The sequence below is a fragment of the Streptomyces ficellus genome (assembly GCF_030406405.1).
GTDB classification, from domain to species: Bacteria; Actinomycetota; Actinomycetes; order Streptomycetales; family Streptomycetaceae; genus Streptomyces; species Streptomyces ficellus_B.
This window is the reverse complement of record NZ_JAUEPL010000013.1, coordinates 1-57,671: the sequence shown is the minus strand read 5'-3', so window position 1 is coordinate 57,671 and position 57,671 is coordinate 1. Positions and strand designations below refer to the sequence as shown.

The following is a 57,671-nucleotide window of genomic DNA, read 5'->3' as shown; positions in this document are numbered from 1 at the left end:
CTCCATGGGACGCCACCACGCCCGCGTACTGGCCGGGCTGGACGGCGTGACGCTCGTCGGGGTCGTCGACCCGATGGGCGACAAGAACGGCTGGGCCCAGGGCGCACCCGTCCTGTCCACCGTCGAGGAACTGATCTCGCTGGGCATCGACTACGCCGTCGTGGCCTGCCCGACCGCGCTGCACGAGGAAGTCGGCCTGAAGCTGGCCGAGTCCGGCGTCCACGCGCTCATCGAGAAGCCGGTCGCCGACACCGTCGAGGGCGCCCGCAGGCTCGTCGAGGCCTTCGAGACGCGCGGCCTGGTGGCCGGTGTCGGGCACATCGAGCGCTGCAACCCGGCGCTGCGGTCCTTGCGTTCCCGGCTGGAGGCCGGCGAGCTGGGCGATGTGTACCAGGTCGTCACGCGCCGCCAGGGGCCCTTCCCGCACCGCATCGCGGACGTCGGCGTGGTCAAGGACCTCGCCACCCACGACATCGACCTCACCGGCTGGGTCACCGGCCGGCAGTACACCTCGATCGCCGCGCACACGGTGTCGAAGTCGGGCCGCCCGCACGAGGACATGGTCTCGGCCGTGGGCCAGCTGTCCGACGGGACGATGGTCAACCACCTCGTCAACTGGCTGAGCCCGCTGAAGGAACGCTTCACGTCGGTCACCGGCGAGAAGGGCTGCTTCATCGCCGACACCCTCACCGCCGACCTCACGTTCTACTCCAACGCCGCCGTCGCCACCGAGTGGGAGGCGCTGCGCGCGTTCCGCGGTGTCTCCGAGGGCGACATGATCCGCTACGCCATCCCGAAGCGCGAGCCGCTCCTCGTCGAGCACGAGCTGTTCCGTGACGCGGTCCTGGACAAGTCCCACGACATCTGCACGCTGCGCCAGGGTCTGCGTACCGTGGAGGTGGCCGCGGCGGTCATCGACTCCGCCGACCGCGGCGTCACCGTGCGGCTCACCCCGGAGGACGTGGCCAGTTGACCACACCCGATGTCACCGTCGTGGTAGCCGTGTACAACACGATGCCGTACCTCACCGAGTGCCTGAACTCGCTGGTGGGGCAGAGCATCGGGCTGGACCGGCTCGAGGTCGTGGCCGTGGACGACGGCTCGACCGACGACAGTGGCCGGGAACTGGACCGCTTCGCGGAGAAGTACCCGGACACTGTCAAGGTGATCCATCAGGCCAACTCCGGTGGCCCGGCTGCTCCCAGCAACCGGGCCCTGGAGCTGGCCACCGGTCGTTATGTGTACTTCATCGGGTCCGACGACTACCTGGGCAAGGAGGCCCTGGAGCGGCTGGTGGCCTGTGCCGACGAGCACGGCTCCGACGTCGTCGTGGGCAAGATGGTGGGCACCAACGGCCGTTACGTCCACCAGGCGCTCTACAAGAAGAGCGACCCGGACGTCTCGCTGTACGACTCGGCCCTGCCGTTCACGCTGGCCAACACCAAGCTCTTCCGCCGCGAGCTGGTGGAGAAGTACTGCTTGCGCTTCCCCGAGGACCTGCCGGTCGGCTCCGACCAGCCGTTCACCCTGGAGGCGTGCGTACGGGCCGCGAAGATCTCGGTCCTGGCGGACTACACGTACTACTACGCGGTCAAGCGCGGCGACGCCAGCAACATCACCTACCGGGCCAACCACCTGTCCCGGCTGCGCTGCACCGAGCGCATCATGCACTTCGCCGCCTCGCTGATCGAGGCGGGCCCCAAGCGCGACGCGGTCCTCAAGCGCCACTTCACCTGGGAGCTCGCCAAGCTCATCCAGGACGACTTCCCCGCGCTCGACGCGCGGACGCGGACCGAGGTGTGCGCGGGCATCGCGGAGCTGGCCGACGAGTTCTTCACCGACGCGCTGCGCGACTCGATGGACGTCAAGCGGCGGGTGCGGATCTGCCTGGCCCAGCGCGGTGCCGTCGAGGAGCTCGTCCGCGCGATACAGGACGAGGCCGAGCACGGTTCGCCGCCCCTGCTGCTGGAGGACGGGCGGGCGTTCGTCCGTTACCCCGGCTTCCGCGACCCCGCGGTCGGGCTGCCCGACCGGGCGTACGAGGTGATCGGCGAGTCCGTCCCGGCGAGGCTGGCCCAGGGCACGTCCCTGGTGTCGGCCGAGTGGGACCAGGACGGCGACGACATGGCCGTCGCGCTGGCGGTACGGGTGGGGCTCACCGGCGAGACCGGCTCGGCCGTCGTGAGGCTCGCCACCAAGGCCATGCCCAAGAGCGCCGACAAGCCCGGCGCCCGGCGGCTCCCCGCCGGACACGAACTGCCCGCCCCCGTGGGCGAGTTCACCCAGAAGCCGACCGAGGACGGCCAGGGCACGCTGCTCACCGCCCGTATCCCGGTCCAGGCCAAGAGCGCCAAGCTCGGCGTCCGCGTGTACGCCGACGTGGCAGGCTCGACGTACGAGATTCCCGTGCCGACCCGCGGTGTGCCGCTGCCCCTGGCCCGTCGCTGGCGGGAGCGGATCCCGTACCGGATCTCCGCCAACGCGAACGCCAAGGGGCGGCTGGTGATCACCACGGCTCCGCTGTGGGAGCCCTCGCTCGGCGTGGGCAAGCGACTGCGTCAACTGATGTCCCGTGTGAAGAGGAAACTGACCCGATGAATATCTGTGTAGTCGCGCTCGGCAAGATCGGCCTGCCGCTCGCCGTGCAGTTCGCCGCCAAGGGCCACAAGGTCATCGGCGCCGACGTCAACGAGAAGGTCGTCGAGCTGGTCAACGCCGGCACCGAGCCCTTCCCCGGCGAGCACGACCTCGACCGGCTGCTGAAGCAGACCGTCGACGCCGGTCTGCTGTCCGCGACCACCGACACCGCCGCCGCCGTCGCCCAGTCCGAGGCCGTCGTGGTCGTCGTCCCGCTGTTCGTGGACGCCGAGGGCACCCCGGACTTCGGCTGGATGGACTCCGCCACCAAGGCCATCGCCAAGGGCCTCAAGCCGGGCACCCTCGTCTCCTACGAGACCACCCTGCCGGTCGGCACCACCCGCACCCGCTGGGCGCCGATGCTGGAGGAGGGCTCCGGCCTGATCGCCGGCCAGGACTTCCACCTGGTCTTCTCGCCGGAGCGCGTGCTGACCGGCCGCGTCTTCGCCGACCTGCGCCGCTACCCCAAGCTCGTCGGCGGCATCGACGAGGCGTCCGCGAAGCACGGCGTCGAGTTCTACGAGCAGGTCCTCGACTTCGACCAGCGCGACGACCTGCCGCGCCCGAACGGCGTGTGGGACCTGGGCACCGCCGAGGCGTCCGAGCTGGCCAAGCTCGCCGAGACCACCTACCGCGACGTCAACATCGGCCTCGCGAACCAGTTCGCCCGCTTCGCCGACAAGCAGGGCATCGACGTCCTGAAGGTCATCGAGGCCTGCAACTCCCAGCCCTACAGCCACATCCACCAGCCCGGCATCGCCGTCGGCGGCCACTGCATCCCGATCTACCCGCGGATGTACCTGTGGAACGACCCGGAGGCCACCGTCGTGCGCTCGGCCCGCGAGGCCAACGCCGCGATGCCCGAGTACGCCGTCGACCTGCTGGCCGCCGCCTACGGCGACCTGAAGGACGTGGGCGTCCTGGTGCTGGGCGCCGCCTACCGCGGTGGCGTCAAGGAGACCGCGTTCTCCGGCGTCTTCGGCACCGTGGAGGCGCTCAAGGCACGTGGCGCGGTCCCGTACGTCTCCGACCCGATGTACACGGCCGAGGAGCTGGCCGCGCACGGCCTCACGCCCCACCAGGGCGAGAAGGTCACCGCCGCGATCCTCCAGGCCGACCACGCCGAGTACCGCGAGCTGGCCGCCTCCGACCTGCCGGACGTCACCGTCCTGGTCGACGGCCGCCGCACCACGGACCCGGCTCGCTGGGAGGGCGTCCGCCGCGTCGTCATCGGCGGCTGATGAACGTCTGGTCCCGTACGTAACGAACAGTGGCCCTGCCCCGCGCGTGTGGGGCGGGGCCGGTTTGCAGAGGGTTTCCCCATGACCTGGTTGATTACTGGTGGCGCCGGATTCATCGGCTCCCACGTGGTGAAGGCGATGGCCGAGGGCGGCGAGCGGATCGTCGTCCTGGACGATCTGAGCACGGGCCGCGCCGAGCGGCTGCCCGAGGGCGTCCCCCTGGAGGTCGGCACCGTCCTCGACCGTGGGACCGTCGACCGTGTCCTCGCCGAGCACGCCGTCACCGGCATCGTGCACATCGCGGGCAAGAAGCAGGTCGCCGAGTCGGTCGCCAAGCCGCTGCACTACTACCACGAGAACGTCGAGGGCCTGCGTACGCTCCTGGAGGCGGCCGTCGAGGCGGGTGTCACCCGGTTCCTGTTCTCGTCGTCCGCCGCCGTGTACGGCATGCCCGACGTGGACCTGGTCACCGAGGACACACCGTGCGCGCCGATCAACCCGTACGGCGAGACCAAGCTCGCCGGCGAGTGGCTGGTGACGGCCACGGGGCGGACGTACGGGATGGCGACCGCCTCGCTGCGGTACTTCAACGTGGCGGGCGCGGCCACGCCCGAGCTGGGTGACGAGGGCGTCTTCAACCTCGTACCGATGGTCTTCGAACGCCTCACGGCCGGCGAGCAGCCGCGGATCTTCGGCGACGACTACCCCACGCCCGACGGCACCTGCGTCCGCGACTACATCCACGTCGAGGACATCGCCTCGGCGCACGTCGCCGCGGCCCGCCGGCTCGCCGCCGACCCGGACGCCTCGCTGATCCTCAACATCGGCCGCGGCGAGGGCGTCTCGGTCACGGAGATGGTCGGGATCATCCAGGACGTCACCGGCAGCGGCATCAAGCCGCTCGTCACCGAGCGCCGCCCCGGCGACCCGGCCCGTGTGGTGGCCTCCGCCGACCGCATCGCCGAGGAACTGGGCTGGAGCGCGCGCTACGGCGTGCGGGAGATGGTCGAGTCCGCGTGGGCGGGCTGGCAGCTGCGCCACCCGTAAGCACGGCACAGACGGACAAGGGCCCCGGGATCGCTCCCGGGGCCCCTTTTACGGTCCAGCGCCCCGTACGGTCCAGCGCGCCGTACGGTCTAGCGCTCGCCGAGGAACAGCTTGTCGAAGGCCTTGCTCACGACCGGCCAGTCCCACGTCGACAGCGCGTACTCGGACGCCAGCTTCCCGGCGTTCTGCCACGCCTCCTCGCTCGCCGTCGTCTCCAGGATGCGCTGCGCGGCCTCCTCGGTGGAGCCGACGACCCAGCCCTCCGGGTACAGCGTGCGGGCGCTGTTGGGCTTGCCCGCGTAGAAGGGCCAGTCGCGGGCGACCGGGACGGCGGCGCTCGCCGCGCCCTCCATCAGGCCCACGTGGCAGCCCTCCCGTACCGAGGAGGAAAGGATCACGCCGATGTCGGTGAGCGCCGACGGCACGTCGTCGGTCGGGCCGAGCTTGAGCACGACGCCTTCCTCGATGAGCGGGGCGATCTCCTTGTCGAACTGGCGCCGGTAGTCGCGGGTGGCCCGGCTGGTCTTCGGGTTCATGTCGCCGCCCACCAGCAGCAGCCGGTAGCGCTCGTCGTGCTCCCGCACCCGCTTGAGGACGTCCACGGCCCACATCGGGTCCTTGGCGACCTGGCTGATGCCGACGAGACCCAGGTGGAAGCGGGCCTCGGCCGTCTTCGGGCGGGCGAAGCCCGACAGGTCCATGGCGTTGTCGATGAGGTGCGCCCGGGGCGCGTTGTCACCGCGCAGCTGCGGTACGAGCGACTCGACCAGGTCCTTCACATGCGGGGCGACGTAGATCAGGTCGTCGATCCGGGAGAAGTCCGTCATGTGCGGCCAGCGCGTGAACGCCTCGTAGCTGTGCAGGCGCACGACGATCCGGGTGTCACCCGGGTCGATCGTGGTCAGCATCGCCGCGGGGCCCACCGACCAGTCCAGGAAGACGGTGTCCGCCCAGTCCAGGTACGGCCGCATCAGCCGCTCGACTTCCTCCTGGTAGGTGCTGGTGCCGCCGGCGAGGCGGTCCTCCAGCACCCGGCGGCCGGCCCACGCGATCCGCTTGAGCGCCTTCTGCGCGGCCAGGTCGAGGTAGCGCAGCTCCACGTCCTGGTGGTTGCCGTAGCGGTCCAGGATGTGGTGCAGGAAGTTGTCGTTGGCGCTGGTGGTGACCAGCAGCCGCAGCGGGCGGTCCTTGGGGGCCGGCGCGGGCGGGGTCCTCCTGCCCTGCGGGCGGCTGAGCGCGCGCATGACCTGGGAGCGGTACAGCGGCTCGACGAAACCCTCCGCGTCCCTGGCGAGCGGCGAGGACAGCTGGTCGATGTGCAGGACCCGGTGGAAGGCCAGGAACAGCGCGCGGTCCAGTGCGAACGACGCCTTCTCGTGGTCGCCCTGGGCGAACTGGGCGTCGGCGTGGGTGAGCTGGGCCGCGACGGCCTTGTCCAGGTCGCGCGGGTTCAGGCCCTTGCCGAGCTCCTTCATCACGGCCTCGTCCAGCAGCTGCGCCTTGAGCCCCAGGTCCGGGATCTTCGACGCGGCGGCCGCCAGCGCGAGCGCGGCGCCACTGGTGCGACCCGCCCACTGCATGCCCTCGGCGACATAACGGGACGTGGCGATACGCACCTTGGGCGGCACACCCGGCGCCGTGACGGCCGTACGCCACATCCGGGCGCCGACCGTGGAGCGCATCACCGGGCGGGCGGTGGCGTGCCGCATCACGGCGGCCGGCAGGCCGTCCACGGAGCGGCGCACGTTCTGCTTGACGACGTCCAGCGGGGGCAGCACACCGCGAGGGGCCGCGGAGCCCTTCTCCTTGACCCGGTCGACGGCCTTCAGGGCCGGCGCCAGGCCGAAGTGCGCCTCCTCGATGCGGTAGTACTGCGCCAGGCGCCACACCGTGTAGACGGCACCCGCGTCGAGCGCGACCAGGACGTCCGCCTTACGGGCCTGCCGGCGCAGCCAGCCGTCGCGCTTGGACTGCAGCCACACGCGCATGCCGCCCGGCGACTGGCGGGCCTTGCGGCGCAGCGCCGAGCTGCGGACGTTGAGGTTGCGCGGGAGCTGGTGCGTGCCGTCCAGCTCCATGGCGGCGAGTTCCTCGGCGACCGGCTCCAGGTGGAACGTGCCGGCGAGGTACGTCTTCGCGCCCGCGGCGCGGAACTTGCGCACCGAGTCGGCGAACACACCCAGCTGCGGCCGGGTGCTGGCGATGAACAGGACGTGGGTCACAGGGACGGTCCTCCGGCGACGATCTCAGTCTCGGCGGGGGAAGCCGCGTCCGCGGTGTCCGTCCTCTCCGCCTTGAGGGCGTTGAAGTCCTCGATCAGGTTCTTCACGGCGGCGGTCATCAGCGCCTCGCGGGTGAACTGGTCGGCGTGCGCCATGGCTTCGGCGTGGACCTCGTCGCTCGTCTCGACCGCCATGTGCGCGGCCTTGATGAACGACTCGGTCAGCCCCTCCTCGTCGATGCCGACCGCGCCCGTCCACAGCGGGTGCCCCCGCAGGACGTTGGAGGCGTCGTGCTCCACGACGTGCGCCGAGACGATCGGCAGGCCGGTCGCCATGTACTCGTAGACCTTGCCGGAGGTGACGTACCGGCCGCCGATGAGGATGAGGACCATCGCGTCCCAGCGGGCGTAGATGGACGCCACCTCGGCCTTGGCGGCGGGCCCGCCGAAGCGGACGCCGTCGGGCTCGGCCTGCTTGAGCACCTCGGCGTGGCGGTTGGCCTCGCGGCCGGAGCCGTTGCCGATGTGGCCGCGCACCTCGAAGGTGGCGTTGGCCAGCAGGGGCTCCTTCTCGCGGGCCGCGCGCCAGGCGTTCAGCACCGTCTCCAGGTGCGGGACGGTGAAGTTGACCGTACCGAGGTAGCCGAAGGCCAGGCCCGCCTCGGGGTCGGCGCGGTGCGCCTTGCCGGGGGAGCTGTCGGCGTCATAGCCGTTGCGGACCACGTGGACGCGGTCGGCGATCTCGGGGTAACGGGTGCGGTAGTGCTCGGCGATGGGGTCGTTGACCACCCACAGCGACAGCGCGTTGTCGAGGATCTTCTGCTCCCAGCGGCCCTCGGCGGAGTCGCGGGAGAACGCCTCGACACCGTCGATGACGTCGATGGACCAGCCGTCGCGGAAGTCCACGGCGTACGGGACCTTCGCCTCCTCCCACAGCTTCCAGGCCGCGGCGAGGTTGACGTAGGGGACGCAGCTGGCGAGCAGCAGGTCGGCCGGGTGCTCGCGGTGGACGCGGAGCACGGCCTGCTCCAGATCCTCGCGCCACTCACCGAAGTTGGGCTCCGGGAACGGCTCCATCTGACGACGGCGCAGCCGCGTGACCCACCCGTTGGGGTTGAGCGCGCGGTCCTCGCTGTACAGACGGATGTCCGTCTCCAGGTCCTCGCGTACCAGGGGGAGTTCGACGATCTCGATCCGCGGGTCGACCTGCTCCAGGAGGGTGAGGTCGACGCCGGAGTCCCGTTCCCACGACTCCTGCGCGATGGTGACGACGGTCACGTCCCAGCCCTGGTTGATGAACTGGTTCGCGGTCTCGCGCATGCGGTACGCGCAGCTCTTGGCCGCGGGCGGGAAACCGATGGCGAGGTAGATCACATGGGGCCGCTTGCCTGCCGTGGGCAGCCCGGACCTGGGAGACGCTGACATAATCGGTGACGCTAGCACGGTGACATGTACGGATAAGGGCCGTGTGAGGGGCCTTGTCCGTCACGCGTGCCGGCTGCCTCCCTTCCACTCTTCCATGATCCGGACAACGTTCTGGGCGGCCCGCCCGTCTCCGTACGGAGTGCCCGGGTCCGTCGTCGGCACCGCGCGGGTGACGGTCGCGGCCCACTCGTCGGCGGACAGCGTGTGCGGGTCGGGAACAAGGACGTTCCAACCCGTGTCGACGGTTTCCACCCACTCGGTTTCGGGACGGATGGTGGTGGTGATGCGCTCCAGCAGGAACGCCTCCTTCTGCAGACCGCCCGAGTCGGTGACGACACCGGAGGAGGCCAGCACCGCGGCGACCAGACCGGCGTACGGCAGCGGACGGCCCACGTGGACCGAGCCCTTGGCCAGCTCGATGTTGTGCGCCTGGGCGCGCGATACCAGCCGCGGGTGGGCGAGCAGCGCGACGGGGATCGGCAGGGCGGCCAGCGAGTCGATGATGGCGGCGAGGCGCTCGGGGTCGTCGGTGTTGTCCGGGCGGTGCAGCGTCGCCAGCAGGAACGGCTTCGACGGGTCGATGCCCTCGGGCAGGGCGGGGGCGGCGTGTTCGCCGGCCAGGACCGCGTCGCGGATGCGCAGGCAGATGTCCACCATGACGTCACCGGCCAGCACCGCGCGGTCCTTCAGGCCCTCGTCGGCGAGGTGGCGCATGGCCTCCTCGGTCGGGGCCAGCAGCACGTCGGCGCAGTGGTCGGTCAGGACGCGGTTGTGCTCCTCGGGCATGCGCCGGTTGAAGGAGCGCAGACCGGCCTCCAGGTGGGCGACCGGCAGGTGCATCTTCACGGCCGAAAGGGCGCCCGCGATGGTGGAGTTGGTGTCGCCGTAGACCAGCACCCAGTCCGGCTTCTCGCGCTCCAGGACCGGGTCGAGCGCCGAGAGCACGGCGCCCGTCTGCACACCGTGGCTGCCGGAGCCGACACCGAGGTGGACGTCAGGGTCGGGGATGCCCAGACCGTCGAAGAAGACGTCGGAGAGGTCGGCGTCGTAGTGCTGTCCGGTGTGCACGATGAAGTGCTCGTGCTCCGTCTCGGCGAAGGCTGCGGCGATGGGCGCGAGCTTCACCAATTGGGGACGGGCGCCGACGATGCTGATGACTTTCACTGAGCACTCTTCTTCTACTGGGACAGGTCAATGAGGGAGGCGTGCCGTGCCATCGTAGGCAATCGCCGGGATGACCAGCTCCGCGGCCGGACCACAGCCCGGAACGCAGGCCGGAACACGGGGGCCTGACGTCCATGGTCAGCACGTGCCTGTGTGCCGCCGAGGGCCTGGCATAACGATTCCGTGAACAGTTGCCGAAGAGGTTTGCCGACGAGGTTTCCCACCGGGTTCACCGGCGGGCTCGGGCAACGCGGTCACGGCCGTACGGACCTCGGCCCCAGGCACGCGGCGCCGTGCGCGGCGACGCGCCGCGCAGCTCCCGGTCGGCGGTCACCACCACGCACGCGCGCCCCGCCTCGGCCGCCTCGGCCGCCAGCTCCACGATCCGGTCGTCACCGCTGCCGGGCGCCGCCTCCACCCGTACACCCGGCACCGGCTCCACACCGCCGGCCCGTCCCTCCACGACCAGCACGACGTCGAGCGGACCGGGGTGCCCGGCGACCCCGTCGCGCGCGTACGCGACGAGCCGGTCGCGCAGCCGCTCGGCGGCTCCATGGCGGTCGCGCCACCAGCCGTCGGGCACCGATCCGACGACGTTCGCGGCGTCGACGACGAGAAGAGTGAGCACGGTGACAAGACTCCCACGCGCGGGCCGCCGTATGGGCCGTTCGGGGGACCGGGGAACGGTCACCAAAATGCTATCGTCGCGCAAGCTTGGGGGAACTTCGTGAACTGTTTGAACTGTTCAGGGGAAGGTCGGCGGTGAGCCATGGCGGTCTGGTCCGCGCGCAAAGCCAAGCGTCCAGCGGGCGCCTCGTCGCGCCGTAGCGCCGCCGCCACCCGCCCGCCGCTCCCCGACCCCACCCTCCCGGCGACCGCCGACTGGCTGGTGCGCGGCAAGGACGGCCGGCTCACGGCGTACGCCCCGGCCGAGGGCGGCGTGCTGCGCTGGACCGAGACCCGGCCCGGCGGGCCCGAGTGGACCGGGCCGGTGACCATCCCGGCCCCCGGAGTCCTGCCGTACCTCTCCATAGCGCAGGGCGCCGACGGCTACGTCCACCTGGTGGGGCTGCGCCGCGGCCGCCTCGCGGACGGCACACCCGCCACCGACGTGGTCTACGCGCTGCAGTACCAGTCGGGCCTGGCGGTACGCGACTGGGTGGCGGTCGGCAATCCGTACCCGAACGACCCCGACCTCGCCGAGCGGATCGGGCTCCCGGCGGCCGTCGTGGACTCCGAGGGCTCGCTGCACGTCTTCGTACGCAACGTGGGCGGCGGCATCTGCGGGCGCGCCCAGGTGCCGTCGGGCAAGTGGAACAAGTGGGCCGACCTCAAGGGCAGCGGGATCAACGGCACCATCTCGGCGTCGATCACCTCCGACGGCCTGATGGAGCTGGTCGCGCCCACCGAGGACCACCTCCTGCGCTGGACGCAGGAGACGCGGGGCGTGAAGTTCCAGCGCGCCGAGGACATCCCGGCCAGGGCCGAGCCGGGCTCGCTCACCTCGGAGCGCACCGGAGCCGGCCGGCTCACCCACTACTGGCACGACGCCGACGAGGGTACGGTCCGGGCCTGGCGCCCGTCCGACAAGGCCCCGTCCGTGCTCGGCGAGGGCGCCGGCACCGGCCCGGTCGCCCTGCTCCGTACCGCCGTCGACGGCCACGACTGCACGGTGATGGCCCGCCGGGACGCCGCCACCGGCCGCCCCGCCCTCGCCGCGTACCCCACGGAGGACGAGGCGCTCGGCGCCACCTGGACGCTCACCGGCGAGCCCTGCGTGGGCGCCCCGGCGCTGGGCGTCGACGGGCGCGGCCGTGTGGTGATGGCGGCCTTCGGCACGGACGGCACGCTGCGGGTGGCCCGCCAGAAGCCGGAGCCGGGGCTGGCGCTGGAGGCGTGGACGCGCGTGTAGCGGCCCGGCCGCGTCCAAGGGGTCTTCGTACGGGGGTTTTCGTACGGGGGTCTTCGTACGGGGGTCTTCTATAGGTCTACGGGGAGTGGCCCGAGACCGTCAGCAGGAAGCTGCCGTACGCGCTGGACACCACGGTCGCGCCCGCCAGCAGCGTCCAGGCGACGGCGGGGCGTGCCCTGGCGAGCGGCTTCGCGAGCGGCAGCAGCAGGGTGAAGGCGGGCAGCAGGAAGCGCGCCTTGGAGTGGAAGTAACCGGCACCCCCCAGGGTGATGAGCAGCGTCGCCGCCGCGTACACCAGGAGCGGCGCGGGCTGGCGTTGCAGGACGCAGATCAGCAGCAGTACGACACAGGCGGCGATCGTGCCGGCGATCACCACCTTGTCCAGCGAGATGGTGGCCTGGGTGAACACGGCGTTCAGCTGTCGCATGGTGTAGGCACCGCCGTCGAAGGCGGAGCCCCAGCGCTGCTGGACCCGGAAGTAGCCGTCCCAGCGCCCGGCCCGGTGCCCGACCCACCCGAACCAGAAGCACCAGCCGAGCGGCGCGACCACCACGGCGCCCACCAGCCGCGCCACGGGCCGCCCGTCCTCCTCCGCGAGCCACCGGGGCGCGCCGCCGCCGAGGGCGGGCCGAGGCGCCGGGCGCCGGCACAGCGTCCACAGGGCGTACAGCACCACGGCGGCGACGAGCGCGGCGCCGGTCGGGCGGGTCAGTCCGGCGAGGAGGGCCAGCAGCCCGGCCGTGAGCCAGCGGTGGGTCAGCACGGCGTACAGCGCCCAGGCCGCCACGGCGGTGAACAGGGCCTCGGTGTACGCCATCGACTGGACCACGGCGTGCGGAACGATGCCCCACATCACGACGGTGACGGAGGCGGCCCGGCCGCCGGCGACCCGGTCGATCACCGCGAAGATGCCCCAGGCCGCGGCCATGGACGCCGCCATCGCGATGAGCCAGGCGGCCGCCTGCGCGCTCAGCGGCGAAACGGCGGCGGCGCCCCGGATGAGTGTCGGGTACAGCGGGAAGAACGCGTACCGGCACAGCTCGCCCTGCCGGGGGCAGGTCGCCGGGTATCCCTCCTCGGCGATCGTCAGGTACCAGGCGGTGTCCCAGCGGCTCGCCAGCGCGTCGAGCAGGGTCTTGTCCGTACGGGCCAGCACCAGCGCGACACCGAGCGCCCTGACGACCGCGTAACCCAGCAGCGCGGGCCAGGCGCGCCGCGCGGCGGCCACGATCCGGGCGCCGGGTCCCGGCCGTGTCCGGCGCCCGGCGCTCGGCCCGGACGCTGCCCACCCGGTGTCCGTGCTCGCGCAGGTCTGAAGTTGCGGCATCGTCGCTCCTTCCGGCTCCGTGGCCGGACCACCACAGAAGGAAGATTCACGGACACCGGGCAGGGATGCGCGCAAAAGCCGAAATATGATCCTGAAGGCCTACGAATCACTCGCCGAGCGGCAAGCAGGGCCGGCCCCGGGCATCGCCCGGAACCGGCCCTGTGAGAAGAGGCCCTGCGAGAAGAGACCAGAGAGAAGAGGCCCTGTGAGAAGAGACCCGGAGAGAACGGGCCTCGGAGAGCAGAGGCTCAGACGCCCCGCTCGATGAGCGCGCCGTCCTTCTCGTCGTACAGCGTGCCGGTCTGCGGGCACTCCCACACACCCGCCTCGCCGTCCCGTTCCACCAGCCGCACACCGGCCCGCCCCACCCAGCCGATCTGCCGCGCCGGGACACCCACGACCAGCGCGAAGTCGGGAACGTCCTTCGTGACGACCGCGCCCGCGGCGACCATCGCCCAGCGGCCGACCCGTACCGGCGCCACGCACACCGAGCGGGCCCCCAGCGAGGCACCCTCGGCGACCTTGACGCCCACGGCCTCCCAGTCGCCCCCGCGCTTCTGCTTGCCCTCGGGGTCGACCGAACGCGGGTTGTGGTCGTTGGTCAGCACCACGGCGGGCCCGACGAAGACGCCGTCGGCCAGCTCGGCCGGCTCGTAGACCAGCGCGTAGTTCTGCAGCTTGACGTTGTTGCCGATGCGTACGCCGGTGCCGACGTACGCCCCGCGCCCGACCACGCAGCCCTCGCCGAGCCTGGCGTCCTCACGGATCTGAGCGAGCTCCCAGACACTGCTGCCGGCGCCGATTTCGGCCGACTCGGCTACCTGGGCGGTGGGCTGGACCCTGTAGTTCACTGTGCTCTGCCTTCCGGCTTCCGGTGTGCGTCTTCGCCCGGCGAGCATACGTCCACGGGGCGGGCGCCAGGCAGGGCCCGGTCCCGGCCCCGTGGACCCATCCCCGTGGACCCGGGTCAGCGGCCGTCCGTGACGACCTGGTTGGCGGGGACCCAGTAGCCGGCCAGCTCGCCCGCCGAGATACGGCACATCGCCCGGCCGTTGACCACCGCGCGGCGGTCGAACTGGGCGGTGTACGGCTGCGAGCTCCTCATGGTCCTGGTGGTGCCGGTCGAGCCGTCCGTCCCGAACTTGTACGCGATCACGTCGCGGTTCTCCGGGATCGTGAGCGTGCGCTGCACACGGTAGGTGTACGGCTGGTGCTCACCGCGCAGGAAGACGTTCGGGAACGCCTCGCCGATCCAGTAGCCCTTGTACGCGCCGGCGGAGATCCGGTTGACCTTGTCGTAGTCGCCGGTCGCGGTGGTGTCCACCTTGTAGAGCGTGTGCGTGCCCTTGCCGATGGCGATCACCGAGCCGGTCTTCACGCCCGGCGAGGGGAAGTCGTCCACCAGCATGTCCATCTGGTGGGCGAACACCACGCTGTTGGTGTGCCAGTGCAGCTGCTGCCACAGGGTGATGTGGTGGTGGTACGTCGGCGCCGGGATGCGGTGGGTCCGGCAGTAGTACGAGAACCAGCGCGGGTTGCGCAGCAGGCCGAAGTACGGTCTCTGGGACTGATTCGGGTAGTACAGGTACACGCCCTGGGCGTTGAGGTGGTAGTTCCCGGTGGTCGGGGAGATGTTCGCCCACGCCGTGGGCCGGTTGCGCCACGGCCGGAGGTTCTCGGGAAGGTCGGAGACGATCTTGTAGCCGTTCGTGTTGAACGTGAACGGCAGGGTCGTGGGTATGTCCTTCTCGACCGTACGCGGGTCCGGTCGGCCGTCCGCGTACGGGATGCGCGTGGAGGGGCTCGGCGCGGTGGCCGTGCCGCCCTCCAGGGGGTCCGGCAGCGGCGGGAGGGGCGGCTCGGCGCCGCCGCCCCCGGCGGGCAGGCTCAGCGCGAGCGAGCGGGGCATGTTGGCGTACGGGTCCGGCTTGGGGGTGTCGAAGACCCCCGTGGCCACCGCGGAGAAAGCGCCGCCCCCCACGACGGCCGCACCGGCGGCGGTGCCGCCCGCGGAGACCGGTGCGGGGCCGGTGCCCGGGCGGGCGTGAGGCGGGTGGGCGGCCTGGGCCCGGGCGGTGTGGGGCCGGTTTGACCCCCGTGGGCCCGGCCCGTAACCTTGACTGTCGGCGTGTTTCCATGCGCGCCAGCTCCTGAGCACCTCCCTCCGGGTCCGCCCCGGAGAGGCCGCTCATCCCATCCGGACACTCACGGGCCTGGCCGGCCCGTGCGAGCGGCTGGCATCAGGGGTTTCCGTTCCGAGTGAGAGAGAGATCCGCGTGTACGCCATCGTGCGCAGCGGTGGTCGCCAGCACAAGGTTGCTGTCGGCGACATCGTTGAGGTTGACAAGATTTCCACTGCCAAGGTTGGCGACACGGTCGAGCTCTCGACCCTGCTCGTTGTCGACGGCGACGCTGTGACCAGCGACCCGTGGGTGCTGGCCGGCATCAAGGTCCAGGCCGAGGTCGTGGACCACCACAAGGGCGCCAAGATCGACATCCTGCGCTACAAGAACAAGACCGGCTACCGCCGTCGTCAGGGCCACCGCCAGCAGTACACGGCGATCAAGGTCACGGCGATCCCCACGGCTGCGAAGTAAGGGACTGAGGAGACATGGCACACAAGAAGGGCGCATCGTCCACCCGGAACGGTCGCGACTCCAACGCTCAGCGGCTCGGCGTGAAGCGCTTCGGCGGTCAGGTCGTCAACGCCGGTGAGATCCTGGTCCGCCAGCGTGGCACCCACTTCCACCCCGGCTCGGGTGTGGGCCGTGGCGGTGACGACACGCTGTTCGCGCTGCAGGCCGGTGCGGTGCAGTTCGGCACGTTCCGTGGCCGCAAGGTCGTGAACATCGTTCCGACGGCTGCCTGATCCACTTTCGCGGAGGCGGACCTCTCTTCCCGTACGGGAAGCAGGTCCGCCTTTCGCTTGTTACGTCTAAGACATTTCGCATGTACGTATCTGGAGGCACAGAAACATGACCACCTTCGTGGACCGCGTCGAGCTGCATGTCGCCGCGGGTAACGGGGGCCACGGCTGTGCCTCCGTTCACCGGGAGAAGTTCAAGCCGCTCGGCGGCCCCGACGGGGGCAACGGCGGCCGTGGCGGTGACGTGATCCTGGTCGTCGACCAGTCGGTCACCACGCTCCTGGAGTACCACCACTCCCCGCACCGCAAGGCCACCAACGGCAAGCCCGGCGAGGGCGGCAACCGGTCCGGCAAGGACGGCCAGGACCTGATCCTGCCGGTGCCGGACGGCACGGTCGTCCTCGACAAGAGCGGCAACGTGCTGGCCGACCTGGTCGGGCACGGCACGTCGTACGTCGCCGCCGAGGGCGGCCGGGGCGGGCTCGGCAACGCGGCGCTGGCCTCGGCCCGCCGCAAGGCGCCCGGCTTCGCGCTGCTGGGCGAGCCCGGGCGGTCCGGTGACATCGTCCTGGAGCTCAAGACCGTCGCCGACGTGGCGCTGGTGGGCTACCCCAGCGCCGGCAAGTCCTCGCTGATCTCCGTCCTCTCGGCCGCCAAGCCGAAGATCGCGGACTACCCCTTCACCACGCTCGTCCCGAACCTGGGCGTCGTCACGGCCGGCTCGACCGTCTACACGATCGCCGACGTGCCCGGCCTCATCCCGGGCGCGAGCCAGGGCCGCGGCCTGGGCCTGGAATTCCTCCGTCACGTCGAGCGGTGCAGCGTGCTGGTGCACGTCCTGGACACGGCCACGCTGGAGTCCGACCGCGACCCGGTCACCGACCTCGACGTCATCGAGGAGGAGCTGAAGCAGTACGGCGGACTCGACGGCCGTCCTCGTGTCGTCGTCCTCAACAAGATCGACATCCCGGACGGCAAGGACCTCGCGGAGATGATCCGCCCGGACCTGGAGGCACGCGGCTACCGCGTCTTCGAGGTCTCGGCCGTCGCCCACCTCGGCCTGAAGGAGCTGTCCTTCGCCCTCGCCGAAATCGTCGCCAAGGCGCGCGCGGCCAAGCCGAAGGAGGAGGCGACCCGGATCGTCATCCGCCCGAAGGCGGTCGACGACGCGGGCTTCACGGTCACGCAGGAGGAGGACGGCCTGTTCCGCGTGCGCGGCGAGAAGCCGGAGCGCTGGGTGCGCCAGACGGACTTCAACAACGACGAGGCCGTCGGGTACCTGGCGGACCGCCTCAACCGCCTCGGCGTCGAGGACGAGCTGATGAAGGCCGGAGCCCGCGCGGGCGACGGCGTGGCCATCGGCCCCGAGGACGACGCGGTCGTCTTCGACTGGGAGCCCACGATGATGGCGGGCGCGGAAATGCTCGGCCGCCGCGGCGAGGACCACCGCCTGGAGGCCCCGCGTCCCGCGGCCCAGCGCCGCAAGGACCGCGAGGCGGAGCGCGACGAGGCGCAGCGCGAATTCGAGGGCTTCGAGCCCTTCTGATCCCCCGGCCCCCGCCTGGCGGCGCACCCCTCGTGCGTGCGCCCCGGCGCGGGGGCGTCCAGCGGTCGGGCCGGGGGCGCCCCTGCGGGGTCGTGCGGCCGGCCGGGCTGGACGTGACCCCGCCCGGTGCCGTCCGGGCACGGGGGCGTGCGGCCGGTCCGGCTGGACGTGACCCCGCCGGGGCCGGCCATGGGCGGTAGCGCACTGTGGGGGCCGCTCCGGGGATTCGTGTCCTGGGCTCTGCTTCGCAAGCTCAGTCGTTGTACGCCCAGAACACGACCCACTGCGCGCCCCTTCGGGGCCGGCCCACCCCTCCAGGTGCTGGCGCACGACCCAAAGCCCCCGCACCACCCAGGTGTGGGGATAAAGGCGCATGAAATCAGGTTCAAGTCATGCCGGCCGCACAACCTGCGGCCAAGGATCGCCGTCTTGCAGGCGGGGGCGGAGCCGCAGGTGCGCCCCGGCTGACTTGAACGGAGCGTTGATGAAGGTCTCCTTCCTCATCCACACCATTTACGGCATCGGCGGCACCATCCGCACCACGCTGAACCTCGCGGAGGAGCTCGCCGGACGGCATGAGGTGGAGATCGTCTCCGTCTTCCGGCACCGGGACGAGCCGCTCTTCGCGATCGACCCGCGTATCACCGTCGTACCGCTCGTCGACACCCGCCCCTCCTCGCCGGTGAACGAGAAGAAGCACGAACGGCACCTTCAGCCCGCCGAGCACTTCCCCCGCAACGAGGCGCGGTACACGGAGTACAGCAGGCTCACCGACGAGCGCGTCCGCGCCCACTACGCCGGCTCCGACGCGGACGTCGTCATAGGCACCCGGCCAGGACTCGTCGCGTACGTCGCGCAGTTCGCGCCCGAGCGCGCCGTGCTCATCGGCCAGGAGCACATGACGCACAACCACCACAAGCCCGCCCTCCGGGCCGAGATGGCCGGGTACCTCGGCACGCTGGACGCCTTCGTCACCGTCTCCGAGGGTGACGCCGCCTCCTGGCGCGAGCAGATGCCGCTGCCCGGCACCCGCGTGCTGGCCATCCCCAACAGCGTGCCGGAGCCGGTCGTCACGCCCTCCGACACCTCGGGCACCACGATCGTCGCGGCCGGGCGGCTGGCCTCCGAGAAGCAGTACCAGGTGCTGATCGAGGCGTTCGGCAAGGTCGTCGCCGTACGACCCGAGTGGACACTGCGCATCTGCGGCTGGGGCAACCAGAAGGACCGGCTCCGTAAGAGGATCGACCAACTCGGCCTCTACAACAGCGTCCACCTCATGGGCCCGCGTTCCCCCATCGAGCCGGAGTGGGTCAAGGGCGCGATCGCCGTGTCCACCTCCCGCCACGAGTCCTTCGGCATGACGCTCGTGGAGGCGATGCGCTGCGGGCTGCCCGTGGTGTCCACCGACTGCGACTACGGCCCCCGCGAGATCATCACGGACGGCGAGGACGGCCTGCTCGTCCCCGTCGGCGACGTCGACGCCATCGCGCACGCGCTGCTGAAGCTCATCGACGACCCGCGGCTGCGCCGCCGCATGGGCGCCGCCGCCCTCGTCAACGGCCGCCGTTTCGACCCGGGTCCGGTCGCCAAGCAGTACGAGGAGCTGTTCGCCGAGCTCGGCGCGTCGGCCTCCTACCGCACGGGCTCCGTCACCCCCGTCCGCCCCGCACCGCGGACCCGGACCGACACCGCCCCGCACCTCGCCGACTGTGTCGCGGCCGACGACGGCACCCTGACCGTGACGCTGCTCACCCCTCGTGAGGGCGCCACGCTGGTGGTCGCCGACCGCGTCTTCGCCTTTGACGAGCGCGGGGTCGCGACCGTCCCCGCCGGCACGCCCTTCGCCGAGGGCGTGTGGCCCTGCGAGGCCGAACTGCCCGGCAGCGGCGAGCGCGTGACCCTGGTGACGCGCGCCGTCGACCAGCGTGGCGCGATGCGCGCGGCCGGGCGGCAGGGCGCCGGCGAACCGGTCCGGCAACTCGTTCCGTATACAAGGAACGGCGCTCTCACCCTCCGCTCGTGGGTGCGGCCCGTCCACGCCGAGCTCGGCGAGGTCCGCGTCGAGGACCGGAGGATCACTGTCTCCGCGCGGCTGTACGGCGCGGCGGACCCGGATGGCGAACCGATTCTGCTGTTGCGCCGCCGGGGCGCCCACCCGCATGAGCTGGCGTTCCCCGGCGCCCGTCATGGCCGCGACGGTTTCCGTTTCACCTTCCCCGCCGCGGCTCCCGCCGCCCGTCAGCGGGACCCTCACGATGTGTGGGACCTGTGGCTCCGCCCCGCGCCGGGCGCCGAGCCGGCCCGCCTGGCGCGCGTACTGGACGACGTGGTGGAGAAGGGCTCCCTCTTCCCGTACCCGGCGATCGAGATACCGAAGAAGGGGTCACTGGTGCGCGCGGTCGTCAGGAAGCTGGCCGGCAAGCCGCGGGAGCGGGTCACCGTCAAGGTGTTCCACAGCGCCGCCAACGATCTCGTACTCAATGTGGTCGATCAGGCCGCCGGGCGCCCGGACGCGTGATGTCGGTCACCGGGGTGCCGTCGTGGCGCGTGTCCGCTCTGCCTGGCCACACGGTGAACGCCAGGTGTCGGGTGGGTGTGAGGTGCCCTATGTCCGCCTTGCGAGACGGTCACGGAGAGTGCGACCATCAGCCCGTCCCCCCGTCGTCGCAAGGTAGGTCGTTCTGTGTCAGCGCCGCATGAAGCCAAGACCCGCACCACAGCAGTCGTGCTCGCCGGGGGCACCGGCCAGCGCGTGGGTCTCGCGATCCCCAAGCAGCTGCTGAAGATCGCGGGCAAGGCGGTCATCGAGCACACGCTGACGATCTTCGAGCAGGCGGAGTGCGTCGATGACGTGATCGTGCTGATGGCGCCGGGTTTCGTGCCCGACGTGGAGAAGATCATCGCGAAGGCGGGACTGACCAAGGTCACCCGGGTCATCGAGGGCGGCGCCACCCGCAACGAGACCACCGAGCGCGCCATCCGGGCGCTCGGCGAGGGCCTCACGGAGGGCGAGGACCTCAACGTCCTCTTCCATGACGCTGTGCGTCCGCTTTTGTCACAGCGCGTGATCAAGGACTGTGTGGACGCCCTCGACCGCTACCAGGCCGTCGACGTCGCCATCCCGTCCGCGGACACCATCATCGTGACCCGCACCCACGGCGGGGACGGCGAGTTCATCACCGACGTACCCGACCGCTCCCGGCTGCGCCGCGGGCAGACCCCGCAGGCCTTCAAGCTCTCCACCATCCGGCGGGCGTACGAGATCGCGGCCGGTGACCCCAACTTCCAGGCCACCGACGACTGTTCCGTGGTCCTGAGGTACCTGCCGGACGTACCGATCTACGTCGTCGCGGGCGACGAGTACAACATGAAGGTCACCCAGCCCGTCGACGTGTTCATCGCCGACAAGCTCTTCCAGCTGGCCTCCACCGCCGCTCCGCGCCAGGCCGACGAGGCCGCCTACCGCGAGCTGCTGTCCGGCAGGACCCTCGTCGTCTTCGGCGGTTCGTACGGCATCGGCGCCGACATCGCCAAGCTCGCCGAGCGTTACGGCGCCACGGTGTACGCTCTGGGCCGCTCCACCACCGGCACCCACGTCGAGAACCCCGAGCACGTCCAAGAGGCCCTCGCCACGGCGTACGCCGAGAGCGGCCGCGTCGACTACGTCATCAACACGGCGGGCGTGCTGCGCATCGGCAAGCTCGCCGAAACCGACGACGCGACCATTCAGGAAGCGCTGAACGTCAATTACCTGGCACCTGTGCACATCGCGCGTGCCTCGTACAAATACTTGGCGGAGACCAAGGGGCAGCTGCTCCTCTACACCTCCTCCAGCTACACTCGCGGCCGCGCCGAGTACAGCCTTTACTCGTCCACCAAGGCCGCGATGGTGAATCTCACCCAGGCCCTCGCCGACGAATGGGCCGGCGAGGGAATCCGGGTGAATTGCGTCAACCCCGAGCGCACCGCCACGCCGATGCGTACGAAGGCGTTCGGCCAGGAGCCCGCCGGTTCGCTGCTGTCCTCCGAGGCCGTGGCCCGGACCTCGCTGGACGTGCTGCTCTCCGAGCTCACCGGCCATGTCATCGACGTACGGCAGCAGGACCCCACCCGCGGGGCGAGCGAGGCGTCCGGCTTCGAGCAGGCCCTGGCCTCCGTGCTGGACCGACAGGAAGATGTGTAATACTCGCTGGATGTTCTTTTTCCGGGCCTCTGTTTGTCGCTTAGTCGCGCAAGCAGAGGCCCGGCTTCGTGAAGCCGCACCTTCACGTGGCCCGTCGCTTTCACCCCTCACGTGACCTTTCGCGTGACTTTTCTCATTGTCCTCATAGTGAATAAACCGGCACTCCCCTCTGGAGCAGGTTCTTCGTGATTTCGACCGCCATTCGCCTGGCACGCGTGGGCAGTGCGTCGGAGCTGGCCGCGGCAGTCCTGATGGGACTGGGTTATCCGTGCGTCATGCTCGCCGCGCTGGTCCCGAACCTCTGGTTCTTCGCGGCCGCCGGCGCCGTCACCTATGTCGCCGACTGGTACCTGCACCAGAAGAACAGTTACCTGATCAACCGGCTCAACAAGATCAGGGCCGGTCTGCCGATCCGCTTCCTGCTGCGCCAGCTGCTGCTCGTCCTGCTGCTGGCCCGCGAAGGCCTCGCCGAACAGCCGGTGTTCTACGCCGCGGTCGCCTGCTTCCTGCTGTTCTACGGCCTCCAGGCCCCGCAGGGTGCCCTCGCCACCCTCATCCGGCTGCGCCGCACCATGCCGGTCGTCACCCGCAACATCGACCTCCACGCCGTGCGCATCCCCGACGCCCCGCCGCGGGCGCTGCTCAGCCGCTCCGCGGAGAAGATGCTGCACCTGGACATCCCCGCCATGGCCGGCGTGATCATCGCCGCCGGCACGGGCGCGGACATCGTCGGGTACGCGGGTGTGGCCGCGACCCTCCTGCTGGGCCTGCTCTACACCGCCGCCCTCGTCCCCTACCTGCGCCGCAAGCGCCGGGTGCCCGGCGCCGGAGCCGTCCTGAAGGCCGTCGGCACCTGGCTGCGCGAGTACCAGCCGACCGTCGCGCTGTACTTCTCGGGCTCCGACGACTCCGCGTACCAGGTCAACATGTGGCTGGAGACGATGGAGCAGGTCGACGGCCGGCCGCTGATCATCATGCGCGAGCGCGGCCTGGTCAACAAGCTGAACCCCACGTCCGTGCCGATCCTGTGCGTACCCGGCGGCCAGCACCTGATGGCCATGGACCTGTCCTCGGTCCGCGTCTGCCTGTACGCCGCCAACGTCGGCAAGAACATCCACATGCTGCGCGTACCGACCATGAAGCACGTCTTCATCGGGCACGGCGACAGCGACAAGCTCGCCAGCGTCAACCCGTTCTCGAAGGTGTACGACGAGGTGTGGACGGCCGGGAAGGCCGGCCGCGACCGGTACGCGCTCGCCGACGTCGGCGTCCGCGACGACGACATCGTCGAGGTGGGCCGCCCGCAGCTCGCGCCCATCACCGGCTGGACGGGCACGCCGAAGAATCCGGTGCCGACCATCCTGTACGCGCCCACCTGGGAGGGCTGGGACAACAACCCGGGCAACACCTCCCTGCTGCTGGCCGGCGAGAACATCATGAGGCGGCTGCTGAACGCCCCCCGGCCGGTCCGCGTCATCTACAAGCCGCACCCCTTCACCGGACTCGTCAACAAGAAGGCCAAGGCCGTCGACGAGCGGCTCCAGAAGATGGTCGCCGCGGCGAACGCCGAGCGCGCCGCCGACCCGCGCTGGGCGGAGGAGGCCGCCGCGGCGCAGGGCCGGCAGTCCCAGGCCCGCGCCGAACTGACCCGTATCGAGGCGCGCCTCGCCGCGCTCACCCGGCCCGGACGCAAGGGCGGCGACGAGGCCGAGGAGTCGCGCGTCGCGCTCGCCGACCCCCAGCGCCTGGCCGAGATCAAGCGGCTGCGCGCCGAGTGGAACGACGCGTACTGGCGCTCCTTCGGCTGGTGGGAGCACAAGGTCGTCACCGGCACCGAGCCGAAGCTGTACGACTGCTTCAACGAGGCCGACGGCATGGTCTCCGACATCTCCAGCGTCGTGTCGGACTTCATCGCGAGCGGCAAGCCGTACGCCGTGACGGACTCGGCCGCGCTGGGCGCGGAGGAGTTCACGCGGCAGAACACCGCAGTACGGGCCGCCGTCATCCTCACCAACAGCGCCGCCGAACTTGACGAGCTGCTGGCGGCCGTCGCCGACCCGGCCGCCGACCCGCTGGCCAGGAACCGGCGCCTCCTCAAGCGCTACCTGCTCGGCCCGGACGAGCCCACCTCCATGGAGCGGTTCAACGCGGCGGTGCGGGCGCTGGCCGCCAAGGCGGAGGCCCGCAACACCGGCGTCGCGCAGCGGCTGGCCGGCCGGCCGATCGGCGAGCTGGGCGAGGAGGCGGACGGCGCGGGCGCCGAACCGCCGGCGGCGGCGCTGGACACGGTGGACGAGAAGGGCGCGGATAAGGAGAACGGCGCGGAGCCGACGCTGGCCCACTGAGTTGCCCCGCTCAGCGGCCCGATCGAGCGGCGCCACTCAGCGGCCTCATCGAGCGGCCTCATCGAGCGGCGTCATCGAGTGGCGTCATCGAGTGGCCTCACCGAGTGGCGCCCTGTGCCCGTTCCCGTATGCCCGTAGACGAGCGCACGCACGCCGGCGTAAAGCCGGACGTACACCTCGCGGCCCGTAAGTCCCTCGTCCGAGGCGCACTTACGGGCCGCTGTGCGCGCCGTCACACCGCGGAAATACATTGGGGGCACGATGGCGGACGACCTTTGTCCGTTTACGCCGTATGTGCAGTGGGTGCCGATGACTGAGAACACTCCCGATGTCAGCGTGATCATCGGGGCCTACGATGCGATGCCCTACCTGGTGAAGTGCCTCGAATCCGTCGAGGCGCAGACCATCGGCCCCGACCGCATCGAGATCGTCGCCGTCGACGACGGTTCGACCGACGGCACGGGGGAGCACCTGGAGGAGTTCGCCGCCCGCACCAAGGTCCCCACGCGCGTCATCCGGCAGGCCAACTCCGGCGGCCCCAGCGGGCCCCGCAACACCGGCCTGGCCCTGGCTCGCGGCCGCTATGTCTTCTTCCTCGACGCCGACGACTACTTGGGGGAGGAGGCCCTGCAACGCCTGGTCGAAATGGGCGACAAGGCGGGCACGGACGTGGTGCTCGGCAAGACCGTGGGCGTCAACCGGAACGCCGCCAAGTCGATGTGGAAGCAGACCGTCGAGCGCGCCGACATCTACACCTCCAACGTCAAGTACACGCTGAGCGCCCAGAAGCTCTTCCGCCGCGAGCTGCTCGTCCGGCACGGCATGCGGTTCGACGAGTCGCTGCGTACGGGAGAGGACGCGCTGTTCACGCTGGAGGCGTACCTGCGCGGCAGCGGCGTGTCCGTGGTCGCCGACTACGTCTGCTACTACCTGGTGGGGCGCGCGGACGGCAAGCAGGTGACCAAGACCGGGAGCTACACGCTGCGCTTCGACTCGGCGAAGGCGCTGATGGAGCTGATCGCCGCGCACCTGCCGCCGGGGGAGCGGCGCGACCTGCTGATGCTGCGGCCGTTCATCGTCACGCTGCTGCCACAGTTCGGCCCCGTCCTGCTCAAGCAGTCGCGGGAGGTCCTGCTCGACAAGATGAAGCGGGCCGCGCCGCTGATGGCCGCGTACTGGACGCCGGGCGTGGCCGGCCGGCTGAAGACCGAGGACCGGCTGCGCCTGACGTGCGTGGCGCTGGACAAGCCGGCCGAGCTCCTCGACATCGTCACCTTCCTCAAGGAGGGCAAGCAGCCCCAGCGGGTGCGCAGGTGGGGCCGCGAGTACCTGGCCTACCCGCACTTCCGCGACCCGGCGGTGGGCATCCCGGACTCCGCGTACGAGCTGCGCGGAGCGGCCGGGACGCTGACCGTGGCCCGGCGCAGGGCGCGGCGGCTGGCGGGGCGGGTACTGCGGCGGGTCCGGGGGCGGGTCCGGCGGATGAGGGACGAGCGGGCGAGGGCGGCGGCGTAGGACTGCGGGGGCGGGGGCGGGGGTCGTGGGGCGCCGTGGTGTGCGGCGCCGTGGTGCGGGGCGTGGTCCGGAGCACCGGCGCGGTGGGTGTCCAGCGGGCTGTCCACTCGATGGAATGCGCGAGCGCACCAGGCCGCCACTGACATAGATTTCCCACGTGACAGTGGCGAGACAGTACGTAACGGAAGCCCGCAGGATCGTCGTCAAGGTCGGTTCGTCGTCCCTGACCACCGCCTCCGGCGGCCTCGACGCCGACCGCGTCGACGCGCTCGTCGACGTACTCGCCAAGGTCCGCGGTGGCGGGGAGAAGGAGATCGTCCTGGTCTCCTCGGGCGCCATCGCGGCCGGCCTCGCCCCGCTCGGCCTCGTCCACCGCCCCAAGGACCTGGCCCGCCAGCAGGCCGCCGCCAGCGTCGGCCAGGGCCTGCTGGTCGCCCGCTACACCGCCTCCTTCGCCCGCTACGGCGTACGCGTCGGCCAGGTGCTGCTCACCAGCGACGACACCAGCCGCCGCGCCCACTACCGCAACGCCTACCGGACCCTGGACCAGCTGCTCGCCATGGGCGCCGTGCCGGTCGTCAACGAGAACGACACGGTCGCCACGGACGAGATCCGGTTCGGCGACAACGACCGGCTCGCGGCGCTCGTCGCCCACCTCGTCCGCGCCGACCTGCTCGTGCTGCTGTCGGACGTGGACGGTCTCTACGACGGCGATCCGTCCAAGCCCGGCACCTCACGCATCGCCGAGGTGCGCGGACCGGCCGACCTGGAAGGCATTGAGATCGGCTCGGCGGGCAAGGCCGGTGTCGGCACCGGCGGCATGGTCACCAAGGTCGAGGCCGCCCGCATCGCCGCGGCCGCCGGCATCCCCGTCGTCCTGACCTCGGCCAGCCGTGCCGCCGACGCCCTCGCGGGCCGCGACACCGGCACGTACTTCCGCCGCACCGGCCGCCGCTCGGCCGACCGGCTGCTGTGGCTGGCCCACGCCTCGACCCCGCAGGGCGCCCTGATCCTGGACGACGGTGCCGTACGGGCGGTCGTCGAGGGCAAAAAATCGCTGCTGCCGGCCGGGATCGCGGCGGTCGAGGGCGAGTTCAGCGCGGGTGACCCCATCGAGCTGCGCGACAGCTCCGGCCGGGCGGTCGCACGCGGCCTGGTCAACTTCGACTCCAAGGAGATCCCCCAGCTGCTGGGGCGTTCCACCAGGGAGCTGGCGAAGGAGCTGGGCCCGGCGTACGAAAGGGAGGTCGTACACAGAGACGATCTCGTCGTCCTCCACCCCTAGAACGGCTGAAACTCCGGCCCTCCGCCGGAGAGCTTCACCAAAACCGCCCCACATTCCGCTCAGGACTGGTCAACTTTGTCTCAGGGGTAAGGCGGGGTGACAGCACCACGACGTATCAACAGGAGGCCGCCGGTGAGACGAGCGCGCCCAGGGGCTCTGGCCCGAGGGACGACCGAACGCGCCTTGACGAGTGTCGAGGCCGGGGCCGACTTCGACGAAGCCGGCCCCGACGACGGCGCCGGGGCCCGGCGGGCGGGGAGCGAAGCGGACCGGCGCCCCCCGGACCGCCCGGTGTCCAAGCTCTGGCACATCACCCTCAGCGTCTCGGGCCAGGAGGCCCCGCTGAAGGAGGTCAGACGGGCTCTTGAGCAGCTCGCCCACGACCACCCGTTCCTGCTCACCAGCAGGTACGCCACCGATCATGCCGAGATCCGGTACTGGGAGGAGGCCCGCGACCTGCACGACGCCGCCGCGGTGGCGCTGCGGCTGTGGGGCGAGCACCGGCAGAGCGCCAACCTGCCGCCGTGGGAGATCGTCGGCCTGGAGGTCATCGACCGCGAGACGTACCACCTGCGGATCGCCGAGGGGTACGGCCCGCCGCCCGCCGCGCCCGTCGGCGTACACCCGTACTGACCTGGCTGTCCTGACCTGGCTTCCTGACCTGGCTGTCTGGCGGGACGTCGTCTCGTGAGGACGCCGTCTCGCAGTACGGGATAAGTGAGGGGTGCCCGCCGGGAGCGCATTACGCTGCGAGTATGACCTCGTCGCATTCCCCCGCTTCCTCCACCTCGCCGTCCGTCACGCCGTACGACGACATGACTCCGGTCGTCCGGGCGGCCTACCGGGCCCGCTCCGCCGCCGCCGAAATCGCGCCACTCCCGCGCGCGGCCAAGGACGACGCGCTCCTGGCGATCGCGGACGCCCTGGAAGTCCGTACGAGCGAGATCGTCGAGGCCAACGCCGAGGACGTGGTGCGGGCCCGGGAGGCCGGCACCAGCGAGTCGATCATCGACCGGCTGACGCTGACGCCCGAGCGGGTGCGCGCCATCGCCGCCGACGTCCGGGACGTGGCCGCGCTGCCCGACCCGGTCGGCGAGGTCGTGCGCGGCTCCACCCTCCCCAACGGCATCGACCTGCGGCAGGTCCGCGTCCCGCTGGGCGTCGTCGGGATCATCTACGAGGCCCGGCCCAATGTGACGGTCGACGCCGCCGCGCTGTGCCTGAAGTCCGGCAACGCCGTCCTGCTGCGCGGCTCCTCGTCCGCGTACTCCTCCAACACCGCCCTGGTGCGGGTGCTGCGCGACGCGGTCGGCGGCGCCGGGCTGCCGGCGGACGCGGTACAGCTGGTGCCGGGCGAGTCTCGCGACTCGGTGCGCGAGCTGATGCGCGCCCGCGGGCTGGTCGACGTCCTGATCCCGCGCGGCGGCGCCTCCCTGATCCGTACGGTCGTCGAGGAGTCCACCGTCCCGGTCATCGAGACCGGCACCGGCAACTGCCACGTGTACATCGACGCCCAGACCGACCTCGACATGGCCGTCGACATCCTGATCAACTCCAAGGCGCAGCGGCCCAGCGTCTGCAACGCCGCCGAGACGCTCCTCGTCCACCAGGACATCGCGGCCGACTTCCTGCCGCGCGCCCTGGACGCCCTGGCCGAGGCGGGCGTCACCGTGCACGGCGACGAGCGCGTGCAGGCGTACGCGGAGGGCTCCAAGGCCACGGTCGTGGCGGCCACGACCGAGGACTGGGAGACCGAGTACCTCTCGTACGACATCGCCGCCGCCGTCGTCGACTCGCTGGACGCCGCCGTCGCGCACATCCGGCTCTGGTCCTCCGGCCACACCGAGGCCATCGTCACCACCTCGCAGGCGGCGGCCCGCCGCTTCACGCAGCTGGTGGACTCCACGACGGTGGCGGTGAACGCCTCCACGCGGTTTACGGACGGCGGCCAGTTCGGCTTCGGCGCCGAGATCGGCATCTCGACCCAGAAGCTTCACGCCCGCGGCCCGATGGGCCTGCCGGAGCTGACCTCGACCAAGTACATCGTGACGGGCGACGGTCACACCCGATAGGGCCCTGCCCAAGAGCCACCTCTCAGGTCTACTCTGAACGGGTGCCGGACGACGTGGGGGGCAAGCCGTTTCCGGACGGCTGGGAGCCCGACGACGACCGCGGAGGCGCCGACGAGGACTTCGCCTCCGTGGTGTTCGACGAGGACTTCGTACGAGCGGCCAAGATCCATGAACCGACCGCCGTCGAGCGCCTGTTGGCCGCTGCCCAGGCGCGTGCGGACGCCGAAGCCGCCCGAGCCGGCGCCGGCGGGCCGGCGGCCGACGACGAGGTGTACGAGGACGGGTACGGACGCGGGTACGGCGACGCGTACGACCTCGACCCCGACTCCGACTGCGACTGCGACTGCGACGACGATGATCACGGTCGCGGCCACGGCTATGGACGCGGCCGCGGCCATGGACCGTACGGGGCGCACGGCGGTGCCCTGCGTCCCTACCGGCCCAGCTCCCGCTGGCACCGCCCCGTGGCCTGGGTCCTCGCCGTCGTGATGGGCGTCGGCATGGTCGCCCTCGCCTTCACCGCCGTCTACCGGGGCTCCTCCGGCGGCCGTGGCGACAAGGTCCCCGCGCCCGCGGCGACCGGCGTCGACAAGCCGGCCCCCAGCGGACCCTCCCTCTCGCCCACGGCCCCGCCCAGGGCGGAGTACCGCGCCCCCGGCGTGTCAGCCGTGCCGCGAACACCTTGAGCCACCCGGGAACTTGCCGCGTAGCGCGGCGTTTACCGCGGCTCCGGCGGACCTACCCTGAAGGTATGGCAGGGCGTGGCGACCCGCCTGAGGGGACGCCGGAGGGCTTCCCCGGCGGTGGTGAGGAGGAATACCGATCCGTCGTCTTCGACGAGTCGTTCGTCCGCGCTGCCCGTCTCCAGGAGTTCTCCGCGCAGGAGCGCCTGGGCGGCCACGTGGAGGCCGTACGCAGCCGCCCCGCCTGGGGGCCGGGCAAGCGCCCCCGCCACGGCGCCCTGCTGCTGGTCCTGCTGATCGCGATGGCCTTCGCATCCGTGGTCTACCTGGGCGCCCGCACTTCCTACCAGCCGCTTCCCGACCAGCGCGCCGAGCCGCTGCTGAGCTCCGTGACCCCGCTCGCGCCGCAAGGCGCCGTGCCGGGCGGGAAGCCTGCCGATCTGTACGCCCGCAGCCCCGCCGCCCAGTTCCACTCGGGTGCCGCCGGCATCAGCCTGCCGCCCGCGAAGCGCACGGCGCACTTCTCCGAGAGCCAGGTCATCGCGGCGCTGAGCACCGTGAAGGACTACCTGGTGCAGTCCTCGCTCGACCCTGAGGTCCTGGCCGGAGACGCGGTGCGGCCGGTGCGGCTGCTGGTGGACCCCGACCAGCTGGAGCAGTTCGACCAGAGCATGGTGTCCCCGGCCGACGACGGGCGGCACGCCGCGACCGGCTGGCTGGTGCGCTTCGACCCGGCCGAGGTCCGCCCGGCCGACACCGAGGTGCGTGTCCGCGGCACGATGCGGGTGGCCGAGGTGACGCCCGACGTCCTGGAGGTGACGTCGGACCACACCTTCGTCTACGCGCTGCGCCCGGCCGGGGCGGACGCCACCGCCGACGCCTCGCTGTTCACCGTCCGCCGCGAGCTGGCCTTCCGCTTCGATCCCGAGGACCTGCGGATGCACCGTGCGGAGGTGCTGACCAGCCGCGTCCAGGCGGGCCCGCAGGCCTGCACGGCTGAGACGGCCGACGCCCTGCACCCCCTGTCGGCCGGCCTGCGGGCCACCCCCGCGCGACCTTCGGTCACCGACCCGTACGCGACCGGCAGCCGGGTCACCGGCGCGGTGTGCGGCGTCCTCGCCCCGAGCGCCCAGCCCCAGCCCTCATCCCCCACCCCCTGACGTTGCCCGGGCTTCGGCCACGGTTCCGGCCCACGGTTCCGGCCCGCGGTTCAGGCCCCCGGTCAGGCCCCCGGCATGCTCAGCCCTCGCCCCGACCGTTGCTTCCCGCCCGGCCCGGACCGCCCGGACCGCCCGGACCGCCCGGACCGCCCGGACCGCCCGGACCGCCCGGACCGCCCGAGTCGCCCGAGCCGCCGGCGAACCTGTCGCGCAGCTTCCCGCCCAGGTCCCCGGCGCCGCCCGCTATGTCACCGACGAGCTTCATCAGCGGGTCCTTGCTGGTGCGCACCGAGTCGGCGTAGTGGGACGCGGACTCGCGGAAGGAGTCCGTGACGGAGGTGTCCTTGTCCTCCGAGCGGCGCGCGTAGTGCCCGTCCATGATCCGCTGGTAGTCGCGGCTCTCTGCCCACTTCTTCAGCTCCGCGGCCCGCACCGTGGTGAACGGGTGCGAGCGCGGCAGCACGTTCAGGATCTTGAGCACCGAGTCGCGCAGGTCGCCCCCCGCCTCGTACTCCTCCGCCTGCTCCAGGAACGCGTCCACGTTCATCTCGTGGAGGTGGTTGCCGCCCGCGATCTTCATCAGCCCGCGCATCGACGCCTGGAGGTCCTGCCCGACCAGCAGCCCCGCCCGGTCCGCCGACAGCTCCGACTTGCGGAACCACTCGCGCAGTGCCGTCACTATCGCCATGATCGCCACGTTCCCGAGCGGGATCCAGGCGACCTTGAGCGCCAGGCTGGTGAGGAAGAGCAGAACCGTGCGGTAGACGGCGTGCCCCGACAGGGCGTGGCCCACCTCGTGGCCGACGACCGCCCGCATCTCCTCCTCGTCCAGCAGCTCCACCAGGCCGGTGGTGACCACGATGATCGGCTCGTCGAGGCCGATGCACATGGCGTTGGGCTTGGGGTCCTGCGTGACGTACATTGCCGGGACCTTCTCCAGGTCCAGGATGTAACAGGCGTCCCGCAGCATGGTGTTGAGGTGGGCGAACTGCGCGTCGCCGACCCGCACCGAGTCGGAGAGGAAGAGCAGCCGCAGGCTGCGCTCCGGCAGCAGCCCGCTCAGCGCCTTGAACACGGTGTCGAAGCCGCTGAGCCTGCGCAGAGCGACCAGCGCGGAGCGGTCCGCCGGGTGCTCGTAGGCCCGCGAGGAAATACCCGGGAAGCGCCTGCGCTGCCTGCTCGGCACGTTCTCGTGACTGCTGTCGGTCATGAAATGCCCCCTGTTCGAACGAGACCTGCCTCGTCCCCCTGACGGACCCCAGCGTAGGTGCTGGGGCTACGGTGTGACGGGGGCTGTGGATAACCAGGAGTACGACGAGGAGGACACCGCCGTGCCAGACACCGCCACGCTGCTCGCCGCCGCCTCCGAGCAGCAGGGACCCGGCGCCACGCTCCGGATCGTGCTGGTCGTCTCGATCGTCGGAGCGGCAGCGCTCGCCTGGTTCCTCCTGCGCGGATACCGCGGCACCGACGACAACGACTGAGTCGGCGTGAGCGTGCCCGGACGGCCCGCATACGATGTCCGCGAAGTCTCCGCTCCGACACCCGATGGATAGGTCCTGCCGAAGATGAGCCTCCCCAGCACCGCCGCCAGCCTCGTCACGCTCGCCCAGGGCACCGAGCACGGCGGCAACCACGCCAGCCTCAACCCGTACATCACCGGTGGCGGCGCCCTCGTCGTGCTGCTCCTCCTGCTGTGGATCACCACGCGCTTCAACCGCGACCGCTGAGCCGGCGACCGTCGGGACCGCCCGCGGCGCCCTGCCAGTAGGCTCTGCACGCATGGGAGACCAAGTGCCTACCAGTTCCGGCAAGCGCCGACTCGGCGTGATGGGCGGGACATTCGACCCGATCCACCACGGACACCTGGTGGCCGCCAGCGAGGTGGCCGCCCTGTTCCGCCTCGACGAGGTGGTGTTCGTACCGACCGGGCAGCCGTGGCAGAAGACCCACAAGAACGTCTCCCCGGCCGAAGACCGTTACTTGATGACGGTCATCGCCACGGCGTCCAACCCGCAGTTCTCGGTCAGCCGCATCGACATCGACCGCGGCGGACCGACGTACACCATCGACACCTTGCGGGAACTGCGTGCCCTCAACGAGGACACGGATCTCTTCTTCATCACCGGAGCGGACGCGCTCTCCCAGATCATGCCGGGCTGGCGCAACGCCGAGGAGCTCTTCTCGCTCGCCCACTTCATCGGGGTGACCCGCCCCGGTCACGACCTGTCGGACGACGGACTGCCCAAGGGCGGGGTCTCCCTGGTCGAGGTGCCGGCGCTGGCCATCTCGTCGTCGGACTGCCGGGCGCGGGTCGCGCAGGGCGATCCCGTCTGGTATCTGGTGCCGGACGGTGTGGTGCGCTACATCGACAAGCGCCAGTTGTACCGGGGCGAATGAGCCACGGAGAGGGGCACCGGTGAACGACCAGCAGAACCCGTACGACCCGTACTACCCGCCGCAGCCGCAGATCGTCGGCTACGACGCGTACGGGCAGCCGGTGTACCAGCAGCAGCCGCACCAGCCGCACCAGCCGCACCAGCCGCAGCAGCACCACGACACCCATCAGTCCCCACAGCCCCAGCAGTCCCCTCAGTACGATCCGTACGCACAGCAGCAGTCCGGCTACGGCTACGACCAGTACGCCCAGGGGCAGCAGTACGACCCGTACACCCAGCAGGGTCAGGGGTACGGGTACGAGGGTCACTCCGCCGGGTACGAAACCGCCCAGCAGTGGACGGCCGCCCCCCAGGCCGCGCCCGCGCCCGTACGTGAGCCGGAGCCCGAGCCCGTTCCGGCCGTCGCCGTGCCCGGGCAGCGCCGCCCCGCGCCCACGCCCTCGCCGGAGCCGGGGCAGGGGCAGGAGCAAGGGCCGGAGCGCGAGTACCGCACCGAGCAGTTCTCCTTCGTCGAGGACCCGGATGAGGACTCCGAAGACGTCATCGACTGGCTCAAGTTCACCGAGAGCCGCTCCGAGCGCCGTGAGGAGGCCAAGCGGCGCGGCCGCAACCGGGTCGTCGCGCTCGTCGTGGTCCTCGCCGTCGCCCTCATCGGCGGCGTGGGTTACCTGTGGGCCGCGGGCAAGCTGCCCGGCCTCTCCGAGACGAGGACCGCGCAGGGCGGCACGGCGAGCGGCCCGCAGAAGCGGGACGTGATCGTCCTGCACCTGCACAACACCAACAACAAGGAGACGTCCACAGCGCTCCTGGTCAACAACGCCACCACCAAGCAGGGCACCACCGTCCTGCTGCCCAACGCCCTCTCCGTCAGCAACGACGACGGCACCACCACCACGCTCGCCAAGTCCGTGGACGACGACGGCTCCACCGGCACCCGCGAAGCCATCGGCACCCTGCTCGGCACCAGGATCACCGGTACGTGGCGGCTCGACACCCCGTACCTGGAGAACCTGGTCGAGCTGGTCGGCGGCATCGACATCACCACCGACACCGAGGTGCCCGGCGCCAAGAAGGGCGAGCCGCCCCTCGTGCTCAAGGGCGACAACCAGACCCTGGACGGGCGCATGGCGGTCGCGTACGCCACCCACCGCGGCTCCGGCGAGGCGGAGACCGAGCAGCTGGAGCGGTTCGGGCAGGTCATGTACGGCGTGCTGCGGAAGATGTCGGACGACCCTCAGGCGGCGACCGTCACGGTGCAGACCCTGGCCCAGATCCTCGACCCGTCGCTGCCGGAGAAGGACCTGGGCGCCTCCCTCGCCAAGCTCGCCGAGCACGCCAAGGTCGGGGCCTACAAGACGGTGCTGCTGCCCGTACAGCAGGACGGCACGCTCAGTGAGCAGGCCACCGGCAGTGTGGTCAAGGACATCCTCGGCGGCTCGGTCACCGCACCCGAGCAGGGCGCGGCCGTACGCGTCGGCATCAAGAACGCCTCCGGCCAGGAGGACGCCACCGAGGCCGCGCGCATCGTCCTGGTCAACGGCGGTTACGCCGTCGTCGACGGTGGTACGGCGGACACCGCGTCGTCGTCGCAGGTCATCTACGGTGACGTGGCACAGAAGGCGAAGGCCGAGGAGGTCGCCAAGACCCTGGGGCTGCCCGATGGAGCCGTGGAGCAGGGCGCGGCCGCGGCAAATGCAGACGTCACGGTCATTCTGGGCGAGGATTACAAGGTCGACTAATGGTTTGCCGGGCTGTCGGCGGTACATGAGACCCTGGGAGTGTTCTGGACCGCCGACGAAAGCCTGCATGTGACCGCCACTGACCGCTCCATCGAGCTCGTGACCACCGCCGCCCAGGCGGCTGCCGACCGGCTCGCGCACGACATCATCGCCTACGACGTCAGCGACGTGCTGTCGATCACCGACGCATTCCTGCTCGCCTCCGCGCCCAACGACCGCCAGGTCAAGTCGATCGTCGACGAGATCGAGGAGCGGCTGAACAAGGACCTCGGCGCCAAGCCGGTGCGCCGTGAGGGCGACCGCGACGCCCGCTGGATCCTGCTGGACTACGTCGACATCGTCGTCCACGTCCAGCACAGCGAGGAGCGGGTCTTCTACGCCCTTGAGCGGCTGTGGAAGGACTGCCCCGAGCTGCCCCTCCCCGAGGACGCCATGAAGACCCGTGGCAAGGCCGAGGAGCACGCCAGGCTTCACGGCGCCGACGGCTCGGACGGCGTCGACGGCTCGGACGGTGAGCTGAGCTGAACGGCACCAAGGGCGGCAGGGGCCGCCGTATCGTCCTCTGGCGGCATGGCCAGACGTCGTGGAACCTGGAGCGCCGTTTCCAGGGCTCCACGGACATCGAACTCACCGACACCGGTGTCGCCCAGGCGCGCCGGGCCGCCCGGCTGCTCGCCGCGCTGAAGCCGGACGCGATCATCGCGTCCGACCTGAAGCGCGCGTCGGCCACGGCCGCGGAGCTTGCCGCGATCACCGGCCACCAGGTCAACCACGACTCCGCGCTCCGCGAGACGTACGCGGGTGCCTGGCAGGGGCTGACCCACGAGGAGATCGTGGGGCGGTTCGGCGAGCAGTACGCCGCGTGGAAGCGCGGCGAGCCGGTGCGGCGCGGTGGTGGCGAGCTCGAGACCGAGGTGGCCGACCGGGCCGCCCCGGTGGTGCTCGGCCACGCCGACAAGCTGCCCGACGGCGGCACGCTCGTCGTGGTCAGCCACGGCGGCACGATCCGCACCACCATCGGCCGGCTGCTCGGTCTGGAGGCGCACCACTGGGAGGGCCTGGGCGGCCTCTCCAACTGCTGCTGGTCGGTGCTCGGGGAGGGCGCGCGCGGCTGGCGGCTGCTGGAACACAACGCCGGAACGCTCCCGGAACCGGTCCTCGGCGACGACGACTGACCCGGATTTCACTTTCCGGCTGGTCACAGGCTAAAGTTCTTCTTGTTCGCAGCGCGGAGCGCCAAGAACACGAGGGGCTATAGCTCAGTTGGTAGAGCGCCTGCATGGCATGCAGGAGGTCAGGAGTTCAATTCTCCTTAGCTCCACAATCACCGGATCCCGTCCCCGTCAGGGGGCGGGATCTTGCGTTGTACGTACAGCTGCCCTCACGCAGCCGCCGCGAGCGACCGCCGGCGACCGTCCCCCGGCTCGGCCGGCTGATCGGCCCCGGCTCGGCCGGCTGATCGGCTCGGGACTTTTGGCACACTCTTCCTCAGCCGTCCCAATGCGCCGGGGCTGGTACGCCGGGCTCGCTGACCCTGTCGCGAGGCCATGGCAGAATCGGACGGCCGGAGGGGGACGACGGTCCGGACGGGAGGGAGTGCGCGATGGCCGCCAGCGATTTCGAGAAGGCTCCTGATCCGTTCGCCGCGCAACGGGCGCGCGCCGGACTCAACTGCCCCTCCTGCGGCTCGTCCCACATCGCCCAAGTGCTCGGTGACAATGGCGGAGTGTCCTATGTGTGCACGGCCTGCGGCCACAGCTGGAGCTGAGTGATGGGCGCACACAGGCGGAAATGCGACTGGTGCGGCAGCGGCACGCCCATCGTCCGCGACATGGATCCGGTCAACCCCGAGTACCAGTACTGGTGCGAGGAGTGCGCGCGAGCGCTGATCATAAAAGGCGACCCCATCGAGACCTACCGGGAACTCGAAGGGGAGCCCATCTACGGGCGCCTGCTCGACGAGCACTGCACCCTCAAGCGGTTCTACTCGTTCGCCACAGCTTGACCCCGGCGCCCGCCAACAGGCCGAGCCCGACCAGGGTGTAGAGCCCCGACAGCAGCATCTGCCAGCCGTTCTGGTCGAGTTCGAGACGGACCGGGGCCGGGGCGTGAGGCACCCACCACAAGGCGAACGAGCCGAAGACCAGAGCCGTACCGGCGGTCCAGACCGGCCCCACCCGGGTCGCCAGCAGAATCAGCATCGGTACGCACCACACCCAGTGGTGCGACCAGGAGATGGGGCTCACCAGCAGCGCCGTCGTCGCGCACGCCACCACGGCCACCGGCAGGTCGTCGCGCAGCGCCGCCAGCACCGCGACCGTCATCCCCGCCACTGCCACCACGGCGGCCGCGAGCACCCACCAGACACCCGGATCGGTGGTGTGCAGCAGCCGGGCCAGCACCCCGTTCAGCGACTGGTTCGCGGTCTCCTCCTTGCGCCCGACCCGGCTGGTCTCGAAGATCATCTCGGTCCAGAAGCGGCGCGAGTCGTACGGCAGGACGACGGCGGACGCCACGGTCACGGTGAGGAACACCCCGGTGGCTGTGACCGCCTGCCGCAGCCACGCGTTCCATCCGTACGCACGCGCGCGTGCCACCCCCACGATCAGCAGCAGCACGACGAACAGCCCCGGCGTCAGCTTCACCGCCGTCGCCAGCCCGATCCCCACCCCGGCCCACCGGTTGTCCTCCCGCCGTGTCAGATCCCACAGCACCGCCACCGCGATCAGCAGGTTGATCTGGCCGTACCGCAGTGTCGTCCACACCGGCTCGCACCAGACCAGGACCGCGGCCACCCACAGGGCCGCCCCGGGCCGGTCACGGCCGACCAGGCGCAGCGAGAGGTGCACCAGAGCCAGCACAAGGAGCAGGTTCCCGGCCGTGGCCAGGGTCCGCATCTCCGGGACGCCCACCAGTGTCAGCGGCGTGAACAGCAGTGCGGCGAACGGCGGATACGTCGTCGGCAGGTTCGCCGACGTGGCGCGCATCGCATAGAGATCGCCCCCGGCCAGTACGGTCTCCCCCTCCGCGCGGTAGACGGAGAGGTCCAGCATGGTGACGTTGGCGGCCCGCTGCGCCGCCCAGAACGCCACGAAGGACAGCAGGCAGGTCGCCGCCGCGGCGGCTATGGGCACGCCGTGCAGGCGCGCCCGGAGGTTCATGGTCACGGTCACGAAGGGCGACGCTACCGGCCAGAGCCCTACCGACCGTAAACGATTTGGTGAACCACCAGGGGGAGCGTGTAATGTTCTCTGTGTCGCCGCGAGGGAAACCCGCCAGGGAAGCCTGCCAGGGGAACCCGGCAGCCGGGAGGACACTCCGGCAGCGCGACACACCGCAAGGGGCTATAGCTCAGTTGGTAGAGCGCCTGCATGGCATGCAGGAGGTCAGGAGTTCAATTCTCCTTAGCTCCACAGAACGTGGAAGGCGGGCCATCCGGATCGGATGGCCCGCCTCCTTGTGTTCCGGTCCTTGTGTTCCGGTCCTTGTTCCGGTCAACCCCGGCCGCTGCCGAGGGCCTTGCGGTTGGCGCCCGGCAGCGCGGGACGGTCGGGGCTCTGCTGAGGGGCACGTTCCAGGCGCAGCGCCAGCTCGGGGCAGCGGCGTATCGCCAGCTGCGCGCGGTCGCGCAGGTGGACCGGTACCGACGCGTCGGCGAGCACCGGGTAGCCGTCGCGGCCCATCCGGATCAGCTCCGGCACGATGTCCGCGCACAAACCGTGGCCCTTGCACAGCGTCCAGTCCACGGCCAGCTTGTCGCCGCTCGGGATCGACTCCTCGGCGTCCTGGTAGCCCGGCGCGGGCAGCGGCAGCACCCCGGTCGTCGGACGGCCGCAGCCGCCGTGCAGGACGTGCGCGGCGAGATCGTCGGTGAACGCCGACAGCGTCGAGCTGAAGAACCGCGCCGACCCGTCCGGGTGCTTGCACACGCCCCGGCCCTTCACGGCCTGGGTGACCTCGCGCAGCGCCTCCAGGGCGGCCGGGCCGCCACCGTTCAGGACGTCCGACAGACCCCCCGCCGCGGCCGGCAGGCCCAGCCGGCACGGCCCGCACTGCCCGGCCGTCTCGGCAGCCAGCCAGTTCGCCACCCGCTGCGCCTCGCCCAGCGGGCAGGTCTCCGGGCCGATCGGCAGGATCGCGCCCGCCCCCAGGGAGCCGCCCACGGCCGCGAGGGACTCGCGTGAGACGACGGCGTTGTGCACGGCCACCGAGTCGATCCAGTTGCCGTGGTAGCCACCGGTCAGCACGCCCTGGGGCAGCGGCGGGGCGCCGGCCAGCTGCAGGACGTACCGCAGCGGCACCCCGGTCGGGACCTCCACCACCATGGGCCGTGCGACCGCCCCGGAGATCGTCAGCATGACCGTGCCCGGTTCGGTGTCCAGGCCGGCGTTGCCGTACCGCTGTGCGCCGATCCGGGCGGCGATGCCCAGCTGCGCGAACGTCTCCGCGTTGGACAGCAGCGTCGGGGCGCCGCCGACACCGGACTCGGCGGCGCGCTCGCGGCGGCCCGGCGGCAGGGCCGGGCCGCCGCCCGCGGCGCGGATCACGGCGGACGCCTCTCCGGAGACCATGCGTTCGGGAGTGCGGACGACACGCGCGCGTAGCCGCTGTCCGCGCCGGTCGGACAGGCCCCGCTCGGCGAGCGCGGCGCGGATGGAGATCTCCGTGGAGTTACGGGTCACCGCGACGATCAGGGTGCGGGCGCCGAGCGCCTCGGCGGCCAGCAGGGCGCCGTCCAGGATGAGGTGCGGGGCGCGGTTGAGCAGGACCGTGTCCTTGCGGCACGCGGGCTCTCCCTCGCTGCCGTTGACCACGACGACCGGCCGTACCCCGCGCCGTATGGTCGCCTTGGCGACCGCGCGCAGCTTCCTGCCGAACGGGAAACCGGCGCCGCCGCGCCCCCGCAGCGCTATGTCGTCGGCGAGCTGGGCCAGCCGCTCGCCCCCCATGGGTTCGAGCGGGCCGTGCACCTTCAGGTGCATCGGCAGGTCCAGCCGCTCGACGAGGTCGAAGCCCTGGGTGAGCTGGGGCAGGCCGACGACGCGGACTTCGGGGACGTCGGGGAGCGGGGCGTTCACGGGCGGTCTCCTGCGGGTGCGGTCCAGGGCTCGCCGGCCGGCGGCTGCTGGAAGGGGCCCTGTGCGGGCTCTGAGGGGCTGTACGAGGGCGGAGCGGGGGACTGGGCGGGCGGCGGAGGGGACGGGGTCGGCCAGTACCCGGGACGGGTCGCGGGCTCGTCGGGGACGACGGACAGCTCCTCCGTCATGGGGACGCGTTCGGCGAACGGGATCTCCTGGGTGGGGGAGGCGGAGGCGCCCACGGTCGCGTTGCCCAGGGACACGGCCCGGTAGGCGGCCGATATCCCCGCCCCTGTGGCCGAGGAGGCGGAACGGAAGGCCGGGGCGGCGGGGGAGGGGAAGGGGGAGGAAGAAGAGGAGCGGAAGGCCGGCGGGACGGAGGAGGGCGGGGTGAAGTCCGGTTCGTACCGGGGCGCGGCGGTGAAGTCCGGTTCGTACAGCGGCGGGGAAGGCGGCGTCAGGGTCCGGGGCTGCTCGCGCGGCCGGCTGATCGGGCGGTCCCGGGCCTCCGGGCGCGGGCCCGGCTCCCGCCGCAGGTCCTGCGCGAACGGGACGGAGGCCGTTTCGTACGCGAGCGACGCGCTGACGTCCGACGCGCCGGGCAGCGGGGTCACCGACGGATCGCGCCGGTTCCGGCCGCGGCGGCCCGCCTTCTCCGTACCCGGCCCGAGCAGCGCCAGGAGGCGGTCCGCGAGGCGCCGCTGGACGGGGAGGGGAAGCAGCCGTACGGAGACGGCGGCGGCGACGCCGGTGAGCGCGAGGCAGTACATGACGACCACCCATGTGGCCGCCGGGCGGCCCGCGTACAGGCCGTGGATGAGCGCGGAGCACCAGGCCGGGTAGGCCAGCATGTGCAGGGGCCGCCAGCGGGCCGCGACGCTGCCACGGCCCGCGAGGGCGCTGCGGGCCGCGCCGGTGGACGCGGCGACCACCATCAGGAGGCCGGCGAGGGACCCGAAGCCGATCAGGCCGGACGTACCGGTGACTCCGAGCCCGAAGGGGATGAGCGCCCCGATCAGCTCCACGTGCCCGAGGGAGACCTTGACCGTGGCGTGCAGGAGGAGGAAGCCCAGGGACGCCACGGCGGTGGCCCGGTGGATGCCCTGGGCCAGCAGACGGTGGCGGGTGGAGAGCAGCAGCCGGTCCGTGGCGATCAGGCCCCATGCCACGGAGGCCGTGAGCGACACGAGGGACAGGACGCCGGTGGTGAAGTCCAGGGCGGCCCGGAAGCTGTCGCTCCCGCCGATCGCGAGCACGGGTATGAGTACCAGCGCAGCCGCGGAAAGCCCGCCCTGTACCGGCCTGCTCATACCGGCCTGCAGTGCGGGCGATGAGCGGATCTTGCGATGAGGGTTCATGGGGGGCGACTCCAGTGGTGCGGAAAAGAGGTCCCGTGGCCGCATGCTAAGTCGACGCATACCAACCGGTACGAGCTTTGAGCGTTTAATGCTCGGAACCGCCGGCAACTGACTCTGGGGTTGCCCTGTATAGGGCCGATACGCCCAGTAACCCGTTACTGGGCGTAGCGCACGATCCACCGGACGGCTCCCGCCGGACCTCTCCCACGGGACGGCTCCCGCCGGACGCCGCTGCGGCTCTTGTGGGCGCTGCGGTACCCTGACGCCATGCGTGCCGTACGCCTTCTGCTTAGCGAGCCGCGCTGATCAGTCCCGACGGATGAAACATCCGGTCGGAATCGGCGCGGCGTCCCCTCCTGTGCGAGGGGATTTTTCATTTCGTGGCAGAGACGATCGATGGAGCTTCAAGGATCATGAGCGAGACGAATTCTGCTGCCGAGGCAGCAGCCCCGCATCGTTACACGGCTGCCATGGCCGCCGACATCGAGGCACGCTGGCAGGACTTCTGGGACGCCGAGGGGACGTACGAGACGCCCAACCCGAGCGGTGACCTGGCCGGTGACCCGGCCGTCGTCGCCCGCCCCAAGAAGTTCATCATGGACATGTTCCCCTACCCCTCGGGCGCGGGCCTGCACGTCGGCCACCCCCTGGGCTACATCGCCACCGACGTCTTCGCCCGCCACCAGCGCATGACCGGCCACAACGTCCTGCACACGCTGGGCTTCGACGCCTTCGGCCTGCCCGCCGAGCAGTACGCCGTGCAGACCGGCACGCACCCGCGCGTGTCGACCGAGGCGAACATCGAGAACATGAAGGTCCAGCTGCGCCGGCTGGGCCTGGGCCACGACAAGCGCCGCTCCTTCGCCACGATGGACCCGGACTACTACAAGTGGACCCAGTGGATCTTCCTGCAGATCTTCAACTCCTGGTACGACGAGGAGGCGAAGAAGGCCCGCCCGATCGCCGACCTGGTCGCCCAGTTCGAAAGCGGTGAGCGCTCCGTACCCGGCTCCACGCGCGCGTGGAGCGAGCTGACCGCCACCGAGCGCGCCGACGTGCTGGGCCAGTACCGCCTGGCGTACGCCTCGGACGCGCCGGTCAACTGGTGCCCCGGGCTGGGCACCGTACTGGCCAACGAGGAGGTCACCGCCGAGGGCCGCTCCGAGCGCGGCAACTACCCCGTCTTCAAGGCGAAGCTGCGCCAGTGGAACATGCGCATCACCGCCTACGCGGACCGGCTGCTGGACGACCTGGACGCACTGGACTGGCCCGAGGCCATCAAGCTGCAGCAGCGCAACTGGATCGGCCGCTCCGAGGGCGCTCGCGTCGACTTCCCCGTCGGCGACGAGGCGATCACCGTCTTCACCACCCGCCAGGACACCCTGTTCGGCGCCACCTACATGGTCCTGGCGCCCGAGCACGATCTGGTCGGCAAGATCGTGCCCGACGCCTGGCCCGAGGGCACGCACGACGTCTGGACGGGCGGGTACGCCACCCCGGCCGAGGCCGTCGACGCCTACCGCAAGCAGGCCGCCGCCAAGTCCGACGTCGAGCGGCAGGCCGACGCCAAGGAGAAGACCGGCGTCTTCACCGGCGCGTACGCCATCAACCCGGTCAGCGGGGACCGCGTCCCGGTCTTCGTCGCCGACTACGTCCTGATGGGCTACGGCACCGGCGCGATCATGGCCGTGCCGGCGCACGACACCCGCGACTTCGCCTTCGCGCGCGCCTTCGAGCTGCCCATGCGCTGCGTCGTCGAGCCGTCGGACGACCGCGGCACCGACCCCTCGACGTGGGACGACGCCTTCGACTCGTACGACGCGAAGATCGTCAACTCGTCGAGCGAGGCCCTCTCGCTGGACGGCCTGGGCGTCGTCGAGGCCAAGGCCAAGATCACCGAGTGGCTGACCGAGCAGGGCATCGGCGAGGGCACCGTCAACTTCCGGCTGCGCGACTGGCTGTTCAGCCGCCAGCGGTACTGGGGCGAGCCCTTCCCGATCGTCTACGACGAGGACGGCATCGCCCACGCGCTGCCCGAGTCGATGCTGCCGCTGGAGCTGCCCGAGGTCGACGACTACTCGCCGCGCACCTTCGACCCCGACGACGCCGACACCCAGCCCGAGACGCCGCTGTCGCGCAACGAGGACTGGGTCAACGTCACGCTGGACCTGGGCGACGGCCCCAAGAAGTACCGGCGCGAGACCAACACCATGCCCAACTGGGCCGGTTCCTGCTGGTACGAGCTGCGCTACCTGGACCCGCACAACGACGAGCGGCTGGTCGACCCCGAGATCGAGCGCTACTGGATGGGCCCGCGCGAGGGGCAGCCCCACGGCGGCGTCGACCTGTACGTGGGCGGCGCCGAGCACGCCGTACTGCACCTGCTGTACGCCCGGTTCTGGTCCAAGGTGCTGTACGACCTGGGCCACGTCTCCTCGGCCGAGCCCTTCCACAAGCTGTACAACCAGGGCATGATCCAGGCCTTCGTCTACCGGGACGCGCGCGGTATCGCCGTACCGGCCGCCGAGGTCGAGGAGCGTGACGGCGCGTTCTGGTACCAGGGCGAGAAGGTCAGCCGCGTCCTGGGCAAGATGGGCAAGTCCCTGAAGAACGCGGTGACCCCGGACGAGATCTGCGCCGAGTACGGGGCGGACACGCTGCGCCTGTACGAGATGGCCATGGGCCCCCTGGACGTGTCGCGGCCGTGGGACACGCGCGCGGTGGTGGGCCAGTACCGGCTGCTGCAGCGTCTGTGGCGCAACGTCGTCGACGAGTCGACCGGTGAGGTCACCGTCGTCGACAGCGAGCCCGACGAGGACACGCTGCGTGCCCTGCACAAGGCCATCGACGGTGTGTCCCAGGACATGGCCGCGATGCGGTTCAACACGGCGATCGCCAAGGTCACCGAGCTGAACAACCACCTGACCAAGACGGGCGGCCCGGTGTCGCGGTCGGTGGCCGAGCGGCTGGTGCTGCTGGTCGCGCCGCTGGCCCCGCACATCGCCGAGGAGCTGTGGCACAAGCTGGGCCACACCGACTCCGTGGTCCACCAGCCCTTCCCGGTCGCCGACCCGGCGTACGTCGTGGACGAGACCGTCACCTGCGTCGTCCAGGTCAAGGGCAAGGTCAAGGCGCGGCTGGAGGTCTCGCCGTCCATCACCGACGCGGAGCTGGAGGCGCTGGCCCTGGCCGACGCGGGCGTCGTCGCGGCCCTGGGCGGCGCCGGCATCCGCAAGGTGATCGTGCGGGCGCCGAAGCTGGTGAACATCGTCCCGGCGTGACGCCCGGCGTCGCACAGGGAGCGACACGTGGGCGGTGACACACCCGGGGTGGCACGTGGGTGATGACACCGAGGGGGACCCCGGGGTGGCACCTGGGTGATTACCCCTACGGGCAGGTTGGGGGTTCCGATGGAACCCTCGGCCTGCCCGTTCCGTTTACCGTTGAGGAACGACGGACGAGCGCGTCCGGCACCGCACCGAGCGACATCGAGGGGACTTCATGGAAGACGCCTTCCTGATTCTGGCGCTGCTCTTCGTCGCCTTCGTCGCGCTGGGGGTGTACGTGAGCGTCAAGGCGGTCAAGGCCGCGAAGCGCGGGGTCGACCGCACGATCACACAGGCACGACGCACCGTCGAGGACACCACCTTGCGGGCGAAGAGCTACGGGCCGGGCGGGGTGACGGCCGAACTGGCGCAGCTGCGGCTGTCGCTGCGCACCTCGATGCGGGCCACCCAGGACGCGCTGGAGGCGGGCGTGGCGGAGGACGCCTCGCTCAAGGAGTCCCTGGAGCTGTTCCGGCGGCTCAGCGCGCACGGGCACGAACTCGACGCGGACCTCAAGCGGATGGAGCGGGACCCGGACCGCGCCAGGGTCGCCGCGCAGCTCGGCGAGCTGCGTGAGCGCACGGAGCGGATCACCCACTCGGCGGACGCGTTGCGGTGGGCGGCCCGCGACCGGGCCCGGAAGTTCGCGGACGACGACCTGGCGACGCTGAGCGCGCAGATCGACGTGGAGGCCGGGGCGTTGCGGCACTGGTCCGCGCGCGAGCAGGACGACCTCTCCTGGGCGGAGGCGGAGTCGGAAGCGCAGACGGCCGCGGGTTCGGGAGCGGCACCGGGGCAGGTGTCGTCATCGGCCGCCGGTGGCGGTGGCCACGTCGACGGGGACGGGTCGCCCAGGGAGATCACCGGACGCGACCCACGGCAGCAGACGTTCTACTCCTGGCAGAAGTCGGCCCGTCCCGAAACCACGAACTGACCCGATCCGATCAAGAGACGGGGGCGGGCTGCCGTACGGAGCCCCCTCCGGGGTACCCTCCCGGTCATGTCCCGCCATGTCGCGATCGTCACCGATTCAACGGCCTACCTGCCGCCGCAGACGATGGAGCGGCACGGTATCACCGCGGTGCCGCTGACGGTCGTTCTCGGCGACCGGGCCCTTGAGGAGGGCACCGAGATCTCGGCTCGCTCGCTCGCCCTCGCGCTCCAGAAACGGCAGTCCGTGACCACCTCCAGGCCCAGCCCCGAGGTGTTCGCCGCGGCCTACCGGGCGGCGGCCGAGAAGGGCGCCACCGGCATCGTGTCGCTGCATCTGTCCGCCGAGTTCTCCGGGACGTATGACGCCGCGCTGCTGGCCGCCAAGGAGGCGGCGGTGCCGGTACGGGTCGTCGACACCGGGATGGTCGCCATGGCGCTGGGCTTCTGCGCGCTGGCGGCCGCCGAGGCGGCAGAGGCGGCCGGCACGCTGGACGAGGTGGTCGCCGCGGCGGAGAAGCGGGCCGCCGGGACTTCCGCGTACTTCTACGTCGACACGCTGGAGTATCTGCGCCGGGGAGGCCGCATCGGCGCGGCGCAGGCGCTGCTGGGCTCCGCGCTCGCCGTGAAACCGCTGCTGGAACTGGAGGGCGGGCGGATCGAGCTCCGGGAGAAGGTGCGCACGGCGTCGAAGGCCATCGCCCGGCTGGAGGAGATCGTCGCCGACCGGGCGGGCGCGAGCCCGGTGGACATCGCAGTGCACCACCTCGCGGCCCCGGAGCGGGCCACCGCCCTCGCCGACCGGCTGCGCGAACGGGTCCCGGGCCTTGCCGACCTGCACGTCAGCGAGGTGGGCGCGGTGATCGGCGCGCACACCGGGCCGGGGCTGCTGGGCGTCGTGGTCTCAGCGCGGTGACCGTGCACCTCACGCGCACGGGTGACCGGGTTTTCCACAACTGGCTGGTTGTCCACGGAATCTGAGGGTGCTCGGCGGGCTTCGGCGAATGTGCCTACCGTGCTGTGGCATGGCACTGCGAACACATTCCGTGACGTCAGCATCTTCCGCAGGACGCGCCACGAGCGGTCCCGGCCGGGCACCCGGCTCGGACGGGCGGGCGCGGGGGCGTGGCCACGACCGTGGCCGCAGCCGTGTCGGGCACCGCGTGCGCGGCAGACACGCGGCAGACCGCGCGCCGGTCACCTCCCGCCGTCGCGCGGACGCGCTCTTCGAAGGTACGGGCACGGGCGGTACGGGCGGTACGGGCGCGGCCGGTACGGGCACGGGCGCGGGCAGTACAGGGAGTACGGGCGCGGGCGCGACGCACCCGCCGCCGGGGAACGGCTCGGTGCCGGCGGCCGGCGTGGCTCTGGCCGAGGGTCCGTTGCCGGTGGGTGGCGTGGCTCTGGCGCAGGGGCCGCCGGTGGCCTCCGGGGCGGTTCCTTCGGGTTCGTCCGCGGGGGCGGCCCACGGCGCTGGAGTGGCGGAAGAGGCGCCCCCGTCGCGGGAGCGGTGGCGGTCCGGGCTGCGGGAGCGGTTACCGGTGTGGGTCCAGGCCCGGTGCGGGATGGAAGCCCGGACGGTGGCTGCGCTGGCGGTCGTCCTCGTCGTGGCCGCGGTGCTCGCCGGGCGGTACTTCTGGGCGGGCCGGCCGGAACCGGTCCGGGCTCCCGATGTGGTCAGGGAGGCGGCACCCGCGGTGACCGGAGCGGCCGCGCCCCGGCCGTCCGCGGGGCCGTCGCCGGTCGTCGTCATCGATGTGAGCGGGAAGGTGCGGCAGCCGGGCGTGCTGCGGCTGCCGGCCGGTTCGCGGGTCGCGGACGCCCTGCGGGCGGCGGGCGGAGTCAAGCCGGGCACCGACGTCGTGGGCCTGAACCGGGCGCGCGTGCTCATGGACGGCGAACAGGTCGTGGTCGGCGCCCCATCGGCCCCGGCGGGGGCGGCGGTCGGGGCCTCCGGGGCGACCGGTCCAGCGGCCTCGGGGCCGGTCAGCCTCAACACCGCCACCGTCGAGCAACTCGACACGCTCCCCGGAGTCGGCCCCGTGCTGGCCCAGCACATCGTCGACTACCGCACCCGGCACGGGGGTTTCCGGTCGGTCGATGAGCTCCGCGAGGTCAACGGGATCGGCGACCGCCGGTTCGCGGACCTCCAGTCCCTCGTACGGCCATGAACCGCCCAGCGGTTCACGCCGCGTCAGGGCACCGGCTCGGGGCCGCCGACCCGCGGCAGGACGGGCCGCCCGACCTGCGGCTGGTGGGGCCGGCCCTGGCGGCCTGGGGAGCGGCGGCGCTCGCGCTGAGCGCTCCGGGAGTGTGGGCGGTGGTGGGGGTGGCGCTCTGCGTCGCCGGTGGCGCCGTGCTGCTGACGCCTCTTGGGCGTACGCCCGCGCCCGCCGTCGCCCGGTGGCGGGGCAACCGCGCGGCGTGCGCCGCTGTGCTGCTCTGCGCCGCGGCCGGTGCGGCGTCCGCCGCGCTGCACGGTGCCGATCTGCGGAGAGGGCCGCTGCCGGGGCTTGCGGGGCAGTACGCGCGGGTCAGCGTCGAGGCGACGGTCACCTCGGATCCCCGGCTGACGCGGGTGAGGGTCCGCGGGCCCCGGGCGGCGCCCGCCTCCGTGGTCCTGGACGCCGACGTCACGCGGGTCACCTCGTCGGACGGGGCCGTGACCAGCGTGCGTACGCCCGTCCTGGTGGTGGTGTCACCCGGCGCTCACGGCGACGCCTGGCAGCGGTTGCTGCCGTCCACCCGGCTGAACCTGTCGGGGCGCCTGGCGCCGCCGCACCGGGAAGGCGAACCCTTCGCCGCCGTCCTGCGGATCGGTGCGGGGCCGCCGGGGGTGACCGGGCAGCCGTCCGCGCTCCAACGCACGGCCGGGGAACTCCGCGCCGGGCTGCGCACCGCGACCGAAGGACTGCCGCCGGACGCCCGCGCACTGCTGCCCGGGCTGGTTGTCGGGGACACCTCCCGCATCCCGCCGGACCTGCACGACGCGTTCCGGTCGACGGACCTCTCGCATCTTCTGGCCGTCTCCGGGAGCAACCTCACGATTGTGTTGTTGCTGCTCATCGGCCCACCCGGCATCGCCCTGAGAGCCGAACGCGGGGGGCTCGCGCCCCGGCTGGGGATTCCGCTCCGGGTCACCGCGCTGCTCGGGGGTGCCCTCACCCTCGCCTTTGTGGTGGTCTGCCGACCGGACCCGAGCGTGCTGCGCGCCGCCGCCTGCGGGCTGATCACCCTGCTCGCCATCGGCACCGGACGCCGCAGATCGTTGCTGCCCGCGCTGGCGGCCGCCGTACTGCTGCTGGTGCTGTACGACCCGTGGCTGGCCCGCAGTTACGGCTTCCTGCTGTCCGTGCTGGCCACCGGCGCACTCCTCACGGTCGCCCCGCGCTGGAGCGCCGCGTTGCGCAGGCGCCGGGTGCCGCCGCGGATCGCGGAGGCGCTGGCCGCGACGGCCGCGGCCCAGGCCGTGTGCGCGCCGGTCGTGGCGGTTTTCGCGGCGCGCGTCAGCCTGGTGGCGGTGCCGTGCAACCTGCTCGCCGAACTCGCGGTGGCCCCGGCGACCGTGCTGGGGTTCGCCGCGCTCGCCATGGCACCGGTCGCGATGCCGGTGGCCGCGCTGCTCGCCGAATGTGCGGGGTGGCCGGCCGGCTGGATCGCGTCCGTCGCCCGCGCGGGGGCCGCGCTGCCCGGGGCGGAGGCGGGGTGGCCGGGTGGCTGGCGCGGCGGGCTGCTGCTCGCCGCCGTCACGGGGCTGGCGGTGGCGGCGGCCCGGCGGGTGCGGCACAGGTCGTGGCTGGCGGGCGGCTGCGCCGTGCTGTTGCTGCTCGCCGTGGTGCGGCCCCCACCGCTGACCAGGCTGGTCACCGGGTGGCCGCCACCGGGCTGGGTGTTCGCCATGTGCGATGTCGGCCAGGGCGACGCGACGGTGCTCGCGGCGGGCGGCGGCACGGCCGTGGTGGTGGACGCCGGGCCGGAGCCGGGGCCGGTGGACCGGTGCCTGAGGGAGCTGGGCGTCAGCCGGGTACCTCTCGTGGTGCTCACCCACTTCCACGCCGACCATGTCGCGGGCCTCCCGGGTGTGCTGCGGGGCCGGGCGGTCGGGGCGATCCAGACCACGAGCCTCCAGGACCCGCCGGACCAGGCGGCGTTCGTACGGAGGACGGCCGCCGCGGCCGGGGTGCCGGTGATCCATGCGGGTGCGGGTGAGCGCCGCCGGATCGGCCCACTCGACTGGCGGGTGCTGTGGCCGGCCGCCACACCCGGTCCCGTACCCGGTCCCGTACCCGGTCCCGCACCCGGTCCCGCACCCGGTCCTGGTCCCGGCCCCGGTTTGGAGGGGCCGAACGACGCCAGCGTGACGCTCCTGGTGCGCGTCGGCAGCGGTGTGACCCTGCTGCTCCTCGGCGACCTGGAACCACCCGCCCAGCAGGGCCTGCTGCGGGCCCACCCGGACCTGCCGCCGGTCGACGTCCTGAAGGTCGCCCATCATGGCTCGGCCCACCAGGACCCGTACCTGCTGAGCAGGGCCCGGCCACGGCTGGCGCTGGTCTCGGCCGGCCGTGACAACTCCTACGGCCACCCGTCGCCGCGCACGGTGGCCGCGCTGCGGGCCGGGGGAGCGGTGGTGCTGAGCACCGACAGACACGGAGCGATCGCGGTCACGGGAAGGGGGCAGGAGTTGCGGGCGGTGGCCAAGACACCTCCCGTGACGGCGTGATGCGGCGCGTTGCGGCGTGTGCAGCGTGATGCGGCGTGTTGCGCGGTGGGATGGCCCGGCAGCGGGGCCGCGCCGGCGCCCAGGAACAATGGCCCTGTGAGTGATGTGAGACATGTGCTGGTGCTGCCCGACCGGGACGCGGCCGAGGAGGCCGCCGAAGAGCTCGGGGAGCGGTTCGGGGTCACCGAGGAGCCCCAGTTGGTACGGGACGCCCTGGCCGGGGAGGACGACGCCGAGGACGCCCAGTGGCTGGTGGTCGTCGAGGACCCGGACGGGCGGCTCGCGGCCGCCGAGCTGGACGACTTCGCGGCCCAGTGGGACGGCTGGCGAGAGGAGCCCTAGGTCATGTCCAGGGCCGGGGCCTCCGGGCGAGGGGGGTTGTCAGTGGGCCGTGGGATGCTGGTTCGCGATGGCCACCAGAAAGAACCAGACCGACGACGTCCTCGCGCCCGTCACCCTCGCCGTGGGCCAGGAGGACCTGCTGCTCGACCGCGCGGTGCAGCAGGTGGTCGCGGCCGCCCGCGCCGCCGACGCCGACACGGACGTCCGCGACCTGACGCCCGAACAGCTCCAGCCCGGCACCCTCGCCGAGCTGACGAGCCCCTCGCTCTTCGCCGAGCGCAAGGTGCTCGTCGTGCGGAACGCGCAGGACCTGCCCGCCGACACGATCAAGGACATCAAGGCGTACCTGGCGGCGCCCGTCGAGGACATCACCCTCGTCCTTCTCCACGCGGGCGGCGCCAAGGGCAAGGGCCTGCTGGACGCGGCACGTAAGGCGGGGGCGCGGGAGGTGGCCTGCCCGAAGACCACCAAGCCGGCGGAGCGCCTGACGTTCGTACGCGGTGAGTTCCGCGCGCTGGGCCGGTCGGCGACGCCCGAGGCGTGCCAGGCGCTCGTCGACGCGGTCGGCAGCGACCTGCGGGAGCTCGCGTCCGCCGTGTCGCAGCTGACCGCGGACGTCGAGGGCACCATCGACGAGGCGATCGTCGGGCGGTACTACACGGGCCGCGCCGAGGCCTCCAGCTTCAACGTCGCCGACCGTGCGGTGGAGGGCCGGGCGGCCGAGGCCCTGGAGGCGTTGCGCTGGTCGCTGTCGACCGGCGTCGCGCCCGTGCTGATCACCAGCGCGCTGGCGCAGGGCGTGCGGGCGATCGGCAAGCTGTCGTCGGCCCGGGGCGGGCGTCCGGCCGACCTCGCGCGCGAGCTGGGCATGCCGCCGTGGAAGATCGACCGCGTACGCCAGCAGATGCGCGGCTGGACCCCGGACGGTGTCGCCGTGGCGCTGCGCGCGATCGCCGAGGCCGACGCGGGGGTCAAGGGCGGTGGCGACGACCCGGAGTACGCGCTGGAGAAGGCCGTCGTCACCATCGCCCGCGCGGCCCGCTCCCGCCGCTGACCCCTGCGGGGCGTTGCCGGTTTCGCAGGGCGCAGCAGCCGGCCCGCAGCCGGCCCGCAGCCGGCCCGCAGCCGGCGCCCGTGCAGGCGCCCATGCCTGGGCATGCCTCGGGGGCCCAGGCATGGGCGCCTGGGGGCGTGCGTATGCCGAAGGCCCCGGCGGGGCGTCCTGGGGAAGGACGACCGACGGGGCCTTCGGGTGAAGACGGTGAGCTCGTACCCGCGTGGCGAACGCAGGCCGCGTACGAGCTCGGGGGTGCCGGTCAGGAGCGGATGAGAGGGCCCGCTGGGTCCGTTCCGGCGATCAAATCAAGTAAGGCTCAGCCCTGGAGGGAGGCAACCTTGGAGGCCAGCGCCGACTTCTTGTTGGCGGCGGCGTTCTTGTGGATGACACCCTTCGAGACAGCCTTGTCGAGCTTGCGGGACGCCTCGCGAGCGGCCAGGGTGGCCTTCTCGACGTCACCCGCGGCGGCAGCCTCACGGGCCTTGCGGATCGCGGTCTTGAGCGACGACTTGACGGCCTTGTTACGCAGGCGCGCCTTCTCGTTCGTCTTGTTCCGCTTGATCTGGGACTTGATGTTCGCCACGAAAGAGCCTTTTCAGGTTCGTAAGGATTTCTTCGATGTGCGCCCCGCGACTGAGAGGGCCACGAGACACAGCTGCCCAGGCTACCAGCCGCCCTCCGAGCGGCCCAAACCGAGTGCCCGTCCCCGTCCGTGGGACCATGGAACCTACGTATCGATCCGACGTCGACCCGAGCAGAGACGCCCGGCGTCTCGAGAATCAGGACCCTGCGTGCCCGCGACCCCTATCCACGTGCCCGAGCCGAGCCGTACCGACCCGGCGCTGATCCGCAATTTCTGCATCATCGCGCACATCGACCACGGCAAGTCCACCCTTGCCGACCGGATGCTCCAGCTGACCGGTGTGGTCGAGCAGCGGCAGATGCGCGCTCAGTACCTCGACCGCATGGACATCGAGCGCGAGCGCGGCATCACGATCAAGTCCCAGGCGGTGCGTCTGCCGTGGGCCCCCACCGAGGGGCCCGGCCAGGGCACCACCCACATCCTGAACATGATCGACACCCCTGGTCACGTCGACTTCACCTACGAGGTGTCCCGGTCCCTGGCCGCCTGCGAGGGCACCGTGCTGCTCGTCGACGCCGCCCAGGGCATCGAGGCCCAGACCCTCGCCAACCTCTACCTGGCGATGGAGAACGACCTCACCATCGTCCCCGTCCTCAACAAGATCGATCTTCCGGCCGCCCAGCCGGAGAAGTTCGCCGAGGAACTGGCGAACCTCATCGGCTGCCAGCCCGAGGACGTGCTCAAGGTCTCCGCCAAGACCGGTCTGGGCGTCGAGGCCCTGCTCGACCGCGTGGTCCGCGACGTGCCGGCGCCGGTCGGCGTCAAGGACGCGCCCGCCCGTGCGATGATCTTCGACTCCGTCTACGACTCCTACCGAGGTGTCGTGACGTACGTCCGTGTCATCGACGGACAGCTCAACAAGCGCGAGCGCATCAAGATGATGTCCACCGGCGCCACTCACGAGCTGCTGGAGATCGGGACGAACTCCCCCGAGATGCTCCCTGCGGACGGGCTGGGCGTCGGCGAGGTGGGCTACCTGATCACCGGTGTGAAGGACGTCCGGCAGTCCAAGGTCGGTGACACCATCACCACCCTGCACAAGGGCGCGACCGAGGCCCTCGGCGGCTACAAGGACCCCAAGCCGATGGTGTTCTCCGGCCTCTACCCGCTCGACGGCTCCGACTACCCCGAGCTGCGCGACGCCCTCGACAAGCTCCAGCTCAACGACGCCGCGCTCGTCTATGAGCCGGAGACCTCCGCGGCGCTCGGCTTCGGCTTCCGCGTCGGCTTCCTCGGCCTGCTGCACCTCGACGTGATCCGCGAGCGCCTGGAGCGCGAGTTCGGCCTCGACCTCATCGCCACCGCGCCGAACGTGGTCTACCGCGTGGTGATGGAGGACGGCAGCGAGCACACCGTCACCAACCCGAGCGAGTTCCCCGAGGGCAAGATCTCGGACGTGTACGAGCCGGTCGTGCGGGCCACGATCCTCGCCCCCAGCGAGTTCATCGGCTCGATCATGGAACTGTGCCAGACCCGGCGCGGCACCCTGCTCGGCATGGACTACCTCTCCGAGGACCGGGTGGAGATCCGCTACACCCTCCCCCTCGCCGAGATCGTCTTCGACTTCTTCGACCAGCTGAAGTCCAAGACCCGCGGTTACGCGTCCCTCGACTACGAGCCCACCGGCGAGCAGGCCTCCAGCCTCGTCAAGGTCGACATCCTGCTGCACGGCGACAAGGTCGACGCCTTCTCCGCGATCACCCACAAGGACGCGGCGTACGCGTACGGCGTGCGGCTCGTCGCCAAGCTGCGCGAACTCATCCCGCGGCAGGCGTTCGAGGTGCCCATCCAGGCGGCCATCGGCTCCCGCGTCATCGCCCGCGAGACCATCCGCGCCATCCGCAAGGACGTCCTCGCCAAGTGCTACGGCGGTGACATCTCCCGTAAGCGGAAGCTGCTGGAGAAGCAGAAGGAGGGCAAGAAGCGGATGAAGATGGTCGGCTCCGTCGAGGTGCCGCAGGAGGCCTTCATCGCGGTGCTGTCCAGCGATGACTCCGCGGGCGGCAAGACCAAGAAGTAGGGCAACAAGCAAAGAGCAAGAAGTAGGGCGACAAGCACAGCCCTGCGAACACAGCCCTGCGAAGCCAGCCGCCAGGCAGGTAGGGCACGCGAAGCGCCCGTTCGGTTCACGGACGGGCGCTTTTGCGTGCCCGGGCAGCGCACAGGTGCTGCACAGTCGTTATGAAGCGGGTATGAACCGCCGGGCCACAGCCCCTTACATGGCGGACCACGGCGCTCTAACCTGATCCCGCCCGAGGGTTACTCGCCAGTTAAACAATCATCCCGTCGTGCAGCCCTGCCGCAAGCCGCCCGGAGGACGTCGTGAGCGACACACAGACCCTGATCGAGAACCGACCGCCCTCCGTGGCGTCCCTCTTCCTGGAGCGCGTGGCGAAAACCCCGAACGCCGAGGCCTACCGCTACCCGGTGCCCCCCGCCTCCGGGCAGGGGCCCGACGACTGGAAGTCCCTGAGCTGGGGGCAGGCGGCCGAGCGCGTCTACGCCATCGCCGCCGGGCTCATCCACCTCGGCGTACAGCCTCAGGAGCGGGTCGCTCTCGCCTCCGCCACCCGCGTGGAGTGGATCCTGTGCGACCTCGGGGTGATGTGCGCGGGCGCCGCGACCACCACCGTGTACCCGCAGACCAACGCCGAGGAGTCCGCGTACATCCTCGCCGACTCCGACAGCCGCGTCCTGATCGCCGAGGACGCCACCCAGCTCGCCAAGGCCCGCGAGAAGGGGGCCGACCTCCCGCACCTCTCCCATGTCGTCGTCATCGACCCCACCGGCGTCGAACCGGACGAAGCCGACCCCGAAGGCTGGGTGCTGTCCCTCGCCGACCTGGAGAAGCGCGGTCACGAGTACCTGGAGAAGCACCCCGAGGCCGTCAGGGAGCGGGTCGCGGCGATCCGCCCCGACCAGCTCGCCACCCTCATCTACACCTCCGGCACCACCGGCCGCCCCAAGGGCGTACGGCTGCCGCACGACAACTGGTCGTACATGGCCAAGGCCATCGCCGCGACCGGGCTCGTCACCGAGGACGACGTGCAGTACCTGTGGCTGCCGCTGGCGCATGTCTTCGGCAAGGTGCTGACCTCCGGCCAGATTGAGGTCGGTCACGTCACCGCCGTCGACGGCCGCGTCGACAAGATCATCGAAAACCTGCCGGTCGTCCAGCCGACCTACATGGCCGCCGTCCCCCGTATCTTCGAGAAGGTCTACAACGGGGTCGCGGCCAAGGCGCGGGCGGGCGGCGGCGCCAAGTACAAGATCTTCAAGTGGGCCGCCGAAGTCGCCCGCGAGTACGCCAGGGCCAGCCAGGACAACTTCCGCCGCACCGGCACCGCGAGCGTCCCCTTCGGCCTCAAGGCCAAGCACAAGATCGCCGACGCGCTCGTCTACTCCAAGCTGCGCGACGCCTTCGGCGGGCGACTGCGCGCTGCCGTCTCCGGGTCCGCCGCGCTCGCGCCCGAGATCGGGTACTTCTTCTCCGGCGCCGGCATCCACATCCTGGAGGGCTACGGACTGACCGAGTCCAGCGCCGCGTCCTTCGTCAACCCCGGCGAGGCGTACCGCACCGGCACGGTCGGCAAGCCCCTGCCCGGCACCGAGGTGCGGATCGCGGACGACGGCGAGATCCTGCTGCGCGGCCCCGGCATCATGGAGGGCTACCACGGGCTTCCCGAGAAGACCGCCGAGGTCCTGGAGCCGGACGGCTGGCTCCACACCGGCGACATCGGTGAGCTGTCCGTGGACGGCTACCTCCGGATCACCGACCGCAAGAAGGACCTGATCAAGACGTCCGGCGGCAAGTACATCGCGCCCGCCGAAGTCGAGGGCCAGTTCAAGGCGGTCTGCCCGTACGTCTCCAACATCCTGGTGCATGGCGCCGACCGGAACTTCTGTACGGCGCTGATCGCGCTGGACGAGCCCGCCATCCTCGGCTGGGCCGAGGAGCACGGCCTCGGCGGCAAGTCGTACGCCGAGGTGGTGGCCACGCCGCAGGTGCAGCAGCTCATCCAGGGCTATGTGGACCGGCTCAACGAGGGCCTCCAGCGCTGGCAGACCATCAAGAAGTTCCGGCTGCTTCCGCGTGACCTCGACATCGAGCACGGCGAGCTCACGCCGAGCCTGAAGCTGAAGCGCCCGGTGGTGGAGCGCGAGTACAAGCACCTGATCGAGGAGATGTACGCCGGGGCCAGGGAGGACTGAGCCTGGCAGGCCTCATACGGCCGCTGGTGTTACGGACGGGGCCGCGCTGATGGGGCGGCCCCGTTTGCCATGGGCGAGTTCGATGACTCGGCGCTTATGAGCGTGCTCCATCTGTCACCCTGTCGGTGTCAGAACCGGAGCCGACCCGGAGCCCATCCGGAGCCGACGAGGAGCCGCACGTGGGGTCCTTTCCGACACAGCGCGCGACCACGAGCGACCTGCTGCTGCCGCCCCACCACCCGCCGCCGGGGCAGTCGGTGGCGCGGACCAGCCTGCCCGGCAATCCGCTCGCGCCCGGCGCCGCGCGGCGGTTCGTACGGGCCGCGCTCGCCGACTGGACCGGCCTCGCGCTGCCCGCCGCGGCGACGATCAACGACCAGGTCGCCGACGACGTCGTACTGGTCGTCGGCGAACTCGTCACCAACGCCGTCGTCCATGCCGGAACCACCGTCGAGCTCCTCCTCCGGCTCGAAGACCCCGCCGAGGGCCGGTCCGCTGCCCTGGTCCTCGAAGTCTCCGACCACCATCCGACGAGGACCGTCCGCCACGACCATCACCATCAGGAGGAGGACGATCTTGACGAGTACGGTCGCGGGCTCCGCCTGGTGGCCGCCCTCGCCGAATGCTGGGGCATCACCTACCGCCCAGGCCTCAAGACCGTCTGGGCCCGGCTGCCCCTCGACGGCTGGGCCGCCTGCCCCGTGCCCGGCGGCGAGCCGGCGATCCAGCGCGGGCTGCGCGCCGCCGAGATCCTCGCCCCGGCGCCCCGACGTGTGGTGCGCGACGACGACGAGTGGGCCGGCCGCGGGGCGCTGTCGTTCCTCGCCGAGGCGTCCGACCTGCTCGCCGGGCAACTGGACGAGGACCTGGTCGCCGCGCTCGCCGGCCAGCTCCTGGTGCCGCGCCTGGCCGACTGGTGCGCGTTCTGGCTGGAGGGGGACGGCAGCGAGGGCGCCGCGCCCCGCCTCGCCAGGGTGTGGCACGCCGACGAATCCGCGTTGGAGCGGCTGCGCGCGGTGCTGGAGAAGGAACCGCCCCGCATGCCGGAACCCGCCCGCACCGGCCCGGTGTCGATCCCCTGGCCCACCCCGCCGGACGGCCCACGTCGGCCGGGAGACGCGACCGCCGCCCCTGGCGCGGCGGGCGTCCCCCGCGTCCCCGGCGCCCCCGGCGTCCCCCGTGTCCCCGGCGTCCCCGGCGTCCCCGGCGCCCCCGGAGCCCCTGGCGCGGCGGGGGAC

The 57,671-nt window shown here is 71.5% G+C and carries 46 protein-coding genes, 2 tRNA genes and 1 pseudogene (1 of these 49 running past the window's edge); 37 read left to right on the top strand and 12 right to left on the bottom strand.

Annotated features, from left to right (window positions below; genetic code table 11):
- The 4 genes from QWM81_RS11715 to galE all read left to right on the top strand — a co-directional run.
- Positions 1-973, top strand: the 3' portion of a protein-coding gene (locus QWM81_RS11715; protein WP_290111775.1) for a Gfo/Idh/MocA family protein. Its footprint begins 41 nt before the window's first position; 973 of the gene's 1,014 nt are visible here — the last part of the coding sequence; its start codon lies beyond the left edge, outside the window; it ends in the stop codon at positions 971-973.
- Complete coding sequence (locus QWM81_RS11710; RefSeq protein WP_290111774.1) at positions 970-2,598, top strand: glycosyltransferase family 2 protein; 1,629 nt, start codon at positions 970-972, stop codon at positions 2,596-2,598. The genes QWM81_RS11715 and QWM81_RS11710 overlap by 4 nt, the downstream gene beginning before the upstream one ends.
- Positions 2,595-3,878: a nucleotide sugar dehydrogenase gene (locus QWM81_RS11705; RefSeq protein ID WP_290111773.1), complete on the top strand. Its 1,284-nt coding sequence runs from the start codon at positions 2,595-2,597 to the stop codon at positions 3,876-3,878. The genes QWM81_RS11710 and QWM81_RS11705 overlap by 4 nt, the downstream gene beginning before the upstream one ends.
- An 81-nt stretch (positions 3,879-3,959) precedes the next feature.
- Positions 3,960-4,925: a UDP-glucose 4-epimerase GalE gene (galE, locus tag QWM81_RS11700; RefSeq protein WP_290111772.1), complete on the top strand. Its 966-nt coding sequence runs from the start codon at positions 3,960-3,962 to the stop codon at positions 4,923-4,925.
- A gap of 89 nt (positions 4,926-5,014) precedes the next feature.
- Here galE and QWM81_RS11695 read toward each other — a convergent pair whose 3' ends face one another.
- From QWM81_RS11695 to QWM81_RS11680, 4 genes and pseudogenes are all read right to left on the bottom strand, one after another.
- Complete coding sequence (locus QWM81_RS11695; protein ID WP_290111771.1) at positions 5,015-7,147, bottom strand: glycosyltransferase family protein; 2,133 nt, start codon at positions 7,145-7,147, stop codon at positions 5,015-5,017.
- The gene (locus QWM81_RS11690) at positions 7,144-8,520 is read right to left on the bottom strand and encodes a glycosyltransferase (RefSeq protein WP_290111817.1); all 1,377 of its coding nucleotides are present in this window, start codon (positions 8,518-8,520) and stop codon (positions 7,144-7,146) included. Before QWM81_RS11690 ends, QWM81_RS11695 begins: the two co-directional genes overlap by 4 nt.
- A gap of 111 nt (positions 8,521-8,631) precedes the next feature.
- Positions 8,632-9,735, bottom strand: a complete 1,104-nt coding sequence (gene wecB / locus QWM81_RS11685; protein ID WP_290111770.1) for a non-hydrolyzing UDP-N-acetylglucosamine 2-epimerase — start codon at positions 9,733-9,735, stop codon at positions 8,632-8,634.
- Positions 9,736-9,989: 254 nt separating this feature from the next.
- A pseudogene (locus QWM81_RS11680) lies at positions 9,990-10,363 on the bottom strand (PIN domain-containing protein).
- 141 nt (positions 10,364-10,504) lie between these two features.
- On the opposite strand from QWM81_RS11680, the gene QWM81_RS11675 reads away from it, so the two are divergent.
- The gene (locus QWM81_RS11675) at positions 10,505-11,647 is read left to right on the top strand and encodes a PLL family lectin (protein ID WP_290111769.1); all 1,143 of its coding nucleotides are present in this window, start codon (positions 10,505-10,507) and stop codon (positions 11,645-11,647) included.
- 76 nt (positions 11,648-11,723) lie between these two features.
- Here QWM81_RS11675 and QWM81_RS11670 read toward each other — a convergent pair whose 3' ends face one another.
- From QWM81_RS11670 to QWM81_RS11660, 3 genes are all read right to left on the bottom strand, one after another.
- Positions 11,724-12,974, bottom strand: coding sequence for a glycosyltransferase family 39 protein (locus QWM81_RS11670; protein ID WP_290111768.1), 1,251 nt, complete (start codon positions 12,972-12,974; stop codon positions 11,724-11,726).
- A gap of 248 nt (positions 12,975-13,222) precedes the next feature.
- Positions 13,223-13,825 (bottom strand): acyltransferase, encoded by a 603-nt coding sequence (locus QWM81_RS11665; protein WP_290111767.1) that lies wholly within the window; start codon positions 13,823-13,825, stop codon positions 13,223-13,225.
- A gap of 116 nt (positions 13,826-13,941) precedes the next feature.
- Positions 13,942-14,955 carry a hypothetical protein gene (locus QWM81_RS11660; RefSeq protein WP_290111766.1) on the bottom strand — a complete coding sequence of 338 codons (1,014 nt, stop codon included), beginning with the start codon at positions 14,953-14,955 and terminating at the stop codon, positions 13,942-13,944.
- A gap of 295 nt (positions 14,956-15,250) precedes the next feature.
- Here QWM81_RS11660 and rplU point away from each other — a divergent pair, with 295 nt between their 5' ends.
- The 12 genes from rplU (at position 15,251) to QWM81_RS11600 (ending at position 30,629) form a co-directional block, all read left to right on the top strand.
- Entirely contained in the window at positions 15,251-15,571 is a 321-nt protein-coding gene (gene rplU, locus QWM81_RS11655; RefSeq protein WP_017944922.1) for a 50S ribosomal protein L21, read from the top strand.
- A 14-nt stretch (positions 15,572-15,585) separates the two neighbouring features.
- Entirely contained in the window at positions 15,586-15,843 is a 258-nt protein-coding gene (gene rpmA / locus QWM81_RS11650; RefSeq protein WP_156694431.1) for a 50S ribosomal protein L27, read from the top strand.
- Between the two features lie 106 nt (positions 15,844-15,949).
- Complete coding sequence (obgE, locus tag QWM81_RS11645) at positions 15,950-17,386, top strand: GTPase ObgE (protein WP_290111765.1); 1,437 nt, start codon at positions 15,950-15,952, stop codon at positions 17,384-17,386.
- A 484-nt stretch (positions 17,387-17,870) separates the two neighbouring features.
- The gene (locus QWM81_RS11640; protein ID WP_290111764.1) at positions 17,871-19,904 is read left to right on the top strand and encodes a glycosyltransferase family 4 protein; all 2,034 of its coding nucleotides are present in this window, start codon (positions 17,871-17,873) and stop codon (positions 19,902-19,904) included.
- A 165-nt stretch (positions 19,905-20,069) separates the two neighbouring features.
- Positions 20,070-21,569, top strand: a complete 1,500-nt coding sequence (locus tag QWM81_RS11635; RefSeq protein WP_290111763.1) for a bifunctional cytidylyltransferase/SDR family oxidoreductase — start codon at positions 20,070-20,072, stop codon at positions 21,567-21,569.
- Positions 21,570-21,754: 185 nt separating this feature from the next.
- Positions 21,755-23,914, top strand: coding sequence for a hypothetical protein (locus QWM81_RS11630; protein ID WP_290111762.1), 2,160 nt, complete (start codon positions 21,755-21,757; stop codon positions 23,912-23,914).
- Positions 23,915-24,223: 309 nt separating this feature from the next.
- Entirely contained in the window at positions 24,224-25,429 is a 1,206-nt protein-coding gene (locus QWM81_RS11625) for a glycosyltransferase family 2 protein (RefSeq protein WP_290111761.1), read from the top strand.
- Positions 25,430-25,586: 157 nt separating this feature from the next.
- The gene (gene proB, locus QWM81_RS11620) at positions 25,587-26,714 is read left to right on the top strand and encodes a glutamate 5-kinase (protein ID WP_290111760.1); all 1,128 of its coding nucleotides are present in this window, start codon (positions 25,587-25,589) and stop codon (positions 26,712-26,714) included.
- Between the two features lie 132 nt (positions 26,715-26,846).
- Positions 26,847-27,347: a DUF8830 family protein gene (locus QWM81_RS11615; RefSeq protein ID WP_290111759.1), complete on the top strand. Its 501-nt coding sequence runs from the start codon at positions 26,847-26,849 to the stop codon at positions 27,345-27,347.
- A gap of 122 nt (positions 27,348-27,469) precedes the next feature.
- Complete coding sequence (locus tag QWM81_RS11610) at positions 27,470-28,786, top strand: glutamate-5-semialdehyde dehydrogenase (protein WP_290111758.1); 1,317 nt, start codon at positions 27,470-27,472, stop codon at positions 28,784-28,786.
- Positions 28,787-28,827: 41 nt separating this feature from the next.
- Positions 28,828-29,472, top strand: coding sequence for an SCO2584 family spore wall biosynthesis protein (locus tag QWM81_RS11605; RefSeq protein ID WP_290111757.1), 645 nt, complete (start codon positions 28,828-28,830; stop codon positions 29,470-29,472).
- 65 nt (positions 29,473-29,537) lie between these two features.
- The gene (locus tag QWM81_RS11600) at positions 29,538-30,629 is read left to right on the top strand and encodes an SCO2583 family membrane protein (protein WP_290111756.1); all 1,092 of its coding nucleotides are present in this window, start codon (positions 29,538-29,540) and stop codon (positions 30,627-30,629) included.
- Between the two features lie 79 nt (positions 30,630-30,708).
- On the opposite strand, the gene QWM81_RS11595 is transcribed toward QWM81_RS11600, so the two are convergent.
- Positions 30,709-31,839, bottom strand: coding sequence for a M48 family metallopeptidase (locus tag QWM81_RS11595; RefSeq protein WP_290111755.1), 1,131 nt, complete (start codon positions 31,837-31,839; stop codon positions 30,709-30,711).
- 85 nt (positions 31,840-31,924) lie between these two features.
- Here QWM81_RS11595 and QWM81_RS11590 point away from each other — a divergent pair, with 85 nt between their 5' ends.
- The 9 genes from QWM81_RS11590 (at position 31,925) to QWM81_RS11550 (ending at position 36,772) form a co-directional block, all read left to right on the top strand.
- Positions 31,925-32,113: a hypothetical protein gene (locus tag QWM81_RS11590; RefSeq protein WP_290111819.1), complete on the top strand. Its 189-nt coding sequence runs from the start codon at positions 31,925-31,927 to the stop codon at positions 32,111-32,113.
- Positions 32,114-32,197: 84 nt separating this feature from the next.
- Entirely contained in the window at positions 32,198-32,359 is a 162-nt protein-coding gene (locus tag QWM81_RS11585; protein WP_290111754.1) for a hypothetical protein, read from the top strand.
- A gap of 52 nt (positions 32,360-32,411) precedes the next feature.
- Positions 32,412-33,029, top strand: a complete 618-nt coding sequence (gene nadD, locus QWM81_RS11580; RefSeq protein ID WP_290111753.1) for a nicotinate-nucleotide adenylyltransferase — start codon at positions 32,412-32,414, stop codon at positions 33,027-33,029.
- Positions 33,030-33,048: 19 nt separating this feature from the next.
- The gene (locus QWM81_RS11575; RefSeq protein WP_290111752.1) at positions 33,049-34,767 is read left to right on the top strand and encodes a LytR C-terminal domain-containing protein; all 1,719 of its coding nucleotides are present in this window, start codon (positions 33,049-33,051) and stop codon (positions 34,765-34,767) included.
- A 69-nt stretch (positions 34,768-34,836) separates the two neighbouring features.
- Entirely contained in the window at positions 34,837-35,292 is a 456-nt protein-coding gene (gene rsfS / locus QWM81_RS11570) for a ribosome silencing factor (RefSeq protein ID WP_290111751.1), read from the top strand.
- Positions 35,289-35,942, top strand: a complete 654-nt coding sequence (locus tag QWM81_RS11565; RefSeq protein WP_290111816.1) for a histidine phosphatase family protein — start codon at positions 35,289-35,291, stop codon at positions 35,940-35,942. The genes rsfS and QWM81_RS11565 overlap by 4 nt, the downstream gene beginning before the upstream one ends.
- Before the next feature lie 73 nt (positions 35,943-36,015).
- Positions 36,016-36,088 (top strand) — tRNA-Ala (locus tag QWM81_RS11560).
- Between the two features lie 282 nt (positions 36,089-36,370).
- The gene (locus tag QWM81_RS11555) at positions 36,371-36,535 is read left to right on the top strand and encodes a hypothetical protein (protein WP_290111750.1); all 165 of its coding nucleotides are present in this window, start codon (positions 36,371-36,373) and stop codon (positions 36,533-36,535) included.
- Between the two features lie 3 nt (positions 36,536-36,538).
- Positions 36,539-36,772 (top strand): hypothetical protein, encoded by a 234-nt coding sequence (locus QWM81_RS11550; protein ID WP_026277450.1) that lies wholly within the window; start codon positions 36,539-36,541, stop codon positions 36,770-36,772.
- Here the strand turns inward: QWM81_RS11550 and QWM81_RS11545 are convergent.
- Positions 36,741-37,940 (bottom strand): glycosyltransferase 87 family protein, encoded by a 1,200-nt coding sequence (locus QWM81_RS11545; RefSeq protein WP_290111749.1) that lies wholly within the window; start codon positions 37,938-37,940, stop codon positions 36,741-36,743. The two genes, QWM81_RS11550 and QWM81_RS11545, sit on opposite strands and share 32 nt — an antisense overlap.
- A 167-nt stretch (positions 37,941-38,107) precedes the next feature.
- On the opposite strand from QWM81_RS11545, the gene QWM81_RS11540 reads away from it, so the two are divergent.
- Positions 38,108-38,180, top strand: a tRNA-Ala gene (locus tag QWM81_RS11540).
- Positions 38,181-38,261: 81 nt separating this feature from the next.
- On the opposite strand, the gene QWM81_RS11535 is transcribed toward QWM81_RS11540, so the two are convergent.
- Positions 38,262-39,845 carry an NADH-quinone oxidoreductase subunit NuoF family protein gene (locus QWM81_RS11535; RefSeq protein ID WP_290111748.1) on the bottom strand — a complete coding sequence of 528 codons (1,584 nt, stop codon included), beginning with the start codon at positions 39,843-39,845 and terminating at the stop codon, positions 38,262-38,264.
- Positions 39,842-41,155, bottom strand: coding sequence for a ferric reductase-like transmembrane domain-containing protein (locus QWM81_RS11530; RefSeq protein ID WP_435372357.1), 1,314 nt, complete (start codon positions 41,153-41,155; stop codon positions 39,842-39,844). Before QWM81_RS11530 ends, QWM81_RS11535 begins: the two co-directional genes overlap by 4 nt.
- A 461-nt stretch (positions 41,156-41,616) precedes the next feature.
- Here QWM81_RS11530 and leuS point away from each other — a divergent pair, with 461 nt between their 5' ends.
- From leuS to holA, 7 genes are all read left to right on the top strand, one after another.
- Positions 41,617-44,484, top strand: a complete 2,868-nt coding sequence (gene leuS, locus QWM81_RS11525) for a leucine--tRNA ligase (RefSeq protein WP_290111746.1) — start codon at positions 41,617-41,619, stop codon at positions 44,482-44,484.
- A gap of 220 nt (positions 44,485-44,704) precedes the next feature.
- Positions 44,705-45,463, top strand: a complete 759-nt coding sequence (locus QWM81_RS11520) for a hypothetical protein (RefSeq protein WP_290111745.1) — start codon at positions 44,705-44,707, stop codon at positions 45,461-45,463.
- A 66-nt stretch (positions 45,464-45,529) separates the two neighbouring features.
- Complete coding sequence (locus QWM81_RS11515; RefSeq protein ID WP_290111744.1) at positions 45,530-46,375, top strand: DegV family protein; 846 nt, start codon at positions 45,530-45,532, stop codon at positions 46,373-46,375.
- Between the two features lie 664 nt (positions 46,376-47,039).
- Positions 47,040-47,630, top strand: coding sequence for a ComEA family DNA-binding protein (locus QWM81_RS29265; RefSeq protein WP_435372355.1), 591 nt, complete (start codon positions 47,040-47,042; stop codon positions 47,628-47,630).
- A complete protein-coding gene (locus QWM81_RS11505) occupies positions 47,627-50,179 on the top strand; it encodes a ComEC/Rec2 family competence protein (RefSeq protein WP_290111742.1) in 2,553 nt (850 codons plus the stop codon). Before QWM81_RS29265 ends, QWM81_RS11505 begins: the two co-directional genes overlap by 4 nt.
- 96 nt (positions 50,180-50,275) lie before the next feature.
- Positions 50,276-50,521 (top strand): hypothetical protein, encoded by a 246-nt coding sequence (locus QWM81_RS11500; protein WP_290111741.1) that lies wholly within the window; start codon positions 50,276-50,278, stop codon positions 50,519-50,521.
- 67 nt (positions 50,522-50,588) lie between these two features.
- Positions 50,589-51,575 carry a DNA polymerase III subunit delta gene (holA, locus tag QWM81_RS11495; protein WP_290111740.1) on the top strand — a complete coding sequence of 329 codons (987 nt, stop codon included), beginning with the start codon at positions 50,589-50,591 and terminating at the stop codon, positions 51,573-51,575.
- Between the two features lie 319 nt (positions 51,576-51,894).
- On the opposite strand, the gene rpsT is transcribed toward holA, so the two are convergent.
- On the bottom strand, positions 51,895-52,161 hold the full coding sequence (gene rpsT, locus QWM81_RS11490; protein WP_290111739.1) for a 30S ribosomal protein S20: 267 nt from the start codon (positions 52,159-52,161) through the stop codon (positions 51,895-51,897).
- A gap of 208 nt (positions 52,162-52,369) precedes the next feature.
- Between rpsT and lepA the strand changes: the two genes are divergently transcribed.
- The 3 genes from lepA to QWM81_RS11475 form a co-directional block, all read left to right on the top strand.
- Positions 52,370-54,241 (top strand): translation elongation factor 4, encoded by a 1,872-nt coding sequence (gene lepA, locus QWM81_RS11485; RefSeq protein ID WP_290111738.1) that lies wholly within the window; start codon positions 52,370-52,372, stop codon positions 54,239-54,241.
- A gap of 302 nt (positions 54,242-54,543) precedes the next feature.
- On the top strand, positions 54,544-56,433 hold the full coding sequence (locus tag QWM81_RS11480; protein ID WP_290111737.1) for an AMP-dependent synthetase/ligase: 1,890 nt from the start codon (positions 54,544-54,546) through the stop codon (positions 56,431-56,433).
- A gap of 218 nt (positions 56,434-56,651) precedes the next feature.
- Positions 56,652-57,671, top strand: a 1,020-nt coding sequence (locus QWM81_RS11475) for an ATP-binding protein (protein WP_290111815.1), incomplete at its 3' end; no start/stop codon positions are given.

Bases quoted from the DNA above. Each gene is read 5' to 3' on its own strand.
- QWM81_RS11595 (WP_290111755.1), bottom strand. From the start codon at position 31,839: ATGACCGACAGCAGTCACGAGAACGTGCCGAGCAGGCAGCGCAGGCGC.
- QWM81_RS11515 (WP_290111744.1), top strand. From the start codon at position 45,530: ATGTCCCGCCATGTCGCGATCGTCACCGATTCAACGGCCTACCTGCCG.
- QWM81_RS11705 (WP_290111773.1), top strand. From the start codon at position 2,595: ATGAATATCTGTGTAGTCGCGCTCGGCAAGATCGGCCTGCCGCTCGCC.
- QWM81_RS11600 (WP_290111756.1), top strand. From the start codon at position 29,538: ATGGCAGGGCGTGGCGACCCGCCTGAGGGGACGCCGGAGGGCTTCCCC.
- QWM81_RS11505 (WP_290111742.1), top strand. From the start codon at position 47,627: ATGAACCGCCCAGCGGTTCACGCCGCGTCAGGGCACCGGCTCGGGGCC.
- QWM81_RS11530 (WP_435372357.1), bottom strand. From the start codon at position 41,155: ATGAGCAGGCCGGTACAGGGCGGGCTTTCCGCGGCTGCGCTGGTACTC.
- QWM81_RS11670 (WP_290111768.1), bottom strand. From the start codon at position 12,974: ATGCCGCAACTTCAGACCTGCGCGAGCACGGACACCGGGTGGGCAGCG.
- obgE (WP_290111765.1), top strand. From the start codon at position 15,950: ATGACCACCTTCGTGGACCGCGTCGAGCTGCATGTCGCCGCGGGTAAC.
- QWM81_RS11585 (WP_290111754.1), top strand. From the start codon at position 32,198: ATGAGCCTCCCCAGCACCGCCGCCAGCCTCGTCACGCTCGCCCAGGGC.
- QWM81_RS11550 (WP_026277450.1), top strand. From the start codon at position 36,539: ATGGGCGCACACAGGCGGAAATGCGACTGGTGCGGCAGCGGCACGCCC.
- QWM81_RS11640 (WP_290111764.1), top strand. From the start codon at position 17,871: ATGAAGGTCTCCTTCCTCATCCACACCATTTACGGCATCGGCGGCACC.
- rpmA (WP_156694431.1), top strand. From the start codon at position 15,586: ATGGCACACAAGAAGGGCGCATCGTCCACCCGGAACGGTCGCGACTCC.
- QWM81_RS11675 (WP_290111769.1), top strand. From the start codon at position 10,505: ATGGCGGTCTGGTCCGCGCGCAAAGCCAAGCGTCCAGCGGGCGCCTCG.
- nadD (WP_290111753.1), top strand. From the start codon at position 32,412: ATGGGAGACCAAGTGCCTACCAGTTCCGGCAAGCGCCGACTCGGCGTG.
- QWM81_RS11520 (WP_290111745.1), top strand. From the start codon at position 44,705: ATGGAAGACGCCTTCCTGATTCTGGCGCTGCTCTTCGTCGCCTTCGTC.
- QWM81_RS11555 (WP_290111750.1), top strand. From the start codon at position 36,371: ATGGCCGCCAGCGATTTCGAGAAGGCTCCTGATCCGTTCGCCGCGCAA.
- QWM81_RS11610 (WP_290111758.1), top strand. From the start codon at position 27,470: ATGACCTCGTCGCATTCCCCCGCTTCCTCCACCTCGCCGTCCGTCACG.
- galE (WP_290111772.1), top strand. From the start codon at position 3,960: ATGACCTGGTTGATTACTGGTGGCGCCGGATTCATCGGCTCCCACGTG.
- holA (WP_290111740.1), top strand. From the start codon at position 50,589: ATGGCCACCAGAAAGAACCAGACCGACGACGTCCTCGCGCCCGTCACC.
- leuS (WP_290111746.1), top strand. From the start codon at position 41,617: ATGAGCGAGACGAATTCTGCTGCCGAGGCAGCAGCCCCGCATCGTTAC.
- QWM81_RS11625 (WP_290111761.1), top strand. From the start codon at position 24,224: ATGACTGAGAACACTCCCGATGTCAGCGTGATCATCGGGGCCTACGAT.